At 38.8% G+C, this 57,671-nt stretch carries 46 protein-coding genes (2 of these 46 running past the window's edge); 9 read left to right on the top strand and 37 right to left on the bottom strand.

Annotation, left to right across the window (positions count from 1 at the left end):
- The 6 genes from PTUN_RS08575 to seqA all read right to left on the bottom strand — a co-directional run.
- A protein-coding gene (locus tag PTUN_RS08575; protein ID WP_009839846.1) for a dihydrolipoyllysine-residue acetyltransferase crosses the window boundary here: on the bottom strand, positions 1 to 449 show its 5' portion. It extends 1,087 nt beyond the left edge of the window; the window shows 449 of its 1,536 coding nt (coding positions 1-449); the start codon lies at positions 447 to 449; the stop codon falls past the left edge of the window.
- 9 nt (positions 450 to 458) lie between these two features.
- Positions 459 to 1,436 (bottom strand): alpha-ketoacid dehydrogenase subunit beta, encoded by a 978-nt coding sequence (locus PTUN_RS08570; RefSeq protein ID WP_009839845.1) that lies wholly within the window; start codon positions 1,434 to 1,436, stop codon positions 459 to 461.
- Positions 1,436 to 2,653: a thiamine pyrophosphate-dependent dehydrogenase E1 component subunit alpha gene (locus tag PTUN_RS08565; RefSeq protein WP_040644131.1), complete on the bottom strand. Its 1,218-nt coding sequence runs from the start codon at positions 2,651 to 2,653 to the stop codon at positions 1,436 to 1,438. The genes PTUN_RS08570 and PTUN_RS08565 overlap by 1 nt, the downstream gene beginning before the upstream one ends.
- 249 nt (positions 2,654 to 2,902) lie before the next feature.
- Positions 2,903 to 3,934 (bottom strand): succinylglutamate desuccinylase, encoded by a 1,032-nt coding sequence (gene astE / locus PTUN_RS08560; RefSeq protein WP_009839843.1) that lies wholly within the window; start codon positions 3,932 to 3,934, stop codon positions 2,903 to 2,905.
- Positions 3,935 to 4,004: 70 nt separating this feature from the next.
- The gene (gene pgm, locus PTUN_RS08555) at positions 4,005 to 5,645 is read right to left on the bottom strand and encodes a phosphoglucomutase (alpha-D-glucose-1,6-bisphosphate-dependent) (RefSeq protein WP_009839842.1); all 1,641 of its coding nucleotides are present in this window, start codon (positions 5,643 to 5,645) and stop codon (positions 4,005 to 4,007) included.
- Positions 5,646 to 5,654: 9 nt separating this feature from the next.
- Positions 5,655 to 6,197 carry a replication initiation negative regulator SeqA gene (gene seqA, locus PTUN_RS08550; protein WP_009839841.1) on the bottom strand — a complete coding sequence of 181 codons (543 nt, stop codon included), beginning with the start codon at positions 6,195 to 6,197 and terminating at the stop codon, positions 5,655 to 5,657.
- 137 nt (positions 6,198 to 6,334) lie between these two features.
- Here seqA and PTUN_RS08545 point away from each other — a divergent pair, with 137 nt between their 5' ends.
- From PTUN_RS08545 to fur, 5 genes are all read left to right on the top strand, one after another.
- The gene (locus tag PTUN_RS08545) at positions 6,335 to 7,096 is read left to right on the top strand and encodes an alpha/beta fold hydrolase (RefSeq protein WP_009839840.1); all 762 of its coding nucleotides are present in this window, start codon (positions 6,335 to 6,337) and stop codon (positions 7,094 to 7,096) included.
- Between the two features lie 64 nt (positions 7,097 to 7,160).
- Positions 7,161 to 7,382, top strand: coding sequence for a DUF2788 domain-containing protein (locus PTUN_RS08540; RefSeq protein ID WP_009839839.1), 222 nt, complete (start codon positions 7,161 to 7,163; stop codon positions 7,380 to 7,382).
- Between the two features lie 2 nt (positions 7,383 to 7,384).
- Positions 7,385 to 7,663, top strand: a complete 279-nt coding sequence (ybfE, locus tag PTUN_RS08535; protein WP_009839838.1) for a LexA regulated protein — start codon at positions 7,385 to 7,387, stop codon at positions 7,661 to 7,663.
- Positions 7,664 to 7,676: 13 nt separating this feature from the next.
- Positions 7,677 to 8,204, top strand: coding sequence for a flavodoxin FldA (gene fldA, locus PTUN_RS08530; RefSeq protein WP_009839837.1), 528 nt, complete (start codon positions 7,677 to 7,679; stop codon positions 8,202 to 8,204).
- Positions 8,205 to 8,323: 119 nt separating this feature from the next.
- Positions 8,324 to 8,767, top strand: coding sequence for a ferric iron uptake transcriptional regulator (gene fur, locus PTUN_RS08525; protein ID WP_009839836.1), 444 nt, complete (start codon positions 8,324 to 8,326; stop codon positions 8,765 to 8,767).
- A 73-nt stretch (positions 8,768 to 8,840) separates the two neighbouring features.
- Here fur and glnS read toward each other — a convergent pair whose 3' ends face one another.
- From glnS to sdhC, 9 genes are all read right to left on the bottom strand, one after another.
- Positions 8,841 to 10,496 carry a glutamine--tRNA ligase gene (gene glnS, locus PTUN_RS08520; protein WP_009839835.1) on the bottom strand — a complete coding sequence of 552 codons (1,656 nt, stop codon included), beginning with the start codon at positions 10,494 to 10,496 and terminating at the stop codon, positions 8,841 to 8,843.
- A gap of 164 nt (positions 10,497 to 10,660) precedes the next feature.
- Positions 10,661 to 11,533, bottom strand: coding sequence for a succinate--CoA ligase subunit alpha (gene sucD / locus PTUN_RS08515; RefSeq protein WP_009839834.1), 873 nt, complete (start codon positions 11,531 to 11,533; stop codon positions 10,661 to 10,663).
- Entirely contained in the window at positions 11,533 to 12,699 is a 1,167-nt protein-coding gene (gene sucC, locus PTUN_RS08510) for an ADP-forming succinate--CoA ligase subunit beta (protein ID WP_009839833.1), read from the bottom strand. The genes sucD and sucC overlap by 1 nt, the downstream gene beginning before the upstream one ends.
- Positions 12,700 to 12,874: 175 nt before the next feature.
- Positions 12,875 to 14,365, bottom strand: a complete 1,491-nt coding sequence (gene odhB / locus PTUN_RS08505; protein ID WP_009839832.1) for a 2-oxoglutarate dehydrogenase complex dihydrolipoyllysine-residue succinyltransferase — start codon at positions 14,363 to 14,365, stop codon at positions 12,875 to 12,877.
- 2 nt (positions 14,366 to 14,367) lie between these two features.
- The gene (locus PTUN_RS08500; protein WP_009839831.1) at positions 14,368 to 17,184 is read right to left on the bottom strand and encodes a 2-oxoglutarate dehydrogenase E1 component; all 2,817 of its coding nucleotides are present in this window, start codon (positions 17,182 to 17,184) and stop codon (positions 14,368 to 14,370) included.
- Positions 17,185 to 17,284: 100 nt separating this feature from the next.
- On the bottom strand, positions 17,285 to 18,001 hold the full coding sequence (locus PTUN_RS08495; protein ID WP_009839830.1) for a succinate dehydrogenase iron-sulfur subunit: 717 nt from the start codon (positions 17,999 to 18,001) through the stop codon (positions 17,285 to 17,287).
- A 10-nt stretch (positions 18,002 to 18,011) separates the two neighbouring features.
- Positions 18,012 to 19,784, bottom strand: a complete 1,773-nt coding sequence (gene sdhA / locus PTUN_RS08490) for a succinate dehydrogenase flavoprotein subunit (protein WP_009839829.1) — start codon at positions 19,782 to 19,784, stop codon at positions 18,012 to 18,014.
- The gene (gene sdhD / locus PTUN_RS08485) at positions 19,785 to 20,132 is read right to left on the bottom strand and encodes a succinate dehydrogenase, hydrophobic membrane anchor protein (RefSeq protein WP_040644244.1); all 348 of its coding nucleotides are present in this window, start codon (positions 20,130 to 20,132) and stop codon (positions 19,785 to 19,787) included.
- The gene (sdhC, locus tag PTUN_RS08480; RefSeq protein ID WP_083781297.1) at positions 20,123 to 20,500 is read right to left on the bottom strand and encodes a succinate dehydrogenase, cytochrome b556 subunit; all 378 of its coding nucleotides are present in this window, start codon (positions 20,498 to 20,500) and stop codon (positions 20,123 to 20,125) included. The genes sdhD and sdhC overlap by 10 nt, the downstream gene beginning before the upstream one ends.
- 380 nt (positions 20,501 to 20,880) lie before the next feature.
- Between sdhC and PTUN_RS08475 the strand changes: the two genes are divergently transcribed.
- From PTUN_RS08475 to PTUN_RS08465, 3 genes are all read left to right on the top strand, one after another.
- Positions 20,881 to 22,167, top strand: coding sequence for a citrate synthase (locus PTUN_RS08475; protein ID WP_009839826.1), 1,287 nt, complete (start codon positions 20,881 to 20,883; stop codon positions 22,165 to 22,167).
- Positions 22,168 to 22,275: 108 nt separating this feature from the next.
- On the top strand, positions 22,276 to 23,490 hold the full coding sequence (locus PTUN_RS08470) for an aminotransferase class V-fold PLP-dependent enzyme (protein ID WP_009839825.1): 1,215 nt from the start codon (positions 22,276 to 22,278) through the stop codon (positions 23,488 to 23,490).
- A gap of 2 nt (positions 23,491 to 23,492) precedes the next feature.
- Positions 23,493 to 23,903 (top strand): SufE family protein, encoded by a 411-nt coding sequence (locus PTUN_RS08465; protein ID WP_009839824.1) that lies wholly within the window; start codon positions 23,493 to 23,495, stop codon positions 23,901 to 23,903.
- A 33-nt stretch (positions 23,904 to 23,936) separates the two neighbouring features.
- Here PTUN_RS08465 and tcdA read toward each other — a convergent pair whose 3' ends face one another.
- The 7 genes from tcdA to PTUN_RS08430 all read right to left on the bottom strand — a co-directional run bounded on the left by tcdA (position 23,937) and on the right by PTUN_RS08430 (position 31,194).
- Positions 23,937 to 24,737 (bottom strand): tRNA cyclic N6-threonylcarbamoyladenosine(37) synthase TcdA, encoded by an 801-nt coding sequence (tcdA, locus tag PTUN_RS08460; protein ID WP_009839823.1) that lies wholly within the window; start codon positions 24,735 to 24,737, stop codon positions 23,937 to 23,939.
- A 12-nt stretch (positions 24,738 to 24,749) separates the two neighbouring features.
- Positions 24,750 to 25,409, bottom strand: coding sequence for a TIGR01621 family pseudouridine synthase (locus tag PTUN_RS08455; RefSeq protein WP_009839822.1), 660 nt, complete (start codon positions 25,407 to 25,409; stop codon positions 24,750 to 24,752).
- Positions 25,402 to 26,163, bottom strand: a complete 762-nt coding sequence (gene kdsB / locus PTUN_RS08450) for a 3-deoxy-manno-octulosonate cytidylyltransferase (protein WP_009839821.1) — start codon at positions 26,161 to 26,163, stop codon at positions 25,402 to 25,404. The genes PTUN_RS08455 and kdsB overlap by 8 nt, the downstream gene beginning before the upstream one ends.
- The gene (locus PTUN_RS08445) at positions 26,151 to 26,348 is read right to left on the bottom strand and encodes a Trm112 family protein (RefSeq protein WP_009839820.1); all 198 of its coding nucleotides are present in this window, start codon (positions 26,346 to 26,348) and stop codon (positions 26,151 to 26,153) included. Before PTUN_RS08445 ends, kdsB begins: the two co-directional genes overlap by 13 nt.
- Positions 26,338 to 27,315 (bottom strand): tetraacyldisaccharide 4'-kinase, encoded by a 978-nt coding sequence (lpxK, locus tag PTUN_RS08440; protein WP_009839819.1) that lies wholly within the window; start codon positions 27,313 to 27,315, stop codon positions 26,338 to 26,340. Before lpxK ends, PTUN_RS08445 begins: the two co-directional genes overlap by 11 nt.
- Entirely contained in the window at positions 27,312 to 29,057 is a 1,746-nt protein-coding gene (gene msbA / locus PTUN_RS08435; RefSeq protein ID WP_009839818.1) for a lipid A export permease/ATP-binding protein MsbA, read from the bottom strand. Before msbA ends, lpxK begins: the two co-directional genes overlap by 4 nt.
- Before the next feature lie 61 nt (positions 29,058 to 29,118).
- A complete protein-coding gene (locus PTUN_RS08430; RefSeq protein ID WP_157579390.1) occupies positions 29,119 to 31,194 on the bottom strand; it encodes a DNA internalization-related competence protein ComEC/Rec2 in 2,076 nt (691 codons plus the stop codon).
- A gap of 183 nt (positions 31,195 to 31,377) precedes the next feature.
- Here PTUN_RS08430 and PTUN_RS08425 point away from each other — a divergent pair, with 183 nt between their 5' ends.
- Positions 31,378 to 31,887 carry a DUF2062 domain-containing protein gene (locus PTUN_RS08425; protein WP_009839816.1) on the top strand — a complete coding sequence of 170 codons (510 nt, stop codon included), beginning with the start codon at positions 31,378 to 31,380 and terminating at the stop codon, positions 31,885 to 31,887.
- A gap of 324 nt (positions 31,888 to 32,211) precedes the next feature.
- Here PTUN_RS08425 and PTUN_RS08420 read toward each other — a convergent pair whose 3' ends face one another.
- From PTUN_RS08420 to prc, 15 genes are all read right to left on the bottom strand, one after another.
- A complete protein-coding gene (locus tag PTUN_RS08420; RefSeq protein WP_009839815.1) occupies positions 32,212 to 33,930 on the bottom strand; it encodes a DUF3466 family protein in 1,719 nt (572 codons plus the stop codon).
- A 12-nt stretch (positions 33,931 to 33,942) separates the two neighbouring features.
- Positions 33,943 to 35,853 carry an ATP-binding cassette ATPase Uup gene (gene uup, locus PTUN_RS08415; protein ID WP_009839814.1) on the bottom strand — a complete coding sequence of 637 codons (1,911 nt, stop codon included), beginning with the start codon at positions 35,851 to 35,853 and terminating at the stop codon, positions 33,943 to 33,945.
- Position 35,854: 1 nt separating this feature from the next.
- Positions 35,855 to 36,085, bottom strand: a complete 231-nt coding sequence (locus PTUN_RS08410; RefSeq protein WP_009839813.1) for a glutaredoxin family protein — start codon at positions 36,083 to 36,085, stop codon at positions 35,855 to 35,857.
- Positions 36,078 to 38,192, bottom strand: coding sequence for a bifunctional 23S rRNA (guanine(2069)-N(7))-methyltransferase RlmK/23S rRNA (guanine(2445)-N(2))-methyltransferase RlmL (gene rlmKL / locus PTUN_RS08405; protein WP_009839812.1), 2,115 nt, complete (start codon positions 38,190 to 38,192; stop codon positions 36,078 to 36,080). The genes PTUN_RS08410 and rlmKL overlap by 8 nt, the downstream gene beginning before the upstream one ends.
- A 65-nt stretch (positions 38,193 to 38,257) precedes the next feature.
- A complete protein-coding gene (locus tag PTUN_RS08400; protein ID WP_009839811.1) occupies positions 38,258 to 38,788 on the bottom strand; it encodes a cell division protein ZapC in 531 nt (176 codons plus the stop codon).
- 110 nt (positions 38,789 to 38,898) lie between these two features.
- Positions 38,899 to 39,909 (bottom strand): quinone-dependent dihydroorotate dehydrogenase, encoded by a 1,011-nt coding sequence (gene pyrD / locus PTUN_RS08395; protein WP_009839810.1) that lies wholly within the window; start codon positions 39,907 to 39,909, stop codon positions 38,899 to 38,901.
- Positions 39,910 to 39,972: 63 nt separating this feature from the next.
- Positions 39,973 to 44,808 (bottom strand): NAD-glutamate dehydrogenase, encoded by a 4,836-nt coding sequence (locus tag PTUN_RS08390; protein ID WP_009839809.1) that lies wholly within the window; start codon positions 44,806 to 44,808, stop codon positions 39,973 to 39,975.
- Between the two features lie 201 nt (positions 44,809 to 45,009).
- Positions 45,010 to 47,328 (bottom strand): efflux RND transporter permease subunit, encoded by a 2,319-nt coding sequence (locus PTUN_RS08385; protein ID WP_009839808.1) that lies wholly within the window; start codon positions 47,326 to 47,328, stop codon positions 45,010 to 45,012.
- A gap of 2 nt (positions 47,329 to 47,330) precedes the next feature.
- On the bottom strand, positions 47,331 to 48,326 hold the full coding sequence (locus PTUN_RS08380) for a WD40/YVTN/BNR-like repeat-containing protein (protein ID WP_009839807.1): 996 nt from the start codon (positions 48,324 to 48,326) through the stop codon (positions 47,331 to 47,333).
- A 45-nt stretch (positions 48,327 to 48,371) separates the two neighbouring features.
- Positions 48,372 to 49,739 (bottom strand): DUF1329 domain-containing protein, encoded by a 1,368-nt coding sequence (locus PTUN_RS08375; RefSeq protein ID WP_009839806.1) that lies wholly within the window; start codon positions 49,737 to 49,739, stop codon positions 48,372 to 48,374.
- 10 nt (positions 49,740 to 49,749) lie between these two features.
- Complete coding sequence (locus PTUN_RS08370) at positions 49,750 to 51,828, bottom strand: DUF1302 domain-containing protein (RefSeq protein ID WP_009839805.1); 2,079 nt, start codon at positions 51,826 to 51,828, stop codon at positions 49,750 to 49,752.
- Between the two features lie 249 nt (positions 51,829 to 52,077).
- Positions 52,078 to 52,299: a DUF2835 domain-containing protein gene (locus PTUN_RS08365; RefSeq protein WP_009839804.1), complete on the bottom strand. Its 222-nt coding sequence runs from the start codon at positions 52,297 to 52,299 to the stop codon at positions 52,078 to 52,080.
- 5 nt (positions 52,300 to 52,304) lie between these two features.
- Positions 52,305 to 54,905 (bottom strand): aminopeptidase N, encoded by a 2,601-nt coding sequence (pepN, locus tag PTUN_RS08360; protein ID WP_009839803.1) that lies wholly within the window; start codon positions 54,903 to 54,905, stop codon positions 52,305 to 52,307.
- Positions 54,906 to 54,940: 35 nt separating this feature from the next.
- Positions 54,941 to 56,392, bottom strand: coding sequence for a Na+/H+ antiporter NhaC (gene nhaC / locus PTUN_RS08355; protein WP_009839802.1), 1,452 nt, complete (start codon positions 56,390 to 56,392; stop codon positions 54,941 to 54,943).
- Between the two features lie 189 nt (positions 56,393 to 56,581).
- Positions 56,582 to 57,671, bottom strand: partial view of a carboxy terminal-processing peptidase gene (gene prc / locus PTUN_RS08350; protein ID WP_009839801.1) — the 3' portion only. Its footprint extends 935 nt past the window's final position; only the last 1,090 of its 2,025 coding nucleotides appear in the window; the start codon falls outside the window, past its right edge — the gene reads right to left on this strand; the stop codon is at positions 56,582 to 56,584.

Here is a 57,671-nt window from a genome sequence, read left to right as displayed (position 1 = left end):
TGCACCAATGCCTTATCTGTCATTACATCACAAACAGCCTGATCTTCTTCGATTTGCTGTCCTTCAGTGACTAACCAGTCAACAATTTCGCACTCCACAATACCTTCGCCAATGTCAGGTAATATAAAATCTTCTAAAATATCAGATTGCACCGCTGTGACAGCGGAAGTATCGGGCAAATTGATTTCGGGTTCATTCACTTGCGAACCATCAGCAACCGACATAGCAAATAAGGGAGCGTGAACCTTCGCAATTTCGCCTTTTTGATAATACAGCTTGGCAATCACACCTGAATAAACTGCTGGAATTTGCACCAGTGCTTTATCAGTCATTACGTCACAAATAGGTTGATCTTCACTAACGGTATCACCTTCTGCAACGAGCCATTCAACGACTTCACATTCAACAATGCCTTCACCAATATCAGGTAATATAAAATCTTGCGTCATGAATAATCCTTAAAACGAGACTGATTGTTTAATCGCACTGAGCACTTTTAGTGCATCGGGTACATATTCTTTTTCAAGAGCCAATGGGTATGGCGTATCTAAACCACAAACACGTAAAATTGGCGCTTCTAAATGCAAAAAGCAATGTTGTTGGATCGTTGCAGCAATTTCTGCCCCAAAGCCATTAGTAATTGGCGCTTCATGACTAACAACTAAACGCCCAGTTTTAATAACTGATTGTGCAACTGTTTCTCTGTCCCACGGTAAAATACTGCGCAAATCAATAATTTCGCAGCTTATACCATCTTGCTCAGCCAATTTAGCTGCTTGCTCAATGATTTCCATCTGAGCACCCCAAGCGAGTAAAGTGACATCTTTGCCCTCTTTAACGACTTCGGCTTTACCTAATTCAATGGTGTAATCTTCAGTTGGCACTTCACCAATAGAGGCACGATACAAACGTTTTGGTTCAAAAAATAATACTGGGTTATCGTCTAAAATAGCAGCACGCAGCAAGCCTTTCGCTTGATGTGGATTACGAGGCACCACAATTTTAATGCCTGGGGTGTGTGCAAAATAAGCCTCTGGCGATTGAGAATGATATAAGCCCCCAGCAATACCACCGCCGTATGGAGTACGAATAGTCAGTTTACCAACATTGAATTCGTTACCACTACGGTAGCGAAACTTGGCAGTTTCATTAACAATCTGATCAAAAGCTGGGAAAATATAATCAGCAAATTGGATCTCTGCAATTGTTGGCGCACCAAATGCGGCTAAACCATTAGCAAAACCCAAGATACCTTGTTCAGTTAAAGGAGTATTAAATACGCGATGTCTGCCATAACGCTCTTGCAAACCAGATGTTGCACGAAAAACACCACCAAAATGACCAACATCTTCACCGAAAATACAAGCATTTGGATGCTCGGCCATCGAAATATCCAGCGCAGAGTTAATTGCCTGCAGCATGTTCATCTGAGCCATTATTTAATTCTCCCTGAAGTGGTAGGATAAGCCTGTGGATGCGCCAAGATATGCTGTTTTAATTCGTCATATTGTTCAACTAATAATGGAATTGGCTCATCGTAAACATCTGATATCAAACTTTCTAATGCTGGTTTTGCAATTTTTTCAGCCACTTTCACAGCTTCGAGAATACTCTCTCTGATTTTTTCTTTTTCGCTTTCGTCAGTCGCTTCATCAAGCCATTCTTTTGCAATTAACCATTTTTTGAATCGGGCAATTGGGCAATTAAGCTGTTGAGACGCTTCTTCTTCTTTTGAACGATAACCTGATGGGTCATCCGAAGTCGAATGCGCACCGAGGCGATACGCAATTGATTCGATTAATACTGGCTCACCAGTAGTAACACAAATTTTACGGGCTGCTTGGGTTGCAGCAAATACAGCTAATGCATCAGCCCCATCAACACGAATTGTTTTAATCCCGTAGCCTACGCCGCGCGATGCAATACCATCACCTGCAAATTGTTCATCAGCAGGGGTTGAAATAGCATAACCATTATTGCGGGCGAAGAAAATAACCGGCGCCTTTAGCACTGCAGCCATGTTTAAACCGGCATGGAAATCACCTTCAGACGCGGCACCTTCACCAAAATAACAAATAGTAATATTGTCGATTTCAGAACCAAGCTCGCCAGTCTGTGGATCAATATGCTTCAATTTTTGGCCATAGGCATGGCCACTTGCTTGTGGAATTTGAGTGCCAAGCGGCGATGAGATAGTCATGTAATTTAAAGCGTTCGAACCATAGTGGATTGGCATTTGTCTGCCTTTACCCAAATCACGTTCGTTTGAAAACATTTGGTTCATAAACTGTTCGAGGCTAAAACCACGATAATGTAACGCCGCTTGTTCGCGGTACTGCGCCATGATCATGTCATCTTGATCAAGTGCTGCAGCACTGGCTGTCACCGCAGCTTCTTCACCTAGGCACTGCATATAAAAACTGATCCGCCCCTGACGTTGCGCAGCTTGCATACGCTCATCGAGCATACGGATAAAACGCATAGTGTGGTAAAGGCGAAGTGCTGTTTCTTGATTGATGTCTGGCACTGTTGCGCCAGGATAAACGTCACCATTTTCACTTAATATTTTAAGTGTTGGAATATTAAGCGCATGACCATCAATAAATGAAAGTTCATGGTGAATATTCAAGGACACGTTATTGGGATTCGTCATAACCTTCCTACTCTGTTGTTGTGCAGTCGCTACATTATTATTAATTTGTTGAGTTGCCGTTTTGATAGAACTGAAAAATTAATTCATCAATCTGACTTTGAATGAATAATTCAGTTAATCTACAAAACTAAAATTATTTATTCGTTCAGTTAGCGTACTAAATGTGTTTAAAACTGCACTGACTTTACGTTAACGTAAACGGATATTCAACTAATTTTAGTTGAACATCCGTAGAGTGTGGAAAGTTTTTTATACGAGGTTTTCGAATTGACTAAGTGGGATCACAGTTAAAACTGCTCGTTGACCTAATGCAACGTTCGCATTAGGAAATATAACAGCTTCGCCTTCAACTTCAGCGAAATATTCAGTTTTGCCGTCAGTTGCAAGTAAGGCTCCTTTAGTGAAGCCAGTAAAATTCTCGACATCTTCACCAAAGCTAAAACTAAATTTTTCTTCTGTACGGTTAATTGCACGATGTACTTCAAACAACTCAAAATCTAATAGATTAAATTCCGGATATTGAACTTCTTTTTGGCTAATTAATGCAGTCAAACTCTGCTTACACTGCATAAAACGACTCATATCATTGTGACCAAATGGTTTTACTTGTCCAAGCTCCACCGTAAACGCATCAGCACCAAATTGATGTGATGAATAATAGCTAAACGTCGTCGCAGCGGATTTCATCATTAATACGGTATTGACCCCGCACGCTAATAAAAAACTCAGCTGTTCATTTTTCCACGGCTTGCCATGCAAAAATGGATAAACAGCAAATTTTTCATTTTTTGAGCCTCGAATAGCCGTATGTAAATCATAATGATAACGACGACGCCCCTCTTGCACCGCATTGTAAAAATCAGCAACGTATTGTTCTAATTTAGCCGCGCGTAATCGTTCATTATTTGCGGGTGCTTGAGTATGGGCACCACTAAATAAACGGTTCAAGTTTTCTTCGACAAATCTGTCACCAATATTAATGGACGCAGGATTGCCAAAAATAAACATTACTCGCTGTGTAAGTTCGAGTTCTTCAAGCAAAATTGCTTTTATAAGTTCGTCACATATCTCAATGGGTGCTGTTTCATTACCATGAATTGCACTTGAAATGATAATGTCTTTATTAGTCTCTACCAATGGTTCAAACTGGATAACACCAGTATCGAGGATAGCTACTTTGGTGCCATTTTTTAATGTAAATTGGCTTGCTGCTAAATGCCATTCATGTTGACGTGAAAGCGATAAGAAATCGCCATCAGTTTGTAATTGTGTGAGATACATGGAACGTCCTTTGAACAAATTTTGGATAACAAAAAGGCGGTCTAAGCCGCCTTTATAATTTTATTGAAGATTAGCTAATCACTGAATCAACCAGCGCACGCGCTTCTTTTTCAAGTAATGCTAAATGCTCTTCACCTTTAAATGATTCTAAATATATTTTATAAATATCTTCGGTACCTGAAGGTCTTGCTGCAAACCAGCCATTTTCAGTCACAACTTTCAAGCCACCAATGGCTGCGCCGTTTCCAGGAGCATGAGTAAGCTTAGCTAAAATAGGATCTCCAGCAAGGGTTGTGGCGGTTAAATCGCTTGCTTGTAATTTTCCTAACTTTGCTTTTTGCTCACGATTTGCTGCAGCATCAAGGCGACGATAAATAGGCGCGCCAAACTCTTGCTCAAGCTCACGATAAAGTTCGCTAGGTGTTTTACCTGTCACAGCGAGAATCTCAGCAGCTAATAAACCTAAAATAAAGCCGTCTTTATCAGTATTCCACACTGTGCCATCTAAGCGTAAAAAAGAAGCACCAGCACTCTCTTCGCCACCAAAAGCAAGTGTGGCATTTGCTAGGCCTTCAACAAACCATTTAAAACCAACAGGTACTTCCTCAACTTGACGGTTATTACGTGCAACAACTTTATCAATCATCGCACTTGAAACCAGTGTTTTCCCTATTTTTGCTGATGCTGGCCATTGTTTACGATGTGACAGCAAATAATCGATTGCAACAGCTAAAAAGTGATTTGGGTTCATCAAACCGTCAGCGGTGACAATGCCGTGGCGGTCATAATCGGGATCATTACCGATACCAATATCGAATTTATCTTTAATCGCAATCAAATTAGCCATCGCATACGGTGATGAACAATCCATACGGATTTTACCGTCTTTATCTAGGCTCATAAATCCAAAAGCTGGATCTACAATGTCATTTACAACAGTAAGGTTTAATCCATATTTTTTTGTGATCACTGGCCAAAAATGAATACCTGAACCACCTAATGGATCAACACCAATGCTAATACCTGACTCAGCAATTGCTTTTAAGTTAATCACATTTTCAAGATCATCAACATAAGGTGTTATTAAATCTTGATATTTTACAAACCCAGAGCGAGCGGCTTTTGCAAAAGGAAATATTTCAACTTCAACTAAATCTTCAAGTAACAGATGATTGGCTCTATCTTCAACCCATTTAGTAATATCTGTATCTGCAGGGCCACCATTGGGTGGATTATATTTAAATCCGCCATCTTGCGGTGGATTATGTGATGGTGTTACCACAATGCCATCGGCTAATTCATGTGGATTCTTTTGGTTATGTGCCACAATCGCGTGGCTTATAACAGGCGTCGGGGTGAAATCATCATTTTCTTGAACAATGACTTGGACTTCGTTGGCAACAAGGACTTCAATCGCGGAATTAAACGCAGCTTCTGATAAAGCATGGGTATCTTTACCTAAGAACAATGGACCAAAAATCCCATTCTGGCGACGATAATCACAAATAGCTTGAGTCACAGCCAAAATATGCGACTCGTTAAACTGAGTATTAAATGAACAACCACGATGACCAGAGGTACCAAAGGCAACTTTTTGCTCCGGAAACTCTTCAACATCTGGTTCATTTAAATAATAAGCCGATATTAATTTTGGAATGTTTACTAAATCTCGCTGCTGCGCTACCTGTCCCGCTCTTGGGTGAATTGCCATTTTCTTTCCTTATAAATAATCGCGAATAATTTCAGCTTGCTCGTTAGTGTAGCCTAATGATATTGCAACTTCGTGTAACATCATCTTTTTACGAGTGGTATTAGAATTAGTCATAACCCAGTAAGTACTATCGGGGATATTCTTAGGGTTCATGCTATTGCCCCCTTCCAATAACTCTTCTTTACTACTGGCAAAATAGACTCGATCGCGCCCTTTAATATCAAGCACAATCTTAAAATCTTTTTTATGCGTACGATAAAAAGCAGCCAAAATAAATAAGAAGCGGCCAACAGCGCCTTTTTGCATCGCTAGTTCTTCTTTATTTAGAATGTTAAACACATTTCCTTTATATGGCACTACGGCTTGTGGCTGTTGCTCTGGTAAAACATCATCTTGGATAATTGTTTCAACCGGTTCAGCAATAGGTGGCAAAGATTCTGACTGGGATAAATTTAATAAACGACGCAATATTTGTGAAGCACTCTCACCAATACTTTGAGTATTGCTTGCAATGTACTGATATAGCTCGTCATCTATTTCTATTTTTTTCATGTTTTTCCTATCTGAGATGCTATTTCAATTAGCTCAATCGTCGATAATTATATCCTGATTTTAAATATTACTCTATGGTTTGCTTTTTCTAATTTGGATGGGCAAAATGTCGCCCAAATTATTGGCTTAGGATAGAGATGACATTACATTATCAACAATTTGGCGCAGGTGCTGATGTTATTATTATTCACGGTTTGTTTGGGTCTTTAGAAAATCTCAATGTTATTAGTAAAGCGCTGAGTAATCATTACAAAGTGACTGCGATTGATCTTCGAAATCATGGGCAATCACCACACAATGAGCAAATGAGCTACGCTGCAATGGCGGATGATATTTTTGCATTAATGGATGAGCTAGATATAAAACATGCTCACTTTATTGGCCACTCTATGGGTGGAAAAGTAGCAATGCAATGTGCACTAAGTGTCGCTGAAAAAGTTGATAAACTAATTGTGCTCGATATTGCCCCTGTTACGTATCAGATACGTCGCCATGATAATGTGTTTGACGGCTTGTTTGCAGTGGCTGAGCAACAGATAACTGACAGAAAACAGGCTGATGAAATATTAGCGCAGTCAATAAATGAAGCTGGTGTACGCCAATTTTTACTTAAAAGTCTTATTAAAGGTGAAAATGGTTATCAGTGGAAGTTTAATCATACAGTTTTAAAACAAGAATATGCTAATATTCTCAGTGCGCCTACTGGGGTTGCTTTTGACAAGCCGACCTTGTTTTTAAAAGGCAGTGAATCTGACTATATAGATGCATCACAAAGGCCGACATTTTTGTCACTATTTCCAAAATGTCAGGCAAAAATTATTCATGGTACCGGCCACTGGCTACATGCAGAAAAACCGACAGCAGTAAATAATGCAATTACTGCTTTTTTATTGGGTTAGCGCACTAAATAAATAAAAGTTTTTATGCTATAGTGCCCGCCGTTTGTTTGATAGGTCGAAAATTGTGCTCAGTAAACTAATCAATGAATTCGAAACATTAGGCTTATATTTTGCCCTAGCTGGTATTTTCTTTTTTATCGGCATGGCAATTCAAGATGTTTTGAAAAAAGGTGACGTACCTAAATTTGGTCGTACCATTGTATGGCTAGTATTATTCCTAGGCTGCTCAGGCTTTATTGCTAAGGGCCTAATTCAGGTGTTTTGGCAAGGCGCTGGGGTTGGTTAACGATGGCCAAAGCTGAAACAGATAGAATTACCATTGACTTATTTGAAGATGATAAACGTCCAGGCAGACCAAAAACAAATCCTCTGCCAAGAGATTTACAGCTTAAGGTCAATAAACGTAATCAACTTAAACGTGACAAAGCACGCGGTTTAAAGCGAGTGGAATTTAAAATTTCATCTGAACTTTATCAAGCCTTAAATGATATGGCTGACGCGCAACAAATCAGTCGCAGTGCTTTGATTGAAACAATTTTGCAAGAGAAACTAGCTTTAGATAGATAAAAGGTTAATAGATATGGCAAGCGTAGGCATATTTTTTGGAAGTGATACCGGTAATACCGAGCATGTAGCTAAACAAATCCAAAAAGAACTGGGTAAAAAATTAGTTGATGTATTTGATATCGCTAAAAGTAGTAAAGAGCAAATCGCTGAATTTGATTTATTGTTATTCGGTATTCCAACTTGGTATTACGGTGAAGCCCAATGTGATTGGGATGATTTTTTTCCTGAACTTGAAGAAATCGACTTTGATGGCAAGTTAGCTGCTATTTTTGGTTGTGGTGATCAAGAAGATTATTCAGAATATTTCCTTGATGCTATGGGTATGGTTCGTGACATCGTTGAGAAAAAAGGCGGCGTGATCATTGGTAACTGGCCAACAGCCAGCTATAACTTTGAAGCATCAAAAGCACTTGTTGATAATGACCACTTTGTTGGTTTAGGGATAGATGAAGATCGTCAACCTGAGCTTACTGAGCAGCGAATTAAACAATGGTGTAAGCAAGTTTACGAAGAAATGTGTCTTGCAGAGTTGGAAGATTAACAGTAGATTAAAGCAAACTAACTTGTTAGTTTGCTTCCATTTTATTTTGCAGTAATAGTTTGTCGTCGTGTAACAACTAGTTTATTTTGCTGCCATAACCTGAATCGAGAACGGAATTAATGTCAGATCATAACTTAGAGTTAAAAAAAGCCGGACTAAAGGTAACATTACCGCGTATTAAAATTTTGGAAATTCTGCAACTACCAGAAAACCAACACATTAGTGCAGAAGATGTTTACAAAGTTTTACTAGAGAAAGGTGAAGAGATTGGTCTTGCTACCGTTTATCGAGTATTAAACCAATTTGATGATGCGGGTATAGTATCACGCCATCATTTTGAAGGCGGTAAATCAGTTTTTGAATTATCGGGTATTACCCACCACGATCATTTAGTATGTTTAAAATGTGGTAAAGTGGTTGAGTTTGAAGATGATCTAATTGAAAGTCGTCAAATTGAAATTGCTTCGACCAATGGTATAAAACTTACCAATCATTCTTTGTATCTTTATGGCGAATGTGAAGATACTGCAGCGTGTAAAGCCTTCTCTGACAGTAATAGTTAATTATTTTACTGATTAAAAAAGCTCCTTTTAGGAGCTTTTTTAGTTTAAGGTAATTAATAAGACACTCGTCTTATCAATTATTTTCCCACGTATCACGTAATCCAACTGTTTGGTTGAAAACCAACTCATCAGATTTATTATCACGACAGAAATAACCTGTACGTTCAAATTGATACGATTGCTCTTTAGCTGCCAGTGCTAAAGAAGGCTCAAGTACTGCATTTTTCACAATTACTAAAGAGCTAGGATTAATAACTGTCGCATAATCTTCAGCAGTTGCTGGGTTTGGCACGTTAAACAAGCGATCATATAATCGAACTTCTGCGTTTATACCATGACTTGCAGACACCCAATGGATCACGCCTTTAACCTTACGGCCATCAGCTGGATTTTTACCTAAAGTCTCAGGATCGTAACTACAGAAAATTGTTGTAATATTTCCCTGCTCATCTTGTTCGATTCGCTCTGCTTTTATTACATAAGCATTACGTAAACGAACTTCTTTACCCAAGACTAAACGTTTAAATTGTTTATTAGCTTCAACTTTAAAATCATCAGCTTCAATAAAAAGCGTTTGAGTAAACGGTAGTTCACGATGACCCATCTCTTCTTTATTTGGATGATTCGCTGCTGTCAGCATTTCGACTTGATCAGCAGGGTAATTCTCAATCACAACTTTCACTGGATTAAGAACAGCCATCGCACGACCAGCAGATTCATTTAAATCTTCACGAACACACGCTTCTAACATGCCCATTTCGACCATGTTTTCTTGCTTAGTAATACCAATACGTTTACTAAATTCACGTAATGAAGAAGCTGGATAACCACGACGACGAAGACCAGCAATGGTTGGCATACGCGGGTCGTCCCAACCATCAACATGCTTATCTTCAACTAAACTTTGTAGTTTACGTTTTGACATCAAAGTATATTCAAGATTTAAACGAGAAAACTCAATTTGCTGTGGGTGACAATCGATAGAAATATTATCAAGTACCCAATCATATAAACGACGGTTATCCTGGAATTCTAATGTACACAGTGAATGAGTGATCCCTTCAAGCGCATCAGAAATACAATGCGTGAAATCGTACATTGGGTAAATACACCATTTATCACCGGTTTGGTGATGGTGAGCAAAACGAATACGATAAATAATTGGGTCACGCAATACCATGAATGAGCTGGCCATATCAATTTTGGCACGTAAAACACACTCACCCTCTTTAAAACCGCCTTCTTTCATTTTTGCAAATAAAGCTAAGTTTTCTTCAACACTTGTATCACGATAAGGACTGTTTTTACCCGGCTCGGTTAACGTACCGCGATACTCTCGTGCCTGCTCTGGTGTTAAAAAACAAACATACGCAAGGCCTTTAGTGATTAACTCAACTGCATAGCCATACAGTTTGTCGAAGTAGTTTGATGAATACTGAATGTCGCCATCCCACTGAAAACCTAACCACTTTACATCTTCTTGAATTGAATTTACAAAGTCGATATCTTCTTTTTCTGGGTTAGTATCATCAAAACGTAAATTACATTTACCCTGGTAATCTTGTGCAATACCAAAGTTTAAACAAATTGATTTTGCATGACCAATATGAAGGTAGCCATTTGGTTCAGGTGGAAAACGAGTATATGTGCTAGTGTGTTTTCCTGATGCGAGATCTTTATCGATAATAGTACGAATAAAGTTGCTTGGGCGATGTTCAATTTCCGCCATGGAATAAGTTTCCTCTGAGTGTTTTGCAAAAAAAATACTGCGCCATTATTGCAAATCTAAAAGGTTTCGAACAGGTTTAATCACATAATTACAGAGATATTTGTATAACTTGACTCAATAAAAAAGGCTACGTTAGTAGCCTTTTTTTAGATAAAACAAACTGATTACCAGCCTGTTTTCTCTTTAAGTGCTTTACCGATGTCAGCAAGTGAACGAACAGTTTTAACACCTGCAGCTTCTAGCGCTGCAAATTTCTCAACTGCTGTACCTTTACCGCCAGCGATGATTGCACCAGCATGACCCATACGCTTACCTTCTGGTGCAGTAACACCAGCAATGTAAGATACAACTGGTTTTGTAACGTGTGCTTTGATGTATTCAGCAGCTTCTTCTTCTGCTGTACCACCGATTTCACCGATCATTACGATTGCTTCAGTTTGTGGATCTTCTTGGAATAATTTTAATACGTCAATGAAGTTTGTACCTGGGATTGGATCACCACCGATACCAACACATGTTGACTGGCCAAAACCATAATCTGTAGTTTGTTTAACGGCTTCGTACGTTAGAGTACCTGAACGTGAAACAATACCTACTTTACCTGGTAAATGGATATGACCAGGCATGATACCGATTTTAGTTTCGCCTGGTGTGATTACACCTGGGCAGTTAGGGCCGATCATGCGAACGCCTGTCTGCTCAAGTTTAACTTTCACGTCAACCATATCTAAAGTAGGAATACCTTCTGTGATACAAACGATTAGTTCAATACCTGCATCGATTGCTTCTAAGATAGCATCTTTACAAAATGGTGCTGGAACATAAATCACAGAAGCAGTTGCGCCTGTAGCATCAACAGCATCACGTACCGTGTTAAACACTGGTAAACCTAAATGCGTTTGACCGCCTTTACCAGGGCTTACACCACCAACCATTTGTGTACCATAAGCAATTGCTTGCTCAGAGTGAAAAGTACCTTGACCGCCAGTAAAACCTTGGCAAATTACTTTAGTATCTTTATTAATTAATACAGACATTATTTGCTCTCCGCAGCAGCAACTACTTTTTCAGCAGCATCAGTTAATGATTCAGCAGCAATGATATCTAAACCAGAGTTTGCTAATACTTGACGGCCTAATTCAGCGTTAGTACCTTCTAAACGAACAACTACTGGAATTGTAACGCCCACTTCTTTCACTGCACCAATGATACCTTCGGCAATCATGTCACAACGAACGATACCACCAAAAATGTTAACTAAAACAGCTTTAACATTAGAGTCAGAAAGGATAATTTTGAATGCTTCAGCAACACGTTCTTTAGTTGCGCCGCCGCCAACATCTAGGAAGTTAGCTGGTTTTCCACCGTGAAGATTTACAATGTCCATAGTACCCATTGCAAGACCAGCACCGTTAACCATACAACCAACATTGCCATCTAATGCAACGTAGTTAAGTTCCCATTGTGCAGCTTGTGCTTCACGCTCATCTTCTTGAGAAGGATCGCGCATTGCACGGATTTTTGGTTGACGATATAACGCATTACCATCCACACCAATTTTACCATCTAAACAATGTAAGTTACCTTGCTCAGTGATTACTAATGGGTTGATTTCTAATAATGCAAAGTCAAAATCGTTGAACATTTTAGCAAGACCCATGAAGATCTTAGTAAATTGTTTCATTTGATCTGGGTTTAAACCAAGTTTAAAACCTAACTCGCGCGCTTGGTAAGCTTGTGGGCCTACTAATGGATCGATAATAGCTTTATGAATTAACTCTGGAGTTTCTTCAGCAACTTTCTCAATCTCAACACCACCTTCAGTAGAGGCCATGAACACAACTTTACGTGAACCACGGTCTACAACAGCGCCAAGATATAATTCATTCGCGATATCAGTACAGCTTTCTACTAAGATTTTAGAAACTGGTTGGCCATTAGCATCAGTTTGGTAAGTAACTAGGTTTTTACCTAACCAGTGCTGTGCAAACTCTTTGATTTCTTCTTTAGTCTTAACTAGCTTTACACCGCCAGCTTTACCACGTCCGCCTGCGTGAACTTGAGTTTTAACAACCCACATATTTCCGCCGATTTTATCAGCAGCTTCAGCAGCTTCTTGAGGAGTGTCACAAGCGAAACCCTCAGATACAGGTAAACCATATTCGGCAAACAGTTGTTTTGCCTGATACTCATGCAAATTCATGATGTTTTATCCAATGTTTTTTACTAAAAGGGCTAATTATTAAACTAATAATCAACCATCCCAAATTGCGCAGGTAGTATAGATCTGCAAGTGTTACAATGAAACACCTTACCCGCAAACAGTCATAAAAAAAGCCGTGAATAGGTATCACAGCTTGTTTTATAATCAAATTCTATTACACATCAAGTAATAGACGTGTTGGATCTTCTAACAACTCTTTAATTGTTACTAAGAAACCAACTGATTCTTTACCATCGATTTGACGATGATCATAAGAAAGTGCCAAATACATCATCGGAAGTATTTCAACTTTACCATTAACAGCCATTGGGCGATCTTGGATTTTATGCATACCTAAGATAGAAGACTGTGGCAAATTGATAATTGGTGTTGATAACAACGAACCAAATACGCCACCATTAGTAATAGTGAAGTTACCGCCAGTCATGTCGTCCATCGTAAGCTTACCGTCACGACCTTTGATTGCTAAATCACGAATACCTTGTTCAATTTCAGCAACTGAAAGTTTGTCACAATCACGTAATACTGGAGTGACTAAGCCACGTGGAGTAGAAACAGCGATGCTGATATCAAAATAGTTGTGATAAACAATATCATCACCATCAATTGAAGCATTAACATCTGGGAAGCGTTTTAATGCTTCAGTAACCGCTTTAACATAAAAAGACATAAAGCCTAAACGAATACCGTGACGCTTTTCAAATACATCTTGATACTGCTTACGAAGATCCATGATAGGTTTCATGTTTACTTCATTAAATGTAGTAAGCATAGCAGTTGAATTTTTTGCTTCTAGTAAACGATTTGCAATTGTTTTACGTAAGCGTGTCATAGGTACACGTTTTTGTGTACGACCTGCAAGTGCTGCCGGTGTTGCCACTGGCGCTGAAGTTGCCGCTGGCGCTTTTAAGAATGCATCAACGTCTTCTTTAGTCACACGGCCACCTTTACCAGTACCTTTGATTTTGCTTGCATCAAGGCCTTTTTCCGCGATTAAACGACGTACTGAAGGAGTTAATACATCTGAAGCACTATCATCGCTCGCAGCAGCTGCAGGAGCGGCACTTGGTGCAGGCGCTGCAGCTGGCGTTGCTGAAGCAGTCGCACCAGCAAGTAACTTACCAATTAACTGTTGACCAAGTACAGTTTCACCTTCGCCATGAAGTTGTTCACCCATTACGCCATCGGCAGGAGCAACCACTTCAAGTACTACTTTATCTGTCTCGATATCAACTAAATTTTGATCACGGCTAACTGCTTCACCTGGTTTTACATGCCAAGTTGCGATGGTAGCGTCTGCTACTGATTCTGGAAGAACTGGAACTAGAATATCCACTGCATTACCTTCTGATACTGGCGCCTGAGCCACAGGCGCGGCTGTTTGTTCTTGTGCAACAGCAGTCGCGTCACTTGCGCCGATAAGCGCAATAACTTGCTGACCTAAAACTGTCGCACCTTCTTGTTGAGAAATTGAAGTAACTACACCGTCTTGTGGTGCAACAACTTCTAAAACTACTTTGTCTGTTTCAATATCAACCAAGTTTTGATCTCGGCTAACTTTATCACCAACACTGACATGCCATGTGGCAATTGTTGCATCTGCAACTGATTCTGGAAGTACAGGTACTTTGATTTCGATAGTCATCTTTATCCCTTTGTGTCGATATTGAGCGCCGCAGCGATGAGTGCATTTTGCTCTGCGGTATGAACAGACATATAACCACATGCTGGTGAAGCGGATGCTTTACGACCTGCGTATGATAGTTTTGCGCCTGCTGGAATTGCATCAACAAAATGATGTTGAGAACAATACCAAGCACCTTGATTTTGTGGCTCTTCTTGACACCAAACAAACTCTTTTACATGTTGGTAATTTGCCATTAAATCCGTCATTTCTTTGTGAGGGAACGGATAAAGCTGCTCAACACGTACGATTGCAACATTGTTTAATTCTTTAGCACGGCGTTCTTGTAATAATTCGTAGTACACTTTACCACTACAGAAAACCACACGATCGACATTCTCAGCTTTAATATCATCAATTTCACCGATGATATTTTGGAATGTACCATCAGCTAACTCTTCTAAAGAAGACACAGCAAGTGGATGACGTAATAATGATTTTGGTGTCATTACGATTAATGGACGGCGTAGTGGACGTACCTGCTGACGACGCAGCATTGCATACACTTGTGCGGGTGTCGAAGGAACACATACTTGCATATTGTGATCAGCACAAAGTTGTAAGAAACGCTCAAGACGCGCTGAACTATGCTCAGGGCCTTGACCTTCGTAGCCATGCGGTAACATGACAGTTAAGCCACATAAACGACCCCACTTTTGCTCACCAGAACTTAAGAATTGGTCAAATACTACTTGTGCACCATTTGCGAAGTCACCAAATTGGGCTTCCCAAAGAACTAACGTAGTTGGCTCTGCCGTAGCATAACCATATTCAAACGCAAGCACCGCTTCTTCAGACAACACAGAGTCGTATACTTCAAACATACCTTGGTTTTCACTGATATTTTGCAGTGGCAGGTAAGTTGTAGCATCTTTCTGATTATGAACAACAGCATGACGATGGAAGAAAGTACCACGACCTGAATCTTGACCTGTCATACGGATTTCTGTACCAGTGTCAACCAAAGTTGCATATGCTAGTGTTTCAGCCATACCCCAATCAAGCGGTTTTTCCCCTACAGCCATCAATTTACGGTCATCGTAAATTTTTTGGACTCGAGATTGTGCTTTATGACCTTCTGGAATAGTTGCGATTTTAACAGCAAGCTCTTTGAGTTTATCGATGTTTACTTTAGCGTCGTAAGGTGTGTCCCAATCGTGACCAACAAACTTAGCCCAATCAGAAGAATGCTTAGTTTCTGGCGCTATCTCAGAAACAACGCAGGTGCCGCCATCTAAACTATTGCGATAAGTATCAGCTAAGTGCGAGCTTTCCTCTAGAGGTATAACACCTTCGGCAGCAAGCTGTTTTGCATATAGTTCACGAGGAACTGGATGCTTTTTAATTTTTTGATACATCAATGGCTGAGTTGCACTTGGCTCATCAGCTTCGTTATGGCCGTGGCGACGGTAACATACTAAATCAATTACCACATCACGCTTAAATTGATTTCTAAAATCAAGCGCGATATGTGTTACTAATGCAACAGCTTCTGGATCATCCGCGTTAACATGGAAGATTGGCGCCTGTACCATTTTAGCAATATCTGTACAGTACTCTGTAGAACGCACATCTTCTTTTTTAGACGTTGTAAAACCAACTTGATTATTCACAACTATTCGAACTGTGCCACCGACACTAAACGCACGAGTTTGAGATAAATTGAATGTTTCTTGCACAACACCTTGACCCGCAATGGCTGAGTCACCGTGAATAGTGATAGGCAACGCTTTTGAACCAGTATTGCGACCTAAACGGTCTAAACGAGCACGTACTGAGCCCATAACAACTGGGTTAACAATTTCTAAGTGTGATGGGTTAAACGAAAGCACCATATGCACATTACCACCTTTGGTAGTAAAGTCAGATGAATAACCCATATGGTACTTAACATCACCAGAACTGCTTGATTTGATTTTACCCGCGAACTCATCAAACAACTCAGATGGGTTTTTACCCATGACGTTAATTAAAACATTTAAACGACCTCGGTGGGCCATACCAATTACAACTTCTTCTTGGCCGCTTTCACCTGCACGATGGATCAGTTCCTTAAGCATTGGAACAAGAGAATCACCACCTTCCAAAGAGAAGCGTTTAGCACCTGGAAATTTAGCACCAAGGTATTTTTCAAGACCGTCTGCGGCTGTTAAACCATGAAGAATACGTAATTTGGTTTCATTATCAAATCGAGGTTTAGAATGAACTGATTCTAAGCGCTGTTGTAACCAACGTTTTTCTTCTGTCGACGTAATGTGCATATATTCTGCACCAATCGAACCACAGTAAGTTTTTTGCAACGCGCTGTAAAGTTCACCCAAAGGCATAGTATCTGTGGCAGATGCGAATGAACCGACATTAAATTCACGGTCAAAATCTGATTCAGAAAGGTCATGGTAAGAAAGTTCTAAGTCGCGGACTCGTTCTCTTTTCCATAAATTAAGTGGATCTAAGTTAGCGTTTTGATGACCGCGAAACCTAAATGCATTGATAAGTTGCAATACCTTAACTTGTTTTGCATCATCGGCATTTCCACCAACTACCGCCACTTCTCTGTGCTTGTTTTTTGCAAGCTGAACAAATTGTGCTCGGATTTCAGAATGTTTACTTTCGACATCGACCCCATCTACCTTTGGTAATTGGTCGAACATTTGACGCCATTCTTCTGATACAGAAGTGGCATCGTCTAAGTACGATTCGTACAGATCTTCTACATAAGCAACGTTACCGCCGTTTAAGTGAGAAGACTCTAGCCATGCCTTCATTACACCTTCGTGCATTTATATGCCCTTTTCTCTAGCGCAGAAATCAAAATAAAATTAAAGCGCAATAGTTAAATAAATCAATATTTAACTATTGCGAAACCCAAATAACTAGCAATTAAACCGCGCGGTTTAAAAGCATAGATTTAATATGTCCAATCGCTTTTGTTGGATTCAAACCTTTTGGACAAACGCTGACACAGTTCATGATACCGTGACAACGGAAAACACTGAAGGCATCATCTAAATCAGCTAGACGTTCTTCAGTCGCTGTATCACGACTATCAATTAAGAAGCGATAAGCATGTAATAAACCTGCTGGACCAATGAATTTATCAGGGTTCCACCAGAAAGATGGACATGATGTTGAGCAACATGCACATAATATACATTCGTAAAGGCCGTCTAATTTATCACGATCTTCTACTGATTGGTAACGTTCACCTGCCGCTGGCGTATCATTAATTAAATAAGGCTTCACTTTTTCATATTGAGTGAAAAACTGAGTCATATCGATAATTAAATCACGAATAACAGGCAAACCAGGTAATGGACGAATAACGATGGCTTTATTGCTACCCTTTGTCAATTCAGACAATGGTGTAATACAAGCAAGACCATTTTTACCGTTCATGTTCAAACCATCAGAACCACAAACACCTTCACGACAAGAACGACGGAATGATAATGTTGGATCTTGCTCTTTTAATTGTAAAAGAGCATCCAAAACCATCATGTCACGGCCTTCTTCAGCCTCAAGAGTATAATCTTGCATTCTTGGGGCATTATCGATATCAGGATTATAACGATAAACAGAAAATTTTAACGTAGCCATTGTTTATCTCCTAGTAAGTACGTGCTTTAGGTGGGAATGCTTCACGTAAAGTAGGTGCAAAGTTTACGTCACGTTTACTCATTGATTCTGACACTGGATTATAAATTGAATGACATAACCAGTTTTCATCATCACGTTCTGTAAAATCTTGACGGGCATGTGCACCACGAGATTCAGTACGGAAGTTCGCAGCTACAGCTGTTGAGAAAGCAGTTTCCATTAAGTTATCTAACTCTAAACACTCAATACGAGCTGTATTAAAATCAGATGACTTATCATCTAAACGGGCATGTTTTAAACGCTCACGGATTTCTTTAAGCTCAGCTAGACCTTGCGCCATTGCTTCACCTTCACGGAATACAGAGAAGTTTAATTGCATACACATTTGCAGATCTTTCTTGATCTGTACAGGATCTTCACCTTGACCAGGTTTTGAAGTTTCCCAACGATTTAAACGAGACAGAGACTGTTCTAGATCAGATTCAGACGCTTCACGACCAAATTCTTTATCAGCTAAATATTTACCTAGGTATAAACCAGCTGCGCGACCAAATACCACAAGGTCAAGTAATGAGTTACCGCCTAAGCGGTTTGCACCATGTACTGATACACATGCAATCTCACCAACAGCGAATAACCCTTCAACAACTGTAGAGTTGCCGTTTGCGTCAATGTTTAACGCTTGGCCATTTACATTTGTTGGTACGCCACCCATTTGGTAATGACATGTTGGAATTACTGGAATTGGTTCTTTAGCAGGATCGACATGCGCGAATGTTTTTGATAAATCACATACACCAGGTAAACGAAGGTTAAGTGTTTCTTCACCTAAATGATCAAGTTTTAGCTTAATGTGTGGACCCCAAGGGCCGTCACATCCACGACCTTCGCGGATTTCAGTCATCATTGAACGAGCAACAACGTCACGACCAGCTAAATCTTTAGCATTTGGAGCATAACGCTCCATGAAACGTTCGCCATCTTTATTTAAAAGATAACCACCTTCACCACGACAACCTTCAGTAACTAATACACCAGCACCGGCAATACCTGTCGGGTGGAATTGCCACATTTCCATATCTTGCAGCGTTACACCAGCACGCGTCGCCATACCAACACCGTCACCAGTATTGATGTGCGCATTGGTTGTTGATGCGAAAATACGGCCGGCACCACCAGTTGCTAAAACAACAGCTTTAGATTTGAAATAAACAACTTCACCAGTTTCGATTTCAATTGCAGTACAACCGACAACCGCACCGTCTTGATTCTTAACCAAATCAAGCGCATACCACTCAGAATAAACGTTTGTTTTATTCTTAACATTCTGTTGGTATAGACAATGTAACAAAGCGTGACCCGTACGGTCAGCAGCAGCAGCGGTACGAGCCGCTTGCTCACCACCAAAATTCTTAGACTGACCACCGAATGGACGCTGATAAACACGTCCATTTTCAAAACGAGAAAACGGTAAACCCATATTTTCTAGTTCTGTAATCGCTTCAGGGCCTGTTTTACACATATATTCGATAGCGTCTTGGTCACCGATAAAATCAGAACCTTTAACTGTATCGTACATGTGCCATTCCCAATTGTCTGGGTGTGAATTACCCAAAGCAACTGTGATACCACCTTGGGCAGAAACAGTGTGTGAACGAGTAGGAAATACTTTAGAAATTAAGGCACAAGTTTTACCAGACTCAGAAATTGATAGCGCCGCACGCATACCAGCACCACCGGCACCGATTACAACAGCATCGAATTCACGGACAGTATAATTCACTTAAACACCCCACAATACAAATAAGCCAACCGCAACATATGCGAAAGCCATTAAATTCAAAACAAAGCTCAAAATTGCGCGAAGTTTTGCACACTTAATGTAATCAGTCAGCACTTGCCATAAACCGATACGAGTATGAATCATCATGCAAACAAGCGCAGCCAAAGTGAATACTTTCATTGCAAGGTTTGCAAACAAACCTTGCCAAGCTTCAAATGTGACTTCAGGGGTAGCTATAAAATAGCCAAGAATAAATAATGCATATGCCGCTAACACTAGCGCCGTTGCACGTAATGAGACAAAGTCTTGTACACCATCACGCTTTAAAGAAGCTTGATTTAAAACCATATCCATACTCCTGCTGCTGCAGCTAATACAATCCAAAGAGCAATGGCTGCTTTGGCGCTAGCGTTGCCTGATTCAAGCTCTTCCCAGTATCCCATTTCCATAATTAAATGACGGAAACCGCCGATTAAATGATAAATAAGGACAGTGAGTGTGCCCCAAGCAATGAATTTTGCAATAAAGCCATTAAAAAGGCCTTTAACAAACTCAAAACCTTGAGCTGAAGAGAGTGATTCTGACCAAGCCCAGATGACGAAAGTCAAGGCGAAAAACAATGCCACACCCGTAACACGGTGAAGAATTGAAGCCTTAGCTGTCGCTGGCATTGATATAGTCGATAAATCTAGATTTACAGGTCGTTGCTTTTTCACAGTTACTTGCCCATCTGACTCTTTAAAGAGTCCAACTATTATGTTGTTGTCAACCCACCCTTTTTAGAGTGGAACCATCAAAGTTATTTGCTATTCCCAGGTGACGAACCTAAGATAAATCAGTCAAATTCACTTAAGACGTAGCGGTGTTAAACCTACCACAGTATATATAGCCACTGACCATATTACAATTCTTGTTTAATTAGAGCGGCTTGCGAATTAGCCTTTGGTATAATATTTAATCTCTACAGAATATTTATTATGCATATGTGCATTAAAATTGACTTTCATAGTGGTTTTTACGTTAAAATGAACCTAACGTGCTTATAATCAGTATAATAACTAACAATCAGAAATTGTTATCAAAGGAGAGTATTTAGATGGCCGACAATAAAGCCACAGTCCATATCGATGGTCTAGACCCAATTGAGTTACCAATTTATTCTGGAACAGCTGGTCAAGATGTTATCGATGTCCGCACATTAGGTGCACATGGCTATTTCACATATGACCCTGGTTTTATGTCAACAGGCTCTTGTGAGTCTTCAATCACTTATATCGATGGTGCCAAAGGTATTTTATTACACCGCGGCTACCCAATCGACGAGCTTGCTCAAAATTCACATTATTTAGAATTGTGTTATTTGTTGTTAGAAGGTGAATTACCGACTGAAGAACAAATGACTTTATTTGCGCGTGAAATCACAACAAATACAATGATGCATGAAAAAATTGCATCATTCTTCCAAGGTTTCCGTGTAGATGCGCACCCTATGGCTATGCTGTGTGGTGTGGTGGGTGCTTTATCATCATTTTATCATGATGATATTGACATTAATGACCCAGCTCAACGTAAAACCAGTGCAATTAAATTAGTTGCTAAATTACCGACAATTGCGGCTATGGCTTACAAATACACCATTGGTCAACCATTTGTTTATCCACGCAATGACTTAACTTACGCAGAAAACTTCTTACATATGATGTTCTCAGTCCCTGCTGAAGAATACAAAGTAAGTCCTGTACTAGCAAAAGCGATGGATCGTATTTTCATGCTTCATGCTGATCATGAACAAAACGCTTCTACTTCAACAGTTCGCCTTGCCGGCTCATCAGGTGCAAATCCTTATGCCTGTATCGCAGCTGGTATTGCTTCTTTATGGGGTCCAGCTCACGGTGGTGCCAATGAAGCATGTTTGAACATGCTTGAAGAAATTGGTTCTGTCGATCGCATCGACGAATATGTTGGCAAAGCAAAAGATAAAAACGATCCGTTCCGTTTAATGGGATTTGGTCACCGCGTTTACAAAAACTTCGATCCACGTGCAACGGTAATGCGTCAAACATGTCACGAAGTACTTGCTGAGCTAAACATCCAAGATCCATTATTAGATGTTGCAATGCGTCTTGAGCAAATCGCACTTGAAGATCCATATTTTGTAGAGAAAAAACTATATCCAAACGTTGATTTCTACTCAGGTATTATCTTAAAAGCAATTGGTATTCCAACAAACATGTTTACTGTTATTTTTGCAATGGCACGTACTGTAGGTTGGATCTCACATTGGGATGAGATGTTATCTCAACCAGGTCATAAAATTGGTCGTCCGCGTCAATTATATACTGGTTACACTAAACGTGAATTTGTTAAAACTGAACAGCGTTAAGTTTAGACCTCTGAAAAAGCCGCTTTATGCGGCTTTTTTTATTTCCCTTGCCATACGCACTAAAAACCTTAAAATGGCCGTTTTTATTGGCTAGAAGAGCTTGTTTAGATGCTATCTCCTGAAATGCTTCGTGATGACTTCCCTATTTTTTCATCCAGTATAAACGACAATTCGCTCATTTATCTTGATTCAGGAGCGACATCACAAAAACCAAAACAAGTCATTGATCGTCTCAATCAGTTTTATAGCCAAGAAAACGCCAATGTTCATCGTGGTATTCATTTTTTAAGTGAAAATGCCACCCGAAATTATGAAGAAGCAAGAGTTAAACTTGCCAACTATTTAAACGCAAAGAGTAATGAAATTGTATGGACAAAAGGCGCGACCGAAAGCATTAACTTAATTGCACACGGATTGTCGCATTTATTAACGTCAGCCGATTCAGTCGCCATTTCTGCGTTAGAACATCATGCGAATATCGTTCCTTGGCAGCAAGCATGCGAGAAAACTGGCGCTAATTTAATTATTTTACCAATAAATGAATTAGGAATATTAGATCTAGCGCAGGCAAAAATATTACTCGAAAAGTATCAACCTAAAATTTTAGCGCTTAGTCATGCATCCAACGCCTTAGGCAATATCCAACCCATCGCGGAACTCATTCAATACATCAAGCCATATAATACAATTAGCGTCATTGATGGCGCACAAGGTTTTTTACATCTGCGACCTGACATAAAACAGATTGAGTGCGATTTTTATGTATTGTCAGCCCATAAAGCGCTTGGGCCAACTGGGCTTGGTGCATTTTATGGTCGTTATGAATTACTCTGCCAAATGCCTGTGTATCAGACGGGTGGCGAAATGATCAAACATGTCAGCTTCGAAAAAACAACTTTTGCCCTGCCACCGGGCAAATTTGAGGCAGGTACGCCAAATATTAGTGCTGTAATTGCTTTTGCTACGGCTCTTGACTACTTACAGCAATTAGAACACCAAAAAGTACAACAATATGAACAATCTTTATTTCAGTATCTCGTATCTGAACTACAACGCATTGATGGCATAAAATTATATGGTGACTTAAAAAATAATATTGGTACGCTGAGTTTTAATTATAAAGAAGAACACCCTTTTGACATTGCAACCTTGCTTGATCAATTCGGCGTAGCGGTTCGCTCAGGGCATCACTGCACACAACCATTGATGCAGTGTTTACAAGTCACTGGCACCGTCAGGGTAAGCCTTGCATTTTATAACAATAAAAACGATCTAGATTTATTTATTAATGCCCTAAATTCAACGATTTCAATGTTAGAGTAATTATGCAATCTCATTATAATACCACCAAAACAAAGCTTATTTCTTTACCAAGCTGGCAAGATAAGTACCGAGAAATCATGCTCCTTGGTAAAACCTTGCCTCTTTTACCTAATGAGTTGAAGGTTGATAATGCCAAGGTGAATGGCTGTGAAAGTAATGTTTGGCTTTATTTATCACTTGATGAAACAGAAACCACACTTTTGGTTGTATCCGACTCAGATACGCGAATAGTAAAAGGACTGATTGCTTTAATTGTAAATTGCTTTAATGGCTTAACCCCAGCACAAGCCCTTGAAGTTAATATAAGTGAAGAGTTTGAACAAATGGGCTTATTAAAACATTTGAGTCCATCAAGAGGAAATGGGATCAAAGCGATTGTGGCGATGATCCAACAATACTGTGAAAATTATTAATTAACGCAAGCTAAATGAAGTAAACCTGTTACCTTATTTATTTCGTTGTTGTTTTTCTAGGTATTTTTTTATCGCTTTTGACGCTGCAAAAAAGCCAAAAGTCCCAGTTACCATAGTTAAGGATCCAAAGCCATTTGCACAATCCATGCTTAATGAGCCATCGGCTTGCTGTTTAGCTTGGCATACACTGCCATCAGCCATTGGATAGGTTAATTGTTCGGTCGAAAAAACACAGTCAACACCAAATTTACGTTTTGGGTTATCGCTAAAATTATACTTTTTACGTAATAAATAACGCACTTTTGCTAATAATGGGTCTTGAGTGGTTTTTGCCACATCACCGTATTGAATTTGACTCGGATCGCTTTGCCCACCTGCGCCGCCAGTGGTAAACACGGGTATTTTTTGCCGTTTACAGTGTGCAATAAGTGCCGCTTTTACTGGTACTTGATCAATACAATCAACTACATAATCAAACTCAACCAAGTGCGTTGTAATATTATCGAGCGTTAAAAAATCATCTATTAAATGCACTTGGCAATCAGGATTTATCGCTAAAATCCTCTCTTTCATGGCAACTATCTTTTCACTGCCAATGGTTGAGGTTAATGCATGGATTTGTCTGTTAATATTTGTGGTGCAAATATCATCGAGATCAATCAAAGTAATTTGACCAACACCGCTTCGGGCAAATGCTTCTGCTACCCAACTACCTACACCACCAATGCCTATCACGCAAAAATGTGCTTGAGATAACCAAGTTAATTGCTCAGTTCCGTAGACGCGGCGAACACCGCCAAAACGGTTATCATATTCAGGGGTCATGTTATTCATCTTAATAAAGTGTTACCAGTCAAGTGACCATGGCTGTGACCACTCTGCAGTCACCGTTTGGCACTGAGCCGTTAAATATTGCTCACCAAAAGTCGGGGCAAGAAAAACTTTGATATGTGTGCCATGCCAATCAAACCAAAGTGCCATTGCATGCAAATAAGTTCGATCAGCTTTAGTTCCGCCATATAATTCATCGCCTAAAATTGGTGCTGAAATACTCTTTAATGCCACACGTAATTGGTGAGTTTTACCACTAAATGGTTTAAGTAAATATCCCCTTAAACCTGGTGATACCGAGATTGAATAAAAACGTGTGATTGCCGGATTTTCTAGGGATGTCATCAGTTTATAAGCACCACGGCGAGCTTTCACCATATCCCCTTTAATCCAACCTTGTTTCTTTTTAGGCTTTTGGTCGGACAATGCTAAATACACTTTATTAATCAATTTTTGACTAAACATTTCGGTAAAACGTGCAGCCGCTTCGCTACTTCGCGCTAAAATTAATAGCCCCGAGGTCAATTTATCGAGGCGATGTACTGAATAGAGTTTTTCTTGGCAAAGCTGCTCGGCCAGCACCACAAAACCCGCTTGTGTTTCACTATGGAAACTCATCCCAGCTGGCTTGTTAAAAATATAAAAATCAGTATGTCGATAGACAATTTCAAGCATGCTGTTTAAACACCGCTCTGACTCTTTCTAAATCTTCGATAGTATCAACGCCCGCTTCAGGCACTACTTTTGCCTGCTCAACTTTAATGCTTCGACCGTGATATAACACACGTAGTTGCTCTAGCGCTTCAATTTTTTCAAGGGGGGATGGGCTTAATTGAATATATTCTTTAATAAATCCAGCCCGATAAGCATAAATACCAACATGGCGTTGGTAAAAATCACCTATTTCTTCAACCACCTCTTTATTTAAAAAACGTTCTCTGTCGTAAGGAATAGTTGCTCTTGAAAAATAAAGTGCGTTGGCAAATTTGTCACTAACCACTTTGACCGCATTTGGATTAAGTGCTTCTTCAACAGAGTCAATCGCAACACTCAACGTCGCCATCGGGGCAGTTGACTGAGCCAGTAATTGAGCGACTTGGCTGACATTCTCAGGGGCAAGTAAGGGCTCATCACCTTGCACATTTACAACAATAGTCTCATCACTAAGATTCAATAATTCAACCACTTCAGCTAAGCGTTCCGTACCTGATTCATGGCTATCTTTAGTCATTAAAACCTGAGTAGTAAATTTTTGACATGCTTCAAAGACAGCTTGGTGATCTGTAGCTATCACTACATTTGTCGCACCACTTTGCATTGCTTTTTCAAACACATGTTGGATCATCGGCTTACCCGCAATATCAGCTAATGGTTTTGCCGGTAAACGAGTTGAAGCATAACGCGCAGGAATAATAACTACGAATTCCACTTTTCTACCTCATCATGGCCAAGCTCTCTTGCTTCATTTTCTAGTAGCACCGGAATATCTTCACGAATTGGGTATGCTAATTTTGCTTGTGTACTGATAAGCTCAGCATTTGCTTTATCGTAGCGCAATTTGCCTTTTGTTACTGGGCAAGCAATTATTTCAAGAAGTTTAATATCAAAGGCCATGAATGATCCCTTTTTTAAGTAAGAGTGAGGTCAATGCAACTTTTGCTTGCTCATTGAGCTGTGCATCAACTTTTAAATAATACCAATCTGGTTTGGCAAAAGATGTGCATTTCACAGCATCTTTTTCTGTCATATAAATTGTATTTTGTGAATAGTGTTCAAAATCCGCAGCACTAAAATGATGATGATCACGAAAATGCACTCGTTGGTCGATACGAACACCAAAATCAGTCAAGCTGTTTTCAAATCGCTGTGGATTACCTATCGCCGACATCGCAATACCCGCGGGGTAAGGAGCATTGAGCGGCTGTTGTTGTTTAACACAATAGAGCCCTGTTGCAATCAGCTGATAATGCATTGCAGCGCAACCCCCATTCTCAATTACTAAGTCGACAGTTTTTAAGCGACGGGGTAATTCACGAAGTGGCCCCATTGGTATTAAAAAACCATTACCAAAGCGCCGAGTTGCATCAACGATGCAAATCTCAACATCACGCTTCATTTTATAATGCTGCATACCGTCATCAGAAATAATGACATCAGGTTGAAAATGCTCAATTGCAAATTTGATATTATCAACTCTATTTGGACCGACAACAACAGGCACACCAGTGCGTTGATGAATTAATACAGGTTCATCACCCGCTTGGCTTGCGATAACATCACTGGTAACATTTAATGGATAATGACTACTTTTTGCCCCGTATCCACGACTGATCACCACAACTTTTTTTTGCTGTTGCATCAAATATTCACACAGCCAAATGACCATTGGAGTTTTACCATTACCCCCAACCGAAATATTGCCAACGACAATCACGGGTACATCAAAGTGACTCTGCTTTAACCAATTAAAACGATATAAAGATTTACGCAAAACACTTATAAACCAAAATAAAATTGCCAATGGGAACAGCAACAATGTCCAACCAAATGGCCTATACCAGCTTCGCTCTACACTGCTCACATTGATTCGCCCACTTGCATTTTAACTAATGACGCATATGCGCCCTCTTTAGCTAATAATGTTTGGTGATTACCATGTTCAAGCACTCGGCCATTATCTATAACATAAATACAATCAACTGCTTCAATGGTTGATAATCGGTGGGCAATTACAATTGATGTTTTATTTTTCATCAAATCTTCAAGCGCTAATTGAATCAGCTTTTCTGACTCAGTATCAAGCGCTGAAGTCGCTTCATCTAAAATCAAAATAGGCGCATCTTTCACAATAGCACGCGCAATTGCAATACGTTGACGCTGTCCACCTGACATCATGACACCATTTTCGCCAACCATAGTATCTAAGCCATCAGGTAGGTCTTTAACAAACTCCCAAACATGCGCCTTTTTAGCAATTTCGATTAATGTTTCATCATCTATTGGCTTAGTTTGGCCATAACAAATGTTATTACGAATGGTATCGTTAAATAAAACAACTTGTTGTGAGACCAAAGCAAATTGGTTGCGTAAATCTTTAAGTGTGTAATCTGGTAACGGCAAACCATCTAAACAGATAGCCTCTGGATCAGCAATGTCATAATAACGTGGCAATAAATTCGATAACGTCGATTTACCAGATCCTGAGCGACCAACAAAAGCCACGCTTTGTCCTGCGGCTATTGATAAAGACATATTATGAAGTACGGCTTCTTCTTTAAGAGGATAAGTAAACGTTAAATTTTTAACTTCAATGTGGCCTTTTGCACGAGTGAGTGCAACTGTTCCCTGATCTTTTTCAAGTTCAGTATCAAGGATTTCAAATACGCTTTGTGCCGCGGCTACACCCCGTTGTAAATCGCTGTTCACATTAGCAATTTGTTTTAACGGACGTAGCATCAGCATCATAGACGAAATTAATGCCACAAAAGTACCCGAACTAATTGAATTGATCATCGAAGGCATTGCAATCACAGCTAAAATAACCGCCATTGAAGATGCAGCTAGGATTTGAATCACCGACACACTCAATGCCTTGGTTGAGTCCATTTTCACACGTTGGCGACGGTTGTGATTATTAATTACCGCAAAACGGCTAATTTCTTGTTGCTGACCTCCAAAACCATGGATCACTTTATGACCTTTCAACATTTGCTCTGAGCTACGAGTAACATCTCCCATTGCAGATTGAATTGTTTTAGATATTTTACGAAATCGTTTAGAAACGACACTGACAACGATTGCAACAAAAGGCGTCACTAACAAAAATATTAACGATAATTTCCAGCTTGCTTCAAACATTACAAACAATAAAAACACAACATAAGCACCTTCTCTGATCAGTACTAATAGCGCCTTGGTGATCGCTTGTTGTACTTGCTCGGTATCATAGGTAATTTTTGAAATTAGATTGCCACTTGAATGATTATCATGAAACGCAACCGGTAAATTAAGAATATGCTCAAACAGATTTTGCCTTAATTTTGTGACGACTTGCGAACCTACATAGCTCAGGCAATAACTCGATATAAAATTAAATACACCACGAAAAAGAACCAATGCAATCACAACATAAGGAGCAGCACTGAGTACGTCGGCATTTTGCTGGTTCAGGCCTTCATCAATAAAAGGCTTCATTAACCGAACAAAAAGCGCATCCATAGCTGAATAACCGAGCATGCCAATGACGGCAAAAACAGCAACAAATTTAAATTCACCGATATAGCTAAATAAGCGTTTGTATATTTGAGAAGGATTTGGAGTCATTTATCTATTCTTTTGCTAAAATCGATGGCTATTGTATCCTCGCACTGGGTAAAACCCAAACTCAATTCGTTAAAAACCAATATCTTTGTTCTGTTCGGGCTGCAGTAAACTGTAATTCATCTGGTAAAATTTTAACCGTTATCCCACCTAACTGTGCTGTTTGCATTTGAATTGCTCCCATATCGTGATAACGCAACTGAACAGTGGAATGTGGCATATCCCAGCGACTCCAACGCGCATTGGCATGAATAATATAAGATGGCTGTAATTGCCTAATAAACAACTCACTTGATGAGCTTTTACTGCCATGGTGCGGACTTATTAGCAAATCAGCTTTTAAATTGGGATACTGCTTTATCAGTGCAAGTTCAGCCTCTTGATGAATATCACCCACGAGTAATGCCGAAAATGAGCCATCGGTCACTTGCACAATACAGGAGTTATTATTTCTGATCCCTCGAATAATGATTGGTCCAAGGATATTTATGGTTAAGCCCATAAACGTGTGGGTTTGTGGGATACAAAATTTTGGCTTGCCCTCAACATCGATACCAAATAATACTGTATTGCTCAATCCAACTGTTTGCCAATAGTCTAAACCACCGGCATGATCGTTATCGGCATGACTAATAATAGTTTGTGTAACCGTTAAGCCATGCGCTTTTAAAAATGGATAAACTTGTGATTGTGCAACACTATTACCACTATCGAATTTGGCGCCTAAATCATAGACTAATGCTTGTTTATTTTTACTGATCACTACACTAAGCCCATGCCCAACATCTAGTGTTGTAATTTGCCAACTAACTTGTGTAATAAGATTGCTTTCAGACAGCAAGGCTACAATAGGCAGCCAAACTAAACGATGTAAGATAGTAAAGAGTAAAAAGGACCCAACTAAATAAATCAAAATTACTTGCTGCCAAGAAACAAACCCTAACTCAAGCCAGTACACATCCAATGACAACGCTAAAAAATACTCCATTACTGTTGATAATACTTGGTCAAACAACATTAAAGGCGCAGACATCCCAAATAAAAAGGCTACTAAGATGAGCACTAATAAAAGCGGTAACAAAATACTAAAAATGGGTAATACGATGATATTTATCAACATACTGGCTAATGACACACCAGAGAAATAAAACCAACTTAGGGGCAATAAACCAAAAAACAAAGCTAATTGAATAGCAATTAATAACACTAAGGTCCGGCGCACAGTAACAAACACAATACTCAAATTACCAACAATTCGCCGATAGACTAATAAAATAATTACAACTGCAATAAATGAAAAATACAAACCAGGATTCAATAACTCAAATGGATTGAGCAATAAAATGACCACCAGAGCCAATGTTAAAGCAGACAAACTGATATAGCGCTTTTTACCCCAATACAACATCACCAATACACTTAGCATGACAAATGCACGTAGTGCCGAGACCATAAAATCACTCAACCAAACATAAATAAACGCACTGAACAAACCGAAGTAACTATAAAAACGATTTAAATTAAGTGTTTGAGTAAGACGAATTGGTAATGCTAAGGTAAACCATTTCGCGACAAAAAATGCTGCCGAATATAATATTCCGATATGCAGACCAGAAATAGCTAGCATGTGACTTAACCCAGCCAGTTTAAACTGTTCTTTCAATTTAGGGCTTAGTTTTGATTTATCACCGAATAATAACGCGTAATACAATCCCTGTTGTTCAGTATGTTGCACGACTTGTTGTAGCGCATATTTTAAGCTTCGACTTAAAGCAGCTTTTGTATGCTGTGTGATGTGTTGACCAATAAAATACCCTTTAACTTTTGTGCCCTGATAAAATGCGTGTAATTCATAATTTGGCAGCTTAGTATTTCTATACTGGTTGTAAGGTTTAAGTTTTGCTACAACGCTAAACGAATCTCCGACCTTAAGATTTTGCTGATATTGGTAAATGGTTAAATCACCGTATACTTTTTTTAAAGGGCTAATGAGTTGATGATTTAATGAAGTGAGTTTCACTTTACAAAAAGCTTTTTCGTTTTGTGGCACAATTTTAAGTACTGTCGCGGTGATTGGGTATTGCGCACCACGAAAATATACTGGCAAATACCAGTTATAAACCACATGGTAATAGGACATTACATAACAAAATGCCAATAATATAGCTAAACAGCACGTTCTAAATTGCTCATAAAACACGCTGATACTCACTGATAGCAGGATAATGACAAAAAATACTGGCGTATTGAAAAAAAACAGCGACAATACACAACCAAAGACAAATCCATAACTGATTTGACTAAAAGGGAACGATTTAGCACCATGCCAAAAAAAATAATTCAACGCTTTTTACCCGATCATAAAAAAATTAAAGAGAATAAAACGTTAAGTATTTTTGGTGATGTCTTGCACGATGCCAATTTATGGCATTTAAATCGTCGCTCCGCACGAGGTGCATTTGCGGTAGGTTTATTTTTTGCGTTCATCCCTGTTCCCTTCCAAATGCTGCTTGCAGCAGCAGTTGCCATTCCTTTGCGAGTTAATCTTCCTTTATCGGTTGCACTTGTTTGGCTTACTAACCCTCTAACGATGCCACCGATTTTTTATGGCACTTACCTTGTTGGAGTCGCAGTATTGGGCCATGAAAAACAAGAGTTTGCTTTTGAGCCAACATGGCAATGGCTTCAAGCGAGTATTTCTAGTATAGGTCCTGCTTTTATTGTTGGCTCATTATTATGTGCAACAGTGGCATCGATTGTGGGGTTTTTAGTGGTAGATGTTTTATGGCGTCGCTCTGTACGAAAAGCGTGGTTAAATCGCCACAAGAAATAAATTGAATCGAACTATGATAAAACCATTTTAAGTAACGCTTAAGATGGTTTTTTTATTTCTAAAAATAAATCGCTCAACAGAAAAAGATGATAAGCCTATATACTGCTTGCTCAAGACATTACAGAAAATAAATAACCTCAATAATAAATCTATTTCAGGCTAGCAATAAATAACTTGGATATTTATTTTCAATTCAATATATTGATAAATTTCTTATCCATCACATCAGGTTAAGTTGAGTAACTGTTAAACAGACAAACCAAAGGCTTAAATAATAAGGGCTAATTTAGAATTAGCCCTTATTAGATTATTTTATAATATATTTTAGCGACGACGACGCCAAGTCACTAAAGGGAATAACAAGAAACTTAACCAAGCTAAACTGCCACCTTGTCTTTCATATGGCTGCTGCACAGTGGGCGGGCAACTTTCAATCGAACCCGTGATAGGTGTTAATTTTACTGGCACAACAATACTTTCGAATTCTTCTTTTCCTGTTGAATCAACAGTCACTTGGCCGAGCGAGTCGCGCTTTTTAACTGTTTTAGTTGCAGAGCCAATAATTTCATTATTGTCATTAATCGCAATAGCCTCACCAACTACATAAGGATACGCTGTTTTGCCATCTGTATCATAACAAGGTAAAAAGTTATTCACATTAGTGAAAGTATTGCTATTGAGGTCATACAAAAAGCCTTCTCTACGGCGATTTGAAGAAGTACTCGTTTCAACTTCCCCTTCACCCACAATAAAACCAGCATTATTTATATCATGCGCAGTTGAACTTGAACTTGAGAAAAAGTCAGTTGGAAACACAGTTTCTGATGTTGCAATATTATGGTAGAAAAACTTAGTGCGAACAACGCCACTAATTAACTGCGTGTGATAGCCAGTAATAATATTATTATCATTAATATCAACGGCTTTACCAGATAACCCACGATAGTATTTATCTTGAGTTACAATTGGCGTTACAACCCCATTATTAAAATAAACAGGTTGTGATACCCAGCCATTGTCCTCTTTCCAACGCATATCAGAATATCCAACAGCGATACCTGATGAATTTACACCCAAAGCGGAACTTCGAAATGCATTCCCTTCATCTTCTTTAGGTGTTAAAGCTAAACCTAAATTTTCAACGCTGGTTACATTTAAATTACTGTCTAGACGCCATAGTGATGCACGTCTATCAAACAAAGGTACATCCGCTGTTTTAAAGCTCCAGATACATACTTCGGTAGGTTCATCTTTATTATCACAGTTATCGTCAAGGTTTTTTTGACGATCTTCAGGAATACCAATTGAACTGTCGCCAACAACGACATAACTACCATCAGTGAGTTGTTTGATGTCTGTTGCGATAGAAACACCGCCATGAGTGTCATAAATAGGCGATAATGCGGTTTGCTCGCCAGATGCTGAAATCACCAAACCACGCGCTTCAAAATCACGAACAAAATAAGTTACTTCGTCTTTACCCTCAGGGGTAAATGTGATTTTACTATAAGGTGAGGTACCCCAAGCCGCTTTTACACCGTCTTCGGTAATAGCAGTATAATAGTTAGTTGTTGAGCGCGTTAAGCCATCAAAATCAACAGAGGGTATATCAAATAAAGTGACTTCATTAACTGGACTTGAAAAATCGACTGCAATTTGGTCAGAGATTTTTTGCCATTTTGGGTCACGATTACGTGACTGAATAACGCTCATTACAAACGTCAACGCATCGGCATTAATAGTGCCATTTTTAATATCATCAAGGGTAAAAGTGATTGTTTTGTTAATCGACTCTTCGTATTTTTTTTGATTGTTATAAGCCGTTTTAAGCGTTGAGTCATCATAATCAATAATCTGATTATCAATTTTCAGACTAAACTCACCACGAGTAACACCAATGGCTTCACCATTATTGTTAAAGGCTGTGACATACCCATGTTTTGCTGTTTCTTTAGTGCCTAATTCTTCTAGTTTATATGTTGCAGCCCAAACATTTGGCGCTAACAAAGCTGCTAACGAAGCAGCTAATACTGTATATTTCATTCTACATCCCTACTACTGATTCTGTAGTTGTTCTAATTCTTCCCAGCGTTCAAACGCAGCTTCGAGCTTCGACTCAGCTTGAGATAGTTGATTTAACATCTTACTTGTAAAGTCACTGTCTTGTTTGAAAAAGTCAGACGAGTTTACGACTTCTTGAATCTTGCTAATGTCATCTTCTAATTGTTCCATTAAAGCAGGTAATTGCTCTAACTCTAATTTCAATTTATAAGACAACTTATTCGTTTTTTTCTCAACCGGTTTAACAACTGTTTCCGGTTTATCAACAGCCTTTACCACATCTTTATATTTAGCTTCTTGCTCTACAAGTTGCTGTTGATATTCTTCATAATCTGAATAACCACCAACAATTTCCGTTATTTGGCCATTACCTGAAAAGCCCCAAACACTGGTACATGTATTATCAATAAACTCACGGTCATGACTGACCACTAATACCGTGCCTTGATACTGGCCTAAAATATCTTCCAATAATTCGAGTGTTTCGACATCCAAATCATTAGTAGGTTCATCTAAAACTAAAATATTTGAGGGTTTTAAAAATAGTTTTGCTAATAATAAACGATTTTTTTCACCCCCCGATAATGCTTTTACCGGGGAACGTGCACGTGCTGGCGGAAATAAAAAGTCTTGTAAATAGCCAAGTACATGACGATGACGACCGCCAATGAGAACTTCTTGTTTACCTTCTGCAACGTTATCTTGCACTGTTGCTTCTTCATCAAGCAATGCACGGTATTGATCAAAATAAGCAACCTCTAGATTGGTGCCCTGCTTAACAGAACCCGAAACAGGTGCAATTTGGCCAAATAACAATTTTAATAATGTCGTTTTACCAATCCCGTTAGGACCAACTAAGCCGATACGATCACCACGAATGGCGAGCGTTGTAAAATCTTGTACTGTGACTTTATCGCCATAGTTGTGGCTTAAATTAATAGCCTCAAAGACCAACTTACCTGAGCGCTGCGCAACTTCAATATTAAAATCAGCTTTGCCTAGTTTATCAACACGTTGTTTACGCTCTTTTCGTAAATCTTTAAGGGCGCGTACACGCCCTTCATTACGAGTACGACGTGCTTTTATACCCTGGCGGATCCACGTTTCTTCTTCAGCCAAGCGCTTATCAAATAAAGCATTTTGGGTTTCTTCAACTTTTAAAGCGTGCGCTTTTTGTTCAAGGTATAACTCATAATTACCTGGGTAAGATACTAACTTACCACGGTCTAAATCAATAATGCGCGTTGCCATTGAACGAATAAAGGCACGGTCATGGGAAATAAAGATGATCGAACCACGATATTCTTTTAAAAATTGCTCTAACCATAAAATACTTGCCATATCCAAATGGTTAGTCGGTTCGTCTAAAAGTAGTAAATCAGGCTCACTGACTAAAGCGCGTGCTAGCGCGACTTTTCTAAGCCAACCACCTGATAATGACTCTAACTTAGTATCAGGATTTAACTGTAATTTCGTTAAAATGAGTTTGATTTGTGTTTCAAAACGCCAAGCATCATTACTTTCTAACTCATTAGATAAACGCTCTAAACGATTGAGTAATTTGTCAGAGCATTCCGTTTGTAATTGAATGCTTAAATGATGAAAATCGATAAGTAGTTGTGCAACACCTGGCAAACCCGCTGCGACATAATCAAATACCGTACCAGTCGCCCCTTTTGGAGGATCTTGCTCTAAACGAGCAATTTTTAAACCATTAACTTGGTTAATATCACCTTCATCAAGCTTGACTTGGCCATCAAGTACTTTAAGTAAGGTTGATTTACCGGCGCCATTTCGACCTACAATACAGACGCGCTCATTTGTTTCTATTAATACATCCGCACTATCAAGTAACGGGTGGGTGCCATACGCAAGTTTGGCAGAGGTAATTCTAATTAAATCCATATTATTTTAGTACTTCTTGAATTTGCTGAGGATTAAACGGCCACTTTAATAGTGCTTGAGTTAAACAGTTTTGAGCAACCGGAATGTCACATTGGTATAAGTTCATCATCGCCTCATCATCCACTATATCAATACAATTGACTTCTGCTGGACTAAAGAAATGAAGTAATAATTCATACGCTTGTTCGCACAAATGGCAACCTTGTGTATGATATAAAACAACCTTATGCATAAGTGATTAACCACGAATTATGGATATTTTTATTACGGTTAAAATCAGGTGACAACGTTTGATCGGTAATATTTTTAGCTTTTAAACCAAGCGCTTCGAGTGCCTCCTGATCAATTTTAAAACCACGTTTATTATTAGAGAAAAGTAGTGTTCCCGTTGGGCTTAAAATGTTTTTAACCCAAGTAAATAACTTAATGTGATCTCGTTGAACATCAAACGCATCTTCCATTCGTTTCGAATTCGAAAAAGTCGGTGGATCAAGGAAAATCAAATCGTATTGACCCGTTGCATGCTCTAACCACTTTAGGCAATCCGCTTTTTCAAAATGATAACGCGCATTTTTAAGATTATTTAAAGCAAAATTCTCTTGCGCCCAATCTAAGTAAGTTTTCGACATATCAACGGTAGTTACTGATTTTGCGCCGCCTAAAGCAGCATGAACTGACGCAGAACCGGTATACGCAAATAAATTTAAAAAGCGTTTATCTTGGCTATTTTGTTGAATATAGCGACGTGCCAAGCGGTGATCTAAGAATAAACCAGTGTCTAAATAATCATGCAAATTTACTTTAAATTTAGCGCCGTATTCAGTCACAGTAAAAGACTCATTACGTTTGGCAAAAGATTGATATTGGGCATCACCTTTTTGACGTTTACGTTGCTTAACAACCACTTTATCGGGGTTAATCTCAAGCTGTTGACCAGTTAAGAAAATGACATCTTGTAAGCGTTTATGTGCGACTTCTTCATCAATTTGTTTTGGTGGTGCGTACTCGTACACAATAACGTGATCAAGATAAACATCTACAGCCACATTATATTCTGGAATATCGGCATCATATAAACGATACGCTACAACTTCATCTTTTTTAAGCCACTTTTTAAGTGCTTGGTTATTTTTCTTTAAACGATTACCAAAGGCTTCAGAGGCTGGATAATTTAGCCCAGTTTGTGCTTCTGATTGCTGGACTTGCTTTTCATCAAGTAAATAATTATTTAATAAACAATCAATTGGACCATTTTTAAATTTATACTGTTTGTGTTTAACCAGTTTGAGTAACTTTAGTAAGGACTCATCCGAACCAAACATAGAAACATGCCAATTAGCAAAATGTTGTTTAAGACCTTGGCCTAAAAGACGATACAAACTGATTAACTCTGCCGTCCCACCTAAACGCTCACCATAAGGTAAGTTAGAAATAACAACACCAGGGCGTTTAGCTACGGCTTTTAATTTAGTTGCATCACCTTGATCTAAGGTAATGATTTGACCAAAGCCAGCTTTGCGACAGTTATCTTTTGCTTTACCTAATACATGGCGGTCAACATCATGACCAATAACATATAAGTTAGGTGAAGTTACCTGAGCTGCAAGTAGCTCTTTTAATTCTAAAAATTGAGCTTCTTTAAAACCAGGTAACCGCTCAAATGCAAATTGTTCACGTTCTAGGCCCGGCGCTTCATTACGCGCCATAGAAACGGCTTCAATTAATAAAGTTCCTGCACCACAACATGGATCATAAAGAGGCTGTGTAATGTCAGTGAGCCAACCACTGCGTTTTATCAATGCAGCCGCTAAATGTTCTTTGATTGGAGCTTTACCTTGTGCGGTACGATAACCACGTTGCGAAAGCGATGGGCCTGAATAGTCGATATAAAGATTAACTGTTTCACGATTTAAACGAGCAACAACACGAACATTAGGTTCTTGTTTATCAACATTTGGTCTCACTTCATACAAATCTTGGAAATAATCAACTATCGCATCTTTAACTACTAAACCTGCAAATTGAGTATTTTTTAATTCCGCATTAGTACCAGAAAAATCAACTAGAAAGGTCTGCTTTGGCCCAAAATACTCTTGCCAAGGTTGAAAACGTGCAAAGTTATACAGCGCTTCTTTATCTTTAATAGTATCTTTGCTGGCAATCAGCATCATAATTCGAGTAGCAAAACGCGATGATAAACAAATTTTTTGGGCAGTCAGCGTATCTGACTCAAAGGTGACAGAACCAACTGTTAGTTTCAGTACCGAAGCACCTAATTGTGTTATTTCATCTTGAAGAAGTTGTTCGATACCAATCGAAGTGAGTGCGATAAATTGCAAAGTTATAACCCTGTATACATAATTACGCAGAGTATAACATAGACAACAGTAATATTAGTGTATCTCTAGGCGCGTTTTTTTACAGAATTTCGGATATTAAGTGGATAGATACGATCATTTAATACGCGGATCACTTCAAATTGTTGCAGCGATAAATTCTCATCAAGTTGATAGTTTTTTTCTAGGTTCAGACACAAGGAAGCTTGTTCAGTATGATCAACAATTAAAAACTGCCCTTCAACCATTTTTGACTGTAACAAAACAATGGCTTCAGTGCTTTGAACACTACCTGTGTAACTTTTAAAAAACCAACTTTTGGCTAATACAGGTTTGAGGTAAAACTTAGCAGCAGTGGCATTAATTGCAATTTGACAAATTTGAGCCTGATTCCAAAGCTCAAAAGAAGCAAGGTAGCTCGATACTTGTTGATAAAAATCAGCATCTCTTAGGCTAAAATGAGGGTTTTCTAGAACGTCATCGGTTAATAAACGAAGTTTAAATGGAGTACAAAACTCCATTTCGTCACCGAGATCGAGCATTAAGCACTTATTTGTTGGACAAGCATACCAATTCCATTGTGCTGACGCCTGTAACATTTTACAACCCTAAGATAAACAAGACTTAGGGATTATAAGAGCTTAATGCAAGATATAAAATATTTTTTTAGAATAAATTGAAAAGGATCAATGTTTTAAATTACTGATCCTTATAACGCATTAACGATCGTTTTGATCATTGGTGGCCCTTGATAAATAAATCCAGTATAAACCTGGATTAAAGAAGCGCCAGCATCAAGTTTTTCTTTCGCCGATTGCGCACTGTCAATACCACCAACACCAATAATCGGTAATTTATCACCAGTCAAACGTTTAAGTTCCTTGACAATATGAGTCGACTTTTCACGTACCGGGCGACCTGATAATCCACCCATTTCATCTGCATAACGTTGACCGGTAACAGCACTTCGCTCAAGTGTCGTATTCGTTGCAATAACGCCATCAATATGGTTTTTAACAAGAGAATCAGCAACTTGCCCAATTTGAATTGCATCTAGATCAGGGGCGATTTTTACCAACATTGGGACATGCTTGTTATGATGTGCAGATAAGTTAAGTTGTTCGTTTTTCAAACTTGATAATAAATCGTCAAGTGCTTCACCATACTGTAAATCTCTTAAACCTGGTGTATTAGGCGAAGATATATTAACGGTGATATAAGATGCATGTTCGAATACTTTACGCATACAATGAATGTAATCATCCTTACCCTGCTCGTTTGGCGTATCTTTATTTTTGCCAATATTGATCCCTAAGATCCCTTTATAACGAGCGGCTTTTACATTTTCTATTAAATAATCTACGCCACGATTGTTAAAACCCATACGATTAATAATTGCATCAGATTCTGGTAAACGAAAAATACGTGGTTTGTCATTACCTAATTGCGGTTTAGGTGTCACAGTACCGACTTCAATAAAACCGAACCCCATTTGTGAAAATGCATCAATACATTCGGCATTTTTATCAAGACCGGCTGCAAGGCCAACTGGATTTTTGAATTCTAGACCAAGAAACTGAACTGGCTTGGGCGCCAACTCTTGTGTCCAAAGATGATTAAGAGGTGTATGAGCAAAACGTTTTAAATTGTTTAAGGCAAAATTATGAGACCACTCGGCATCACAAGAAAACATAAAACGGCGTGCTAAATCATAAAACATGTAAACCCCTTCATTTAAAATAAAAAACCCCAGTCAGACTGGGGTATTTTATAGGGTTTTTAATTATTTGGAAGAGTCACAGTTATGACTCAACAACATTAATTCACGTAATGCGACTGAGAACTTCGCAAAATCATGAACTTTAGTTGTTTTAAACTCAGCAAGCATTTGTTGCCATCTGCTTAATAAGCCTTCGTGCTCTGTCATCCAACTATCGATAAGGCTATCAACGTCACATACATCTTTACTGCAGCTATTTAAAACAACAGCAGCTAACGAACGTTGTTGCCAATCAAGCTCTTCACGGTAAGATGCACGTGCAAGCGCTTGCCAATGGTTTGCGACCGGTTGAATAGTGATTTGATCTAAGAACCAATGTAAACCCATACGTGCGCCTAGTTTGAAGTAGGTATCCGCAACAAGACTAATTGAACGCTCAGAATTTTTCGCAACTTGTGCTAAATCCATCACTGAGAACAAGCTTGAAAGCTGTGCAATACGTTTAGCTAGTGGAACTGGTACACCTTCAACTTCAAGTGCTTTAGCTTCATCATTTAGTTTTGCAGACTCTTCTACCGACATATAATTTATTAAGTTTTCACTTAAATCTTTAAAGGCTGGTGCGTAGAACGCTAGTTTATGCTCAATTGTGAGTGCTTTATTTCTATGACGTAAGAACCAACGAGTTGCACGACGAACTGTTCGACGTAATTGATACAACATTTCTGTTTGAACAATTGCTGGAATAACATTATCAAGCGCTTCAATTTCTTGCCATGTTTTTGACATCTCAAATACACCGCTTGCCATTGAATAGCACGTAACAACTTCAGCTGCAGAACTACCTGTTTCTTCCATCATACGAATAACGAAGTTAAGACCCATATCGTTGATGATGTTGTTCGCTAACTTAGTCGCAATGATTTCAGAGCGCAGTGGATGATTATCCATCGCAGCATTGAACTTATCACGTAATGGTACAGGGAATGCATTGACCAACAATTGACGATAATATGGATTATCTGTGATTTCTGGTGTTACTAACCATTCTTTTAATACCATTTTTGCGTAAGAAACCAGTACTGATAACTCAGGGCGAGTTAATCCTTTACCTGCTGCTAAACGTTCTGCTAACTCATCATCTGATGGTAAGAACTCAATAACACGGTCAAGTTTACCTTCTTTTTCAAGTGCATGGATAAAACGGATTTGCTCTTTTAAGGTTGAAGTACCTTTTAATTGCGTAACCGAAATAGTATGGGTTTGACGATAACAATCACGAAGTACTAAACGCGATACTTCATCAGTCATAGAATAAAGTAATTCATCACGTTGTTTACGCGTCATGTCGCCTTGAGCAACTAAACTATTTAACAATATTTTGATATTTACTTCATTATCAGAACACGCTACGCCACCTACGTTATCAATGAAATCTGTATTAATGCGACCGCCTTTAGCAGCAAATTCAATACGACCTAATTGTGTACAACCTAAGTTACCACCTTCACCAAATATTTTAGCGTTGATGTCAGAACCATTTACACGTAATGCGTCATTAGCGCGATCGCCAACATCCGTCTCGTGTTTTGCTTTCACATAAGTACCGATACCACCATTCCAAATTAAATCAACAGGCATCATTAATACCGTTTTGATTAATTCACTCGGTGACATAGCAACTTTTTTAGTGCCAAGCATTTTTTTCATTTCAGGTGTAAGCGTAATTGACTTAGCTGAACGTAAGAAAATACCACCACCTTCAGAAATTAAATCTTTGTTGTAATCATCCCATGTTGAACGAGGTAAATTAAACAAACGCTCACGCTCAACCCAAGAGGTTGCAGAATCTGGATTAGGATCGATAAAGATATGCATGTGGTTAAATGCAACTTGTAAACGAATATGTTTAGATAACAACATACCATTACCAAATACGTCACCCGCCATATCACCTATACCAACACAGGTAAAATCAGTGGTTTGACAATCGATGCCGATTTCACGGAAATGACGTTTAACAGATTCCCAGCCACCTTTTGCAGTAATAGCCATTTTCTTATGGTCATAACCGACTGAGCCACCTGATGCGAAGGCATCACCTAACCAGAAGTTGTATTCATCAGAAATACTATTTGCGATATCAGAGAAGGTTGCGGTCCCTTTATCTGCAGCAACAACTAAATATGGGTCGTCTTCATCATGGCGAACAACATTAACTGGAGGAATAATTTCGCCCGCTAAAATGTTATCTGTAATGTCTAATAAACCACGAATAAAGATACGGTAACATTCTTGGCCTTCTTTTAAGAATGCATCACGATCACTTGGGCTTGGTGCTTGTTTACATACAAAGCCACCTTTAGAACCAACAGGTACAATTACCGTATTTTTAACTTGTTGAGCTTTTACTAAACCTAATACTTCAGTACGGAAATCTTCACGACGATCTGACCAACGTAATCCACCGCGAGCAACCTTACCACCACGTAAATGAACACCTTCAACACGTGGAGAATAAACAAAAATCTCGAACGCTGGTAATGGTAGTGGCATATCTGGAATTAAATTAGGTTTAACTTTAAACGAGATATACGATTTTGGATCACCTTGCGCATCAACTTGATAGTAGTTGGTACGAATTGTTGCGGTGATTAAATCAACATATGAACGAATAATACGGTCATCATCTAGATTAGCCACATTATCAAGAGCAGTATAAATTTCAGAGGTTAGCTTTTCGCATGCTTTTTCAGAAAATTTATTTTTTGGTGAGAATTTTTTGTTAAATAATTTCACCAATTGAATTGCGATATCTGGATAATGTTCGAATGTACTTTCGATATAGTTTTGTGAGAACGTCACACCAATTTGACGCATGTATTTAGCGTAAGCACGCATAATCGAAGCTTCGCGACCAGTTAAACCACCGGCAAGTACTAAACGATTAAAACCATCATTTTCTAAACGGTTATGCCATACATTTGTTAACGCTTTTTGGAAACGAACTGAGCTTTTATCAAAGTCAGACACGTTTTTAGTTAACAACATGCTAAAGTCCATCACCCAGTTTATTTGGCCATCGCTGGTTTTAACTGCATAAGGCGTTTCACCAATCACACGCAAACCAAAATTTTCAAGCATTGGCATCACGTCAGATAAATGAATTGGTACGTCTTTATGGAACAAGCTTAAACGAACCATATTAGAGTTCGATTCTTCTTGTGGACGATAAAACAACATTTCTAAGGTGTTGTCATCATTCAATGCTTCTAATTTTTCGATATCAACGACAGCGGCACTTGGTAAAACTTGCTCTTTATAAGAACTAGAAAATGCACTTGCGTATTTACGGATCAGTTCATTACCACGGGCTTCGCCAGCAACTTCTATTAAGGCAGAACCAAGTTTGTCTTCCCAAGTACGGGCAGCTTCAATTAAATTATGTTCGATGTCTTTCACATTATATTCGATATTGTTGTCGTCCAGTCTCACTGTGTAGTGAGTACGGGCTAAAATGGATTCAGAGAAGAAAGTTGTAAACTCAACTTTTTTTGATGTTTGGAATGCACGTCCCAAGATCTGTTGCGTTTCACGACGAAGTGCCGTGTTATAACGCTCACGCGGTACATAAACCATGCAAGATAAAAAACGACCATAGACGTCTTTACGAACAAATAAACGACACATATCTCGTTCTTGTACTTGCAAAACACCCATAGCAACATCAAGTAACTCAGTTTCTTTGGCTTGCAATAACTCATCACGTGGATACGTTTCTAAAATATTGAGTACCGCTTTATAGGCATGAGTTCCTTTAGCAAAATCAGATAATTCAAGAATGCGATTGATTTTACTTTTTAATACAGGGACATCAGCGGCGCTATTGTTATAGAAGTTTGATGAAAATAAACCAATAAAACGGTCTTCACCTATAACATTACCTTTGTTATCAAAACGCTTAACACCGATATAATCGATATACGCAGGACGATGAACGCGTGATACTGAATTTGTTTTAGTAAGGATAAGTAAATTATCGCTATGTGCTTCTTTACGGGCAATTTCAGGTAGGTCAGATAACAAGCGGACCTTTTCTTCCACTGAGTTTTTCATCATACCCAAGCTTGAGCCTGTAACACCTTTTAATTGGTAATCGCCTTGTATAGGTAATAAATCGTATTGGCGATAACCCATCAGCGTAAAATTATCACGTGCTAACCAATCTAAGAATTCAACAGTCTCTTGAATTTCATCAGCACTGTTTTTACCTTTACGATTTGGAATATCTTTGGTTACTTCAATTAACTTGCCTTTAATTGCTTGCCAATCTTGAACCGCAACCGAAACGTCCAATAAAACAGACTCTAACTCAGCAGCAATCGAAGCGATGGCTTTTTTATCAGTTTGGCGGTCTATTTCAATGAAGAAAACTGTTTTAGTCGAACTTGAATCCTGCTCACTTTTCAATGAAGTAATACCCGAAATTGTGTTATCGGCATTACGTTGGATTTTGAGTGGACAATGAAGTAATAGGTGAGAGGCAATATTTTCACGAATAAGGGCCATTCTTACTGAATCTACTAAGAAAGGCATATCTTTTGCGATGATTTCAACGATTGTGTGAGAAGAGTGCCAACCGTTTATTGCAAGCTCTGGGTTAAAAACGCGGATCAGTACGTCGTCCGATGTATGTCCCTCAAGAGAGTTCCATAAACTCAGTACTGCACCATATAAATCACTGTCGTTACGTCTTGCCAAATCCTCTTTCGACATGTTGCTGTACAAGGTTTTGGCGAAATTTTCAACGAGCGACACATTTGGAGCATGCACTTTTTTTTGGATTAATTTACAAACATTATCCAACAGTACTGAGGTGTGACCTTCGTTTCGTGTCATTATGTGTTCCTTATCTATACCACCTGTGAACGGTAGCTATTGTACAGCCATAAAATTAGCGTGGAGTCACCGCGAATTCTAACTCTTTTGCGACTGATATAAATAGTTTTTTTCGGCCAATGACTTAAAATTTCAAACCGTTGGCCAACTATTCACAAAATATAGATATAAATGGCCTATTATGGCCATTTCTTAACACAATTATTCACTATTTTTTTTATTTTCAGGCCATAACAATGTTCCAATTGCAGGCAAAATAAGTATTGCGGCCAACATGTTTACTAAAAACATAAAGGTCAATAATATTCCCATATCAACTTGGAACTTAAGATCTGAAAATACCCAGGTACTGACACCCACCGCAAGGGTGATCCCTGTGAATAACACTGCACTACCACGTTCCACTAACGCATTGCGATATGCTTGCGTCAGTGACATACCTTCACGTAATTGTTGACTCATTGATGATAAAATATAGATACCATAATCAACACCAATACCCACACCTAAAGCGATAACAGGCAATGTAGAAACCGTTAACCCTATTTCTAAATGCACCATCAGCGCTTGTGCAAGCGTTGAAACAACATACAAAGGTAATACAACAGCGATTGTGGCTCTTACAGAGCGAAAACTCACTAAACATAACGCAATTACGGCACCATAGACATAAAGCATCATAGGAAGCTGAGCAGCGGCAACAGATTCATTGGTTGCAGCCATAACACCAACAGGGCCTGATGCAAGCTTAAATTGTAGCTCATCTGTTTGCTCTTCTAACGAATAACGTTTCACCGCATCAATTACACGCTCAATCGTTTCAGCTTTATGATCCTCCATGAAAATAATCAATGGCATCACACTACAGTTACCATCGAGTAACCCAGAGCTTGTCTCTACACGAGAAGTTGCTTGTACCAGTGAAGAAGTATTACGTGGCAAGGTTTGCCATTTCAAATTACCTTCGTTATAACCGGCATTAACAGCTTGGGCCACCGAGCTTAGCGAAACAATAGACTGAACGCCTGCTACATTTTCCATGCGCCATTGAAACCGATCGATGCGATCCATAGTATCGTGAAAAGTACAGGCTTCTGGTGAGGCTTCGACCAATACCTTTAAAATATCAACAGTAATGGTGTAGCGATCTGTGATTAAAAACGTATCTTGGTTATAACGCGCATCCTGATGTAATGATGGCGCACCCGCATGCAAATCCCCTATCCGCATTTTTTGCGCTTGCCACATGCCAAGCCCAAATAAAATAACGGTAAAGAATAAGATATAGCGTGCGACTTTTTTATCGGTTGCTTTAACCAGGATTTCTCGAAAAACATCAAACTGCGCTGAAGAGCCCTGTTTTGAGGCTATTTTTTTCTCAGAAATATAAGAGGCAAGAACAGGCAATAATACAAGATTAGTAAAAATAATAACCGCAACACCGAGACTGGCAGTAATAGCAAGTTCACGGATTATTCCGATATCAATAGAAAGTAGTGTCAAAAAGCCTACCGTGTCAGATAGCAACGCAATTCCACCAGGAATGAGTAAACTACGAAAGCTCGCTTCTGCGGCCATTTTACTGCTAAAACCTTCAGTCACTTTTTTACCAATTGCGTTGATCATCTGAACACCATGACTCACACCAATCGCAAACACTAAAAAAGGCACCAAAATAGACATTGGGTCGAGGCCAAAGCCAAGTTGAGACAATAAACCTAACTGCCAGACAACAGCAATAAGCGAACAAACTACCGGTAAAATAGTCAAGGTTAAGCTTTTACAAAACAACCAAACCATGACAAAAGTGAAAGCGATAGCTATTAGGAAAAACAGCACGACACCTTTAGCACCATCAGCAATATCACCAGCCATTTTCGCAAAACCAATGATATGAATTGATACATTATCAGTGGTAAATTTACCGCGAATTTCAGTTTCTAATTTGTTTGCAAGCGCAAGGGTATCAAGTGGCTCTTGTGTACTAGGATCAACCTCCATTAACTGAGTGGTAACCATGGCACATGAATAATCACTGGCAATCATGCGACCAACAATATTTGCTTTTTCAATATTTTCTTTTACTTTGGCAAGACCCGCTTCATCAGGCACAAAGTTAGCAGGAATAATTGGACCACCGGCAAAACCATCTTCGACCACTTCAACAAATCGGGCACTTGGTGAAAAAATTGATTGTACTAAAGGTCGATTAACTCCAGGTATAAAGTACAACTGATCATGGACTGATTTTAATTGAGCAAAAAACTCAGGATTAAAAATATCTCCTCGTGCATCACACACTGAGATAAGCACACTGTTAGCACCACCAAACTGCTTTTCGTGCTTTAAATACACTTTCATGTATTCATGATTTAGTGGGATATTTTTATTAAAAGAGGCATCAAGCTTGATCTGACTCGCTTGAAACATCAAATAACAACTGGCTACAATAAACAGTAAAATAACAGATAAACGATGACGGAATACAACTGACTCAATCCGAGTTAACAACCTTTCCATTTCTATTTTAACTCCTCGAGTTTAATCCCAACTTCACTGGCTAAAACGAGTTTGTTGCCAAGTATAGCGCCCGAAACCAGTGCTTTAGCATCATGAAATTGTTTTACTTTTAATTGATTTTCAACGTAATGAACCATTACACCATTATTAGCCAGTAATAATGCGCCTGTATTCGTAACAATTATTTTATTGATGGTAGCATGGCTACTATTATCGAGAGATTGCCAGTTTTCACCTTGGTCAGTCGATAGAAAAACATTTCCACGTAAACCAGCAGCCAACCAATCGCCATTGATTAATTCTTTGACATCAAAAAAAGAACCCGGATAAATTTCATCTAACCGTTCCCAAGTAATACCAAAATCTAGGCTGGTTGCCAAAAGACCTTGCTCACCCACCATAATAAGTTGATCTTTAGTAGCAGTAACTTGATTCAAATGTGGCAAAATCGCTTGAATTTCATTTAAATAACCCTCTGGGTTAGTTTCTTTTAACTCAGCAAGAAAATCTTTATCTTCATCAAATAATAACGATGTTTGAAATTCAGACTGCCAGTGCATTCCACCATCACGGGTGCGATAGAATAAACCATAAGCACCAATAGCAATGCCATTGCTTTTATCTTTAAACAAAATATCTAGCAAAGGCTTATCAAGCTCAGGTTGATTGTGCTGTATTTGCCAAGTAAGCCCACCGTCTTGCGTTGCTAAAATAGTTGCATCATGCCCTGTGGCCCAGCCATGCTCAGCATCGATAAAAAAAACTGACGTTAATAAAGTTTGCACAGGCACAGCAGCCTGCAGCCAAGTTTCACCATCAGCACTTGTTAAAATCACTCCATGCTTACCTACTACAACTAACCCTGCGTTAGTTTTAACTATATCAGTAAGCAAGGTTTTATCTGCTCTTGGGGAGATCACAGCGGCTTTTGGAGAAAGATCATTGGCAAAGACGCTAATCGAGCAACACAATAAAACAATATTTAGTAAAAACTTCATATATAAACTTGACCAAAAAAAACGGCCCTTAACGGGCCGTAGAGTTTATCTAAGACCTTCTCTACGAAGGGCGTTGGACGTAAATTCATTATCATTAAATGACTGAGAAAAATCATACATTTTCTCTTCATTATCTAAGCCAATCGCTAAGTAACGACGTGAATTTAAATCATGGTAAACATCTAAAGTACTCCAGTGTGTCGGTACTTCATAATAGTTAACACCATGGGCCATCGCGACACGATACAGTTGATCACGGTTATCGTATAAGTCTGCAATGTGGATTTGCCAGCTATCTTCATCAATGAAAAAGACGCGTTTTTTATAGATATGGCGAGTACTTTCTTTTAGATTCGCCTCAACCACCCAAACGCGGTGTTTTTCATAGCGTACATAGTCAGGATTAATATGACCAGGCTTCAAAATATCTGCATACTTTAATTCATTACTGTGTAGCTTGTAGCTATTGTAAGGAATATACATCTCTTGCTTACCTTTTAACTCCCACTTGTAACGGTTAGGTGAACCATTAAACATATCGAAGTCATCCGTTGTACGCAAACTATCTGATGCTGTACCTGGTGCGTCATAAGCAACATTAGGAGCACGACGAACACGACGTTGGCCAGTATTGTAAGTCCAAGCTTGGCGAGGTGTTAGAATTTGGTCCATTGTCTCATGTACTAACAACGCAGTACCCGCAAGACGTGCAGGCTCCGTTACAGCTTGTTTGAATTTAAACAAGATATTAGATGCTTGTAATGATTCAGGTGTTGCTGTTGGCTCAGAATACTTAACTAATAGCTGCTCATCAAAACCAACCATGTTGTAGTCGCCAGATGCAGTTGGAGCTGCTTGACCACCAAAACGTTGAATTGATAAACCTCGATAACGTAAAATATGGTTCCAAATTACTTCAAGGCCCGTTTTAGGGATTGGGAAAGGAATACCGATAGCGGTATTTTTAATTCCATTACCTTCTTCTATTAGCTCAGCATTAACTGAATACTGCTTTGTTGCATCATAAATAAACTGTGGGTATGACGCACTTCTACGAGTTTGATACACATTCATTTTGAACGTTTCTGGATATGTTTCAAACATCGCAATTTGACCCGGCGATAAAAGTGATTTGTATTTATCTAAATTACTTTTATCAATTGTAAATTGCACTGCGTCTGCTTTAAAAGGATCTGGGTGGTGCATGCCAACAGTATAATTTTCTGGCGTTTTAGTAATGCCGCCTTCCCAAGAAGGAATTGAGCCATCTGCATTGCCCGCCTTTTCAGCACCAAGAGGTGTTAAATCAGCACCTAAACGCGCAACTTCCTCTGGCGTTAATTTAGCCATTGCAGCACTTGAAGCAAATAAGCTACAAAGAGCAACGGCGATTAGGGTAGGTTTTTTAATCATATATATACCCTTAGATAGAATATTTAATATTGAAAGAAACATAATCACGATCAGCGAAATTATTTGTTTGACCACCACCCCAGAAACTGTTGTAGCTAAAATCTACCGACCATGCGTTTTGATAATTGAAGTTCATATTAATACCCAATGACTTACGATCTTCAACAAATAAGTACATAGGATCTGGTGTAATACCGTTCACATCATGAGAGAAAACCACACGTGGTGAGAAGTTTACGCCAGAGAAAACATTGTTGTAATCCCCTTTTGCCACTAAGCGATAACCCCAAGCAGATGCTGACGGGAAAGGATTAGTTTCAACACCATTAGAAACAGCTTGGTGTAACAAGGTGTAGTCTTGGCCAGCAACACCAACCATAGTGCCTGAGCGACCAGTACCAGCAACATTTAAGCGCATTTCATCATACGAAGGCATATCATTGATGGTCACACCACCAATCTCACCTAATAATGCCCAGCTATCAGCACCTAAAGACGGACCAAATAAATGGGTTGCAGTAAATTGTAATTGCATCGTATCAGATGTGACATACCCTTTTGCAATTGAGCCTGGCGCAACCGTTTCAATTTGAGAAATTTCAGCAAACTCAGGGCGAATACCCGCAACAGCTAGTTGCTCTGCCATACCTGCGTATAACAACTCTACGTCATCAATTTGCAGTGGTTCATCTTGGCGATAAGCAAATTCACCGGCAAAGGCTGTATTTCCAACATTAGTATTAAAACTCAAACCAAATAGTTTGATATCTTCTGGGTATTCTAAAATTGCTTTGGTAAATGCACCTAGTTGAGTGACATTATCTTCAGTAATTTTAGTCGTCGCAATCATATTTAAATCTTTAGCTAAAGAAGCTTGAGTAAAATCAGATGCTTGACCAGAAATCAAAGGGCGACTGCTGTGGTAATTAATATAGTAGAGTGCAAATTCAGTATCGTTTAACTCAGGGGAAAACCAACCTAACTTAACACCAAATTGGCCTGAATCACTTGGCTCTTTAATCCCTGCATCACCCTTGCCTTTTAAAGCAACTTTTGTTGGGTAAGCAAGATACATATTGGCAAGTAATTTTTGCGCAGCTGCACTTTGCGGTTCAATTCCTTGTGCTTGTAGGGCTGCGCCCCACTGTGCATACAAAGAATTAAGATTGGTTGTTAAATGTTCTAAATCAATATCAGGATTTGAAGTAAAGCCTAATTGAACATTACTTTGATAACCGTTCACAGAAGCAAAGTCATTGGTAGAGAAATAAGTACCAGTCACTGGTAACCGTGTTTCATTCCACTGATATTGATAATAAGCTTCTAAAGTAAGGTTTTCTGTTAAACCTAATGAAGCCCAAACTACGCCTACTGGGATAAACGCTTCTTTTAATTCAGCACCAGGTGCTTTTAAACGATCAATATCAACGGGGTTAACATTGATACCATGAGAAATAAGCGTACTTTCACCCCAGTTAACAACTTGCTGACCGATACGAATAGACAATGGATTTTGACCATCATTTAAATCAAAGTCAGCATAAGCAAATGCATCAAGTAAGCGTAAATCTGTACAGACTTGCTCTTTGGCTTGTTTATCAGCGCATGGATCTACTTGCTTACCAGAAGTAGGATTAGAATATGCGCGGTCCCCATCCATCAACTCTAAATCATAAAAATACATGAAACGAGTAAAGAAACCGAAATTATCTTTTCTGATATTGAGTTCGTGAGTGCCCTTTAATAATTGTGAAAACGTATCACCTTTATCAAAGTTTAAATTACCCGCATCACCATTATTGGAATAACTGCCAGGCTGCGCCCAAACATCCGATGAGGAATAAATTGTATTATATGCTGCGTTATAACCAGTCCAATCAAAACGTGGATGGTTACTTTTACCAATTTGCGCAAAATCCCTTTCTTCTACTCGCATGCTTGCGCCATACGAAAATGTAGAGTCAAAAGTTACGTCAAATTCACCGAGTTGAAAACTAGCGGCTGAAAGGTGTTGGCTAGAAAAAGCCAGACAGGCAGCGGTAATTCCCAACGCTAGCTTATTTTTGACAAAAAGAGGTCTTTTTATCATTTTATCTCCCCCTTGTAACGGGTCACTTAGTGATCAAGTTATTGTTTTTAGTGTGCTTGTAACAAAAGAAATCATTACAGTTAATTTCCAAGGTTTCAAGATACAAATTATTTTTATCGTTATTCAAAATGTATTTTTAACATTGGTCTGACATCGTACCAGCTAATTTATACACTTGAAAAGCTCATAACACAAAACTCTTTTAACAAAAACGTAACTTTTTTATCGTTTTATCAGATTTTTATGTCTTCACCCTATCTTTTCTAAGCTAATGAATTGATGGGTTTCGGTTAACCTTAGTCTATATCTTCCTCGGATCCCAATTGATGTGATAAAAGGTCGAAATCGTTCAGCAGGTAACCTTATTTTTTTCCCCTCATCTGAGGTCACTTGAATCTGTTTAATCGTGCCATGATAATAACCAAGGCACTTTTCATAACTTAAATTAATAGTAAAAAAAAATTCAAACATGATGTTTATTTCAATGCATTTGTTACTTTTTCAAAAAGGTCCGGACTTAAATTTTCAAGCTGTTGCAATCTGTCTAACTGCTTTTTAACCAACTTTTGCCTTGTAGTATCAAGTTTTTTCCAACTCATCAAAGGCGTTATCATCCGAGATGCATTTTGTGGATTAATCTTATTAAGTTGAATCAATAAGTCTGCTAATAGTTGATAACCAGAGCCATCAACAGCATGAAAATATTGACTATTAAATTGTGCAAAGCTACTGACCAACGCACGCACCCTGTTTGGATTGGCAATATCGAAATGAGGATGCTGATATAACTGTTTGATATGCTCAACAACATTAGGCGCATTTAACATCGCATTTAATGCAAGCCATTTGTCCATTACTAACGTGTCTCGTTGCCATTTTAGTTCAAACTGAGCAAGCATTGCCGTTGCAAGCGAATGATTGGCCAAAACCAGGGCTGTTAACGCAGCAAGGACATCGGTCATATTATCACTATCACATTGAGCTTGAAGTATTTTATCAATTTCATCTGTAGCTGTTTTGGCAAGGTAGTAGATACACATACCTTTGAATGCTCGCTGACCTACAGCTAAGGCCGTTAGTTGTCCGCCATCGTTTTGTTGACGATATAAAGAAATAAAATCAGCCTGAAGCGCAATCGATATTTGCAGCTCAAATGTTTGTACTACCGTAATTATTTGATCTACGGGGATAACTGTAAATTGTGATGCGATGGTATCAAAACTTGGTAACTTTAAGAGTTCAGAAATTAGCTGTTTATCTAATTGTGGGTGGTTCACAATCCACTTTAATAACTGCAGAATTTCGTATGGCAGGCTCTGCTCTTGGGTATCTTCAGAATTAATGGCGTGCTTTATATGTTTTATAAATAAACTTTGCAAAGCGTCCCAGCGCGAAAAATCACTGGTTGCGTGACGTACAATATTGATTAGCTGCTGATCATTGTATTGAAAATCAAGTGTACACGGCGCTGAAAAATCAACCAGCAAAACAGGCGTTGGTGCGCTTTTAATCGAATCAAAAATAAAGGTATGAGACGCTCCTGTCAGATTGAGCACCGAAGAAATTGGCTTACCCTGATGTTGCAATGCTAATAAATCACCGTTTTCATCAAGTAACTCAATAGCAAATGGAATATGTAAATTTAGTTTTTCTTGCTCATCGGCTGTAGCTGGATGATTTTGGTTAATTGTCAAATGATAGCGCTGGTTTAAACTGTCATACTCTTCTTTAACTACTAAATTTGGTGTACCCGATTGACTATACCAATGTTTAAACTGCTCAAGATTAATACCACTTGCATCGCTCATTGCACTGACAAAATCGTCACATGTCACCGCTTGACCGTCGTGACGGGCAAAATAAAGATCAATCCCTTGTCTAAAATTGTCTTTACCTAACAAAGTATGGATCATCCTGATCACTTCAGCCCCTTTATCATAAACAGTAACTGTATAGAAATTATTCATTTCTATCACTTTTTCAGGGCGAATGGGATGTGCCATTGGACCTGAATCTTCAGCAAATTGATGAGTGCGCATCACTTTAACGGCTGCAACTCGATTGATACCACGCGAACCAAGATCAGAGCTAAACTCCTGATCTCTAAATACTGTTAAGCCTTCTTTAAGTGATAACTGAAACCAATCTCGACACGTTACCCGATTACCCGTCCAATTATGAAAATACTCATGGCCAATAATGGACTCAATCATATGGTAATCTTTGTCTGTTGCTGTTTCTTGATTTGCTAATACGCACTTGCTGTTAAAAATATTAAGACCTTTATTTTCCATCGCGCCCATATTGAAAAAATCAACTGCAACAATCATGTAGATATCAAGGTCGTATTCTAAGCCATATACTTCTTCATCCCATTGCATTGCTTTTTTTAAAGATGCCATGGCATGAGAAGATTTATTTAAATTACCAATATCAACAAACAACTCTAATTTTACTTCGCGACCACTTGAAGTGACATAAGAATCGGTCAATACATCAAACTGTCCCGCAACTAAAGCAAATAAATAGCACGGCTTTTTATAAGGGTCTTGCCAAACAGCAAAATGCTTCCCATTTTCAAGTGTGCCACTGGCAATTTTATTACCATTTGAAAGCAAATATGGAACCGTTTGATCAGCAATAACTTTAACTTCATAGGTTGCAAGCACATCAGGTCTATCAGGAAAAAAAGTAATTTTTCTGAACCCTTCTGCTTCACATTGCGTGCAATATGCCCCACCTGATAAATACAAACCTTCTAACGAGGTATTTTCTAGCGGGTTTATTTCTGTAATTATCTTTAGTTCATATTCATCTGCATCATGATGAATAATTAGCAATTCATCTTTTTGACTAAACTCAGTAAATAATTGATTATCTATTTCAATCTCAATGAGATTAAGTTCAACGCCATCAAGAATAAAATCCAGCGCCGCTTTATTGCAACGTTTTACTTTTGATATTGCAGTGACCCTGGTGTGTGTCGGTTCAAGTTCAAATGTTAACTTGATATCTTCAATCGTAAAATCAGCGGGTTGATAATCTTTAAGATACTTTGCTTGTGGCAATGCAGACATAAAATCCTACTTAGGAGCCATTGGCTCCATTAAAACTAATTAGAAAGGTGTTTAGGCGTAATTTTTAAAATCTTAATCCCTAAGTAGGCATATATCACTGCAAGTACTGGATTGATCAGATTAAAAAATGCATAAAACGCATAATCGAGTGGGCTAATTGCAAGTACACCTTGCATGTATGCCCCACATGTATTCCAAGGGATCAAAGGACTGGTGATTGTGCCACCATCTTCTAAGGTACGAGATAAATTTACATTATCGAGGCCACGTTTTTCATATTCTTTTTTAAACATACGACCGGGCATAACAATCGCCATATATTGATCGGCAGCAATCATATTTGTACCAATACAAGTTGCGATTGTCGCAGTGATCAAAGAACCGGTGCTTTTGGCAACTTTTAAAATGCTTTTGACAAAAACTTCAAGTAGACCCACTTTTTCCATCACAGATCCAAATAAAAGCGCAATCATAATGAGCCATGTTGTATTCAACATGCCCGCCATGCCACCGCCGCTTAATAAACTGTCCATGCTTTCATCACCGGTCTTAATCGAGAAACCATCAAAAAAAGCAGTCCATACTAATTTAGTTGCACCGACTAAATAACTATCGGTCGATGCGATTTGCGCCGCAATTAAATCATGCTGAAAAATCAACGCCCAAACAGCACCTAAAACAGCTCCAATTGCAACCGCAGGAAATGCAGGCATTTTTTTAAGCGCTAAAGTCAATAAGGTTAATAATGGTACCAACATGATTAGACCAATATTAAAATGACTTTGTAAAATCTCATTAATTTCATTAATACGTGATGCTTCGGCAACATCTGCGGCGTTAAAACCCATGAATACGAAAATAACCACCGCAATAAAAAAGCTCGGTACGGTAGTCCAAAGCATATGATGGATATGGTCAAATAAGTTAGAGCCGGCAACAGCGGGCGCTAAATTGGTTGTTTCTGATAGTGGGCTAAGCTTATCGCCAAAATAGGCACCTGATATAACCGCCCCTGCCGTAACAACTTGATCTAATCCAAGCCCAGTTGCCACTCCCAATAAAGCAACACCGATTGTTGCAGCTGTGGTCCAAGAACTTCCAATACTCATCGCTACAATGGCACACAAAATACAACTTGCCGCATAGAACCAACTTGGGTTGATAACTTGCAGACCATAATAAATTAAGGTTGGCACTGTCCCTGATAGCAACCAAGTGCCAATCAAAGAGCCAACCATAAACAATATTAAAATTGCACCGAGTGATAAGGTGATCCCCTTGATCATCGCCTCTTCTAAAACAGCCCAGCTAAAACCATTTTTTAAACCAATCAATAGTGCTATTGCGGTAGAAAATAATAGCGCGATTTGATTTGGGCCACTTGAGGAACTATCACCAAATAAATATACCGAGCCGCCCAAAGAGCAGATTAAAAATAGCACTGGTAACAGTGCATCAAATATTGTTGCTTGTTTAGTTTCTTGCACCTAAGGCCTCTCACTGATTTGAACGGGTAATAGTGATTATTTCGTTTGTTTATTTATTATCGCTATTGCCAATATAGATTATTTAGACAAATAAAGTGTTCAGTATAACAAAGTATTTGAAGGATAACTGTCTAATACTTAAGCGTTTAAAGAATAAAGGGGAATAAAAAAAGCGCCGAAGCGCTTTTTTTATTTTTTTGCATATCGACCATATTTTATATAATCGGAGGTGATTTGTGCTGTTTCTTCCAAGAATGGGTCAAGCTCACTAATTATTTCAGGTACATCATCTAATTTAGCAATCTCAGGTTGACCCAATCTTTTTAAACGTTCGTTAGTACGTTGGAGCGCGATTTTATCGTTATCATCACGCTCTGTAATTCGTTGCTTTTCTATTAGAGAAATTCTTTTACGATTTTTCTCTTTTTTATAACGCTCGATATCATCAAAAACATAATTAAACTCAGGTTCAGTTTTTATTCTCTCGTCATGTTTCTTTTGTAAAAACGTAATTGCAGGGGCTAAATCAGCAAGCGAGCTGTATTTTGCATTGGCAATATGATCCCAAGGTAATGCATTATCTTCTTGGCTTTCACCCCACTCTGCAGGATCGATTGGTGAAGGCAATGAAATATCGGGGATCACGCCTTTGTGCTGTGTACTACCGCCATTAATACGGTAAAACTTTGCAATAGTGTATTGAACACTACCTAATTCATTATCGTATAGGTCGTAATTACGCCCTAGACCACGATGCTGTTGCACTGTACCTTTACCAAAGGTTTGCTCACCTATAATCACTGCTCGACCATAGTCTTGCATTGCAGCAGCAAAAATTTCAGATGCAGAAGCACTATAACGGTCAACTAAAACAGTAAGTGGGCCATCGTAAAAAGTAACACCATCAACATCTTTTTGTTCTTCAACGCGACCATTTAAAGTATGAATTTGTACAACAGGGCCTTGGTCGATAAATAAACCAGAAAGTTGCGTTGCTTCATATAAAGAGCCACCACCGTTTTGACGTAAATCGATGATAATGCCATCTACTTTTTCTTCTTTTAGCTTAGCGATTTCTTTTTTCACATCCGCTGAAAGATTGTTATAAAAACCAGGAATATCGATAACACCAATTTTTGTATCTAATTCTGTGTACTTAGGCGTAAAGACCGATGCTTTCACCGCTTTGTCTTCTAATCTAATTTTGTCACGAATGATTTCAACAATTGATGGTGTACCGTGAGCGTCAGCACCTTTTAGATACTGAAGACGAACGGTT

The organism is Pseudoalteromonas tunicata (assembly GCF_002310815.1).
Taxonomy (GTDB): domain Bacteria; phylum Pseudomonadota; class Gammaproteobacteria; order Enterobacterales; family Alteromonadaceae; genus Pseudoalteromonas; species Pseudoalteromonas tunicata.
Note: the sequence above shows the minus strand (reverse complement) of the source record. Positions and strands in the feature narration are given on the sequence as shown.

Excerpts from the sequence above, each read along its gene's own strand:
- glnS (WP_009839835.1), bottom strand. The coding sequence starts at position 10,496 with ATGGCGGAAATTGAACATCGCCCAAGCAACTTTATTCGTACTATTATC.
- PTUN_RS08495 (WP_009839830.1), bottom strand. The coding sequence starts at position 18,001 with ATGGCTACGTTAAAATTTTCTGTTTATCGTTATAATCCTGATATCGAT.
- PTUN_RS08470 (WP_009839825.1), top strand. The coding sequence starts at position 22,276 with ATGCTATCTCCTGAAATGCTTCGTGATGACTTCCCTATTTTTTCATCC.
- sucD (WP_009839834.1), bottom strand. The coding sequence starts at position 11,533 with ATGTCTGTATTAATTAATAAAGATACTAAAGTAATTTGCCAAGGTTTT.
- PTUN_RS08420 (WP_009839815.1), bottom strand. The coding sequence starts at position 33,930 with ATGAAATATACAGTATTAGCTGCTTCGTTAGCAGCTTTGTTAGCGCCA.
- PTUN_RS08380 (WP_009839807.1), bottom strand. The coding sequence starts at position 48,326 with ATGAAGTTTTTACTAAATATTGTTTTATTGTGTTGCTCGATTAGCGTC.
- PTUN_RS08425 (WP_009839816.1), top strand. The coding sequence starts at position 31,378 with ATGCCAAAAAAAATAATTCAACGCTTTTTACCCGATCATAAAAAAATT.
- ybfE (WP_009839838.1), top strand. The coding sequence starts at position 7,385 with ATGGCCAAAGCTGAAACAGATAGAATTACCATTGACTTATTTGAAGAT.
- PTUN_RS08410 (WP_009839813.1), bottom strand. The coding sequence starts at position 36,085 with ATGCATAAGGTTGTTTTATATCATACACAAGGTTGCCATTTGTGCGAA.
- PTUN_RS08400 (WP_009839811.1), bottom strand. The coding sequence starts at position 38,788 with ATGTTACAGGCGTCAGCACAATGGAATTGGTATGCTTGTCCAACAAAT.
- PTUN_RS08570 (WP_009839845.1), bottom strand. The coding sequence starts at position 1,436 with ATGGCTCAGATGAACATGCTGCAGGCAATTAACTCTGCGCTGGATATT.
- PTUN_RS08375 (WP_009839806.1), bottom strand. The coding sequence starts at position 49,739 with ATGATTAAAAAACCTACCCTAATCGCCGTTGCTCTTTGTAGCTTATTT.
- PTUN_RS08475 (WP_009839826.1), top strand. The coding sequence starts at position 20,881 with ATGGCCGACAATAAAGCCACAGTCCATATCGATGGTCTAGACCCAATT.
- PTUN_RS08430 (WP_157579390.1), bottom strand. The coding sequence starts at position 31,194 with ATGTCCTATTACCATGTGGTTTATAACTGGTATTTGCCAGTATATTTT.
- PTUN_RS08390 (WP_009839809.1), bottom strand. The coding sequence starts at position 44,808 with ATGACACGAAACGAAGGTCACACCTCAGTACTGTTGGATAATGTTTGT.
- tcdA (WP_009839823.1), bottom strand. The coding sequence starts at position 24,737 with ATGAATAACATGACCCCTGAATATGATAACCGTTTTGGCGGTGTTCGC.
- PTUN_RS08385 (WP_009839808.1), bottom strand. The coding sequence starts at position 47,328 with ATGGAAAGGTTGTTAACTCGGATTGAGTCAGTTGTATTCCGTCATCGT.
- fur (WP_009839836.1), top strand. The coding sequence starts at position 8,324 with ATGTCAGATCATAACTTAGAGTTAAAAAAAGCCGGACTAAAGGTAACA.
- PTUN_RS08545 (WP_009839840.1), top strand. The coding sequence starts at position 6,335 with ATGACATTACATTATCAACAATTTGGCGCAGGTGCTGATGTTATTATT.
- astE (WP_009839843.1), bottom strand. The coding sequence starts at position 3,934 with ATGTATCTCACACAATTACAAACTGATGGCGATTTCTTATCGCTTTCA.
- seqA (WP_009839841.1), bottom strand. The coding sequence starts at position 6,197 with ATGAAAAAAATAGAAATAGATGACGAGCTATATCAGTACATTGCAAGC.
- sdhD (WP_040644244.1), bottom strand. The coding sequence starts at position 20,132 with ATGGTTTTAAATCAAGCTTCTTTAAAGCGTGATGGTGTACAAGACTTT.
- pyrD (WP_009839810.1), bottom strand. The coding sequence starts at position 39,909 with ATGTTTTATGATTTAGCACGCCGTTTTATGTTTTCTTGTGATGCCGAG.
- PTUN_RS08370 (WP_009839805.1), bottom strand. The coding sequence starts at position 51,828 with ATGATAAAAAGACCTCTTTTTGTCAAAAATAAGCTAGCGTTGGGAATT.
- PTUN_RS08565 (WP_040644131.1), bottom strand. The coding sequence starts at position 2,653 with ATGACGAATCCCAATAACGTGTCCTTGAATATTCACCATGAACTTTCA.
- sucC (WP_009839833.1), bottom strand. The coding sequence starts at position 12,699 with ATGAATTTGCATGAGTATCAGGCAAAACAACTGTTTGCCGAATATGGT.
- PTUN_RS08455 (WP_009839822.1), bottom strand. The coding sequence starts at position 25,409 with ATGCTTGAAATTGTCTATCGACATACTGATTTTTATATTTTTAACAAG.
- msbA (WP_009839818.1), bottom strand. The coding sequence starts at position 29,057 with ATGACTCCAAATCCTTCTCAAATATACAAACGCTTATTTAGCTATATC.
- odhB (WP_009839832.1), bottom strand. The coding sequence starts at position 14,365 with ATGACTATCGAAATCAAAGTACCTGTACTTCCAGAATCAGTTGCAGAT.
- pgm (WP_009839842.1), bottom strand. The coding sequence starts at position 5,645 with ATGGCAATTCACCCAAGAGCGGGACAGGTAGCGCAGCAGCGAGATTTA.
- PTUN_RS08365 (WP_009839804.1), bottom strand. The coding sequence starts at position 52,299 with ATGTTTGAATTTTTTTTTACTATTAATTTAAGTTATGAAAAGTGCCTT.
- PTUN_RS08500 (WP_009839831.1), bottom strand. The coding sequence starts at position 17,184 with ATGCACGAAGGTGTAATGAAGGCATGGCTAGAGTCTTCTCACTTAAAC.
- fldA (WP_009839837.1), top strand. The coding sequence starts at position 7,677 with ATGGCAAGCGTAGGCATATTTTTTGGAAGTGATACCGGTAATACCGAG.
- PTUN_RS08445 (WP_009839820.1), bottom strand. The coding sequence starts at position 26,348 with ATGGCCTTTGATATTAAACTTCTTGAAATAATTGCTTGCCCAGTAACA.
- PTUN_RS08465 (WP_009839824.1), top strand. The coding sequence starts at position 23,493 with ATGCAATCTCATTATAATACCACCAAAACAAAGCTTATTTCTTTACCA.
- pepN (WP_009839803.1), bottom strand. The coding sequence starts at position 54,905 with ATGTCTGCATTGCCACAAGCAAAGTATCTTAAAGATTATCAACCCGCT.
- uup (WP_009839814.1), bottom strand. The coding sequence starts at position 35,853 with ATGGATTTAATTAGAATTACCTCTGCCAAACTTGCGTATGGCACCCAC.